The 57,671-nt window shown below is 47.6% G+C and carries 48 protein-coding genes (1 of these 48 running past the window's edge); 4 read left to right on the top strand and 44 right to left on the bottom strand.

Features of this window, described 5'->3' with window-relative positions; translation table 11 throughout:
- Positions 1-27 precede the first annotated feature (27 nt).
- Complete coding sequence (locus ACTRXD_RS20965) at positions 28-996, top strand: Gfo/Idh/MocA family protein (protein WP_442433720.1); 969 nt, start codon at positions 28-30, stop codon at positions 994-996.
- A gap of 10 nt (positions 997-1,006) precedes the next feature.
- On the opposite strand, the gene ACTRXD_RS20960 is transcribed toward ACTRXD_RS20965, so the two are convergent.
- Positions 1,007-1,762 (bottom strand): hypothetical protein, encoded by a 756-nt coding sequence (locus tag ACTRXD_RS20960; protein ID WP_442433719.1) that lies wholly within the window; start codon positions 1,760-1,762, stop codon positions 1,007-1,009.
- Between the two features lie 397 nt (positions 1,763-2,159).
- Here ACTRXD_RS20960 and ACTRXD_RS20955 point away from each other — a divergent pair, with 397 nt between their 5' ends.
- Positions 2,160-3,005, top strand: a complete 846-nt coding sequence (locus tag ACTRXD_RS20955; protein WP_442433718.1) for a class I SAM-dependent methyltransferase — start codon at positions 2,160-2,162, stop codon at positions 3,003-3,005.
- Between the two features lie 250 nt (positions 3,006-3,255).
- Positions 3,256-4,929: a dihydroxy-acid dehydratase gene (gene ilvD / locus ACTRXD_RS20950; RefSeq protein WP_442433717.1), complete on the top strand. Its 1,674-nt coding sequence runs from the start codon at positions 3,256-3,258 to the stop codon at positions 4,927-4,929.
- Between the two features lie 24 nt (positions 4,930-4,953).
- Here ilvD and ACTRXD_RS20945 read toward each other — a convergent pair whose 3' ends face one another.
- The 13 genes from ACTRXD_RS20945 to ACTRXD_RS20885 form a co-directional block, all read right to left on the bottom strand.
- Positions 4,954-6,171 carry a multiheme c-type cytochrome gene (locus ACTRXD_RS20945; RefSeq protein WP_442433716.1) on the bottom strand — a complete coding sequence of 406 codons (1,218 nt, stop codon included), beginning with the start codon at positions 6,169-6,171 and terminating at the stop codon, positions 4,954-4,956.
- Positions 6,172-6,263: 92 nt separating this feature from the next.
- The gene (locus ACTRXD_RS20940) at positions 6,264-7,601 is read right to left on the bottom strand and encodes a multiheme c-type cytochrome (RefSeq protein WP_442433715.1); all 1,338 of its coding nucleotides are present in this window, start codon (positions 7,599-7,601) and stop codon (positions 6,264-6,266) included.
- Positions 7,602-7,610: 9 nt separating this feature from the next.
- Positions 7,611-7,955: a hypothetical protein gene (locus ACTRXD_RS20935; RefSeq protein ID WP_442433714.1), complete on the bottom strand. Its 345-nt coding sequence runs from the start codon at positions 7,953-7,955 to the stop codon at positions 7,611-7,613.
- Positions 7,956-8,080: 125 nt separating this feature from the next.
- A complete protein-coding gene (locus ACTRXD_RS20930; RefSeq protein WP_442433713.1) occupies positions 8,081-8,959 on the bottom strand; it encodes an ethylbenzene dehydrogenase-related protein in 879 nt (292 codons plus the stop codon).
- 383 nt (positions 8,960-9,342) lie between these two features.
- Positions 9,343-10,596 (bottom strand): hypothetical protein, encoded by a 1,254-nt coding sequence (locus tag ACTRXD_RS20925; protein ID WP_442433712.1) that lies wholly within the window; start codon positions 10,594-10,596, stop codon positions 9,343-9,345.
- Between the two features lie 89 nt (positions 10,597-10,685).
- Positions 10,686-11,009, bottom strand: coding sequence for a twin-arginine translocase TatA/TatE family subunit (gene tatA / locus ACTRXD_RS20920; RefSeq protein ID WP_442433711.1), 324 nt, complete (start codon positions 11,007-11,009; stop codon positions 10,686-10,688).
- Between the two features lie 22 nt (positions 11,010-11,031).
- Entirely contained in the window at positions 11,032-11,847 is an 816-nt protein-coding gene (locus ACTRXD_RS20915; protein ID WP_442433710.1) for a tetratricopeptide repeat protein, read from the bottom strand.
- 14 nt (positions 11,848-11,861) lie between these two features.
- Positions 11,862-12,974 (bottom strand): hypothetical protein, encoded by a 1,113-nt coding sequence (locus tag ACTRXD_RS20910; RefSeq protein WP_442433709.1) that lies wholly within the window; start codon positions 12,972-12,974, stop codon positions 11,862-11,864.
- Positions 12,975-13,048: 74 nt separating this feature from the next.
- Positions 13,049-14,821: a B12-binding domain-containing radical SAM protein gene (locus ACTRXD_RS20905; protein WP_442433708.1), complete on the bottom strand. Its 1,773-nt coding sequence runs from the start codon at positions 14,819-14,821 to the stop codon at positions 13,049-13,051.
- A 249-nt stretch (positions 14,822-15,070) separates the two neighbouring features.
- Positions 15,071-16,027, bottom strand: a complete 957-nt coding sequence (locus ACTRXD_RS20900; protein ID WP_312643612.1) for an ethylbenzene dehydrogenase-related protein — start codon at positions 16,025-16,027, stop codon at positions 15,071-15,073.
- A 117-nt stretch (positions 16,028-16,144) separates the two neighbouring features.
- Positions 16,145-17,125 carry a TorD/DmsD family molecular chaperone gene (locus ACTRXD_RS20895; RefSeq protein ID WP_442433707.1) on the bottom strand — a complete coding sequence of 327 codons (981 nt, stop codon included), beginning with the start codon at positions 17,123-17,125 and terminating at the stop codon, positions 16,145-16,147.
- A 332-nt stretch (positions 17,126-17,457) separates the two neighbouring features.
- Positions 17,458-18,012 (bottom strand): 4Fe-4S binding protein, encoded by a 555-nt coding sequence (locus ACTRXD_RS20890; protein WP_442433730.1) that lies wholly within the window; start codon positions 18,010-18,012, stop codon positions 17,458-17,460.
- Between the two features lie 124 nt (positions 18,013-18,136).
- Complete coding sequence (locus tag ACTRXD_RS20885) at positions 18,137-19,135, bottom strand: hypothetical protein (protein ID WP_442433706.1); 999 nt, start codon at positions 19,133-19,135, stop codon at positions 18,137-18,139.
- Positions 19,136-19,390: 255 nt separating this feature from the next.
- Between ACTRXD_RS20885 and ACTRXD_RS20880 the strand changes: the two genes are divergently transcribed.
- On the top strand, positions 19,391-20,485 hold the full coding sequence (locus tag ACTRXD_RS20880) for a WD40 repeat domain-containing protein (RefSeq protein ID WP_442433705.1): 1,095 nt from the start codon (positions 19,391-19,393) through the stop codon (positions 20,483-20,485).
- A gap of 68 nt (positions 20,486-20,553) precedes the next feature.
- Here the strand turns inward: ACTRXD_RS20880 and ACTRXD_RS20875 are convergent, their stop codons facing one another.
- From ACTRXD_RS20875 to ACTRXD_RS20730, 30 genes are all read right to left on the bottom strand, one after another.
- On the bottom strand, positions 20,554-22,014 hold the full coding sequence (locus ACTRXD_RS20875; protein ID WP_442433704.1) for a sigma-54-dependent transcriptional regulator: 1,461 nt from the start codon (positions 22,012-22,014) through the stop codon (positions 20,554-20,556).
- The gene (locus ACTRXD_RS20870) at positions 22,011-25,196 is read right to left on the bottom strand and encodes a PAS domain S-box protein (RefSeq protein ID WP_442433703.1); all 3,186 of its coding nucleotides are present in this window, start codon (positions 25,194-25,196) and stop codon (positions 22,011-22,013) included. Before ACTRXD_RS20870 ends, ACTRXD_RS20875 begins: the two co-directional genes overlap by 4 nt.
- Before the next feature lie 100 nt (positions 25,197-25,296).
- Positions 25,297-26,217 (bottom strand): protein translocase subunit SecF, encoded by a 921-nt coding sequence (gene secF / locus ACTRXD_RS20865; protein WP_442433702.1) that lies wholly within the window; start codon positions 26,215-26,217, stop codon positions 25,297-25,299.
- Between the two features lie 152 nt (positions 26,218-26,369).
- Positions 26,370-28,004: a protein translocase subunit SecD gene (gene secD, locus ACTRXD_RS20860; RefSeq protein WP_442433701.1), complete on the bottom strand. Its 1,635-nt coding sequence runs from the start codon at positions 28,002-28,004 to the stop codon at positions 26,370-26,372.
- A gap of 19 nt (positions 28,005-28,023) precedes the next feature.
- Positions 28,024-28,347, bottom strand: a complete 324-nt coding sequence (gene yajC, locus ACTRXD_RS20855; RefSeq protein WP_312643635.1) for a preprotein translocase subunit YajC — start codon at positions 28,345-28,347, stop codon at positions 28,024-28,026.
- A 41-nt stretch (positions 28,348-28,388) separates the two neighbouring features.
- The gene (gene tgt / locus ACTRXD_RS20850) at positions 28,389-29,564 is read right to left on the bottom strand and encodes a tRNA guanosine(34) transglycosylase Tgt (RefSeq protein ID WP_442433700.1); all 1,176 of its coding nucleotides are present in this window, start codon (positions 29,562-29,564) and stop codon (positions 28,389-28,391) included.
- Positions 29,565-29,595: 31 nt separating this feature from the next.
- Positions 29,596-31,377, bottom strand: a complete 1,782-nt coding sequence (gene argS, locus ACTRXD_RS20845) for an arginine--tRNA ligase (protein WP_442433699.1) — start codon at positions 31,375-31,377, stop codon at positions 29,596-29,598.
- A 68-nt stretch (positions 31,378-31,445) separates the two neighbouring features.
- Positions 31,446-32,525 (bottom strand): glycosyltransferase family 9 protein, encoded by a 1,080-nt coding sequence (locus ACTRXD_RS20840; protein WP_442433698.1) that lies wholly within the window; start codon positions 32,523-32,525, stop codon positions 31,446-31,448.
- Between the two features lie 4 nt (positions 32,526-32,529).
- Positions 32,530-33,123 carry a molybdenum cofactor guanylyltransferase gene (mobA, locus tag ACTRXD_RS20835; protein ID WP_442433729.1) on the bottom strand — a complete coding sequence of 198 codons (594 nt, stop codon included), beginning with the start codon at positions 33,121-33,123 and terminating at the stop codon, positions 32,530-32,532.
- A 91-nt stretch (positions 33,124-33,214) separates the two neighbouring features.
- Entirely contained in the window at positions 33,215-35,038 is a 1,824-nt protein-coding gene (locus ACTRXD_RS20830; RefSeq protein WP_442433697.1) for a c-type cytochrome, read from the bottom strand.
- A 61-nt stretch (positions 35,039-35,099) separates the two neighbouring features.
- A complete protein-coding gene (locus ACTRXD_RS20825) occupies positions 35,100-36,068 on the bottom strand; it encodes a c-type cytochrome (protein WP_442433696.1) in 969 nt (322 codons plus the stop codon).
- A gap of 45 nt (positions 36,069-36,113) precedes the next feature.
- Entirely contained in the window at positions 36,114-37,427 is a 1,314-nt protein-coding gene (locus ACTRXD_RS20820; RefSeq protein WP_442433695.1) for a c-type cytochrome, read from the bottom strand.
- 66 nt (positions 37,428-37,493) lie between these two features.
- Positions 37,494-39,464 (bottom strand): cytochrome ubiquinol oxidase subunit I, encoded by a 1,971-nt coding sequence (locus ACTRXD_RS20815; protein ID WP_312740970.1) that lies wholly within the window; start codon positions 39,462-39,464, stop codon positions 37,494-37,496.
- A 704-nt stretch (positions 39,465-40,168) separates the two neighbouring features.
- The gene (locus ACTRXD_RS20810) at positions 40,169-41,053 is read right to left on the bottom strand and encodes a formylglycine-generating enzyme family protein (protein WP_442433694.1); all 885 of its coding nucleotides are present in this window, start codon (positions 41,051-41,053) and stop codon (positions 40,169-40,171) included.
- An 85-nt stretch (positions 41,054-41,138) separates the two neighbouring features.
- Complete coding sequence (locus tag ACTRXD_RS20805; RefSeq protein ID WP_442433693.1) at positions 41,139-42,056, bottom strand: formylglycine-generating enzyme family protein; 918 nt, start codon at positions 42,054-42,056, stop codon at positions 41,139-41,141.
- A 48-nt stretch (positions 42,057-42,104) separates the two neighbouring features.
- Positions 42,105-42,482 carry a hypothetical protein gene (locus tag ACTRXD_RS20800; RefSeq protein WP_442433692.1) on the bottom strand — a complete coding sequence of 126 codons (378 nt, stop codon included), beginning with the start codon at positions 42,480-42,482 and terminating at the stop codon, positions 42,105-42,107.
- A gap of 3 nt (positions 42,483-42,485) precedes the next feature.
- Positions 42,486-43,220 carry a DUF3047 domain-containing protein gene (locus ACTRXD_RS20795; protein WP_442433691.1) on the bottom strand — a complete coding sequence of 245 codons (735 nt, stop codon included), beginning with the start codon at positions 43,218-43,220 and terminating at the stop codon, positions 42,486-42,488.
- Positions 43,220-45,091, bottom strand: coding sequence for a cytochrome ubiquinol oxidase subunit I (locus ACTRXD_RS20790; RefSeq protein WP_442433690.1), 1,872 nt, complete (start codon positions 45,089-45,091; stop codon positions 43,220-43,222). The genes ACTRXD_RS20795 and ACTRXD_RS20790 overlap by 1 nt, the downstream gene beginning before the upstream one ends.
- A gap of 1 nt (position 45,092) precedes the next feature.
- On the bottom strand, positions 45,093-46,166 hold the full coding sequence (locus tag ACTRXD_RS20785) for a hypothetical protein (protein ID WP_442433689.1): 1,074 nt from the start codon (positions 46,164-46,166) through the stop codon (positions 45,093-45,095).
- A 65-nt stretch (positions 46,167-46,231) separates the two neighbouring features.
- Positions 46,232-46,711 (bottom strand): PCP reductase family protein, encoded by a 480-nt coding sequence (locus ACTRXD_RS20780; RefSeq protein WP_442433688.1) that lies wholly within the window; start codon positions 46,709-46,711, stop codon positions 46,232-46,234.
- Positions 46,712-46,718: 7 nt separating this feature from the next.
- Positions 46,719-47,444: a DUF420 domain-containing protein gene (locus ACTRXD_RS20775; RefSeq protein WP_442433687.1), complete on the bottom strand. Its 726-nt coding sequence runs from the start codon at positions 47,442-47,444 to the stop codon at positions 46,719-46,721.
- 22 nt (positions 47,445-47,466) lie between these two features.
- On the bottom strand, positions 47,467-48,444 hold the full coding sequence (locus tag ACTRXD_RS20770; protein ID WP_442433686.1) for a methyltransferase: 978 nt from the start codon (positions 48,442-48,444) through the stop codon (positions 47,467-47,469).
- A gap of 187 nt (positions 48,445-48,631) precedes the next feature.
- Entirely contained in the window at positions 48,632-49,426 is a 795-nt protein-coding gene (locus ACTRXD_RS20765) for a carboxypeptidase-like regulatory domain-containing protein (RefSeq protein WP_442433685.1), read from the bottom strand.
- Between the two features lie 288 nt (positions 49,427-49,714).
- Complete coding sequence (locus ACTRXD_RS20760; protein ID WP_442433684.1) at positions 49,715-51,724, bottom strand: thioredoxin domain-containing protein; 2,010 nt, start codon at positions 51,722-51,724, stop codon at positions 49,715-49,717.
- 71 nt (positions 51,725-51,795) lie between these two features.
- Positions 51,796-53,130, bottom strand: a complete 1,335-nt coding sequence (locus ACTRXD_RS20755; RefSeq protein WP_442433683.1) for a HEAT repeat domain-containing protein — start codon at positions 53,128-53,130, stop codon at positions 51,796-51,798.
- A gap of 49 nt (positions 53,131-53,179) precedes the next feature.
- Positions 53,180-53,854, bottom strand: coding sequence for a hypothetical protein (locus tag ACTRXD_RS20750; RefSeq protein ID WP_442433682.1), 675 nt, complete (start codon positions 53,852-53,854; stop codon positions 53,180-53,182).
- Positions 53,851-54,771 carry a carboxypeptidase-like regulatory domain-containing protein gene (locus tag ACTRXD_RS20745; RefSeq protein WP_442433681.1) on the bottom strand — a complete coding sequence of 307 codons (921 nt, stop codon included), beginning with the start codon at positions 54,769-54,771 and terminating at the stop codon, positions 53,851-53,853. Before ACTRXD_RS20745 ends, ACTRXD_RS20750 begins: the two co-directional genes overlap by 4 nt.
- Before the next feature lie 15 nt (positions 54,772-54,786).
- On the bottom strand, positions 54,787-55,704 hold the full coding sequence (locus ACTRXD_RS20740) for a carboxypeptidase-like regulatory domain-containing protein (RefSeq protein WP_442433680.1): 918 nt from the start codon (positions 55,702-55,704) through the stop codon (positions 54,787-54,789).
- Positions 55,705-56,069: 365 nt separating this feature from the next.
- Positions 56,070-57,011, bottom strand: coding sequence for a formylglycine-generating enzyme family protein (locus ACTRXD_RS20735; protein WP_442433679.1), 942 nt, complete (start codon positions 57,009-57,011; stop codon positions 56,070-56,072).
- Between the two features lie 491 nt (positions 57,012-57,502).
- Positions 57,503-57,671, bottom strand: partial view of a hypothetical protein gene (locus ACTRXD_RS20730; RefSeq protein WP_442433678.1) — the final stretch only. Its footprint extends 4,706 nt past the window's final position; the window shows 169 of its 4,875 coding nt (coding positions 4,707-4,875); its start codon lies beyond the right edge, outside the window; the stop codon is at positions 57,503-57,505.

Below are 57,671 nucleotides of genomic sequence, written 5' to 3'. Positions count from 1 at the left end.
GGGATAAGGGAAAGAACCAGGGTTGTTATGAAACCGATTCTCCTTGGATTGATTGGCGTAGGACGGCACGGCTACCGTTATCTTCACCATTTGCTCTCCGCCGAGACGGGAGGAAAATTGATTGCCATCAGCCGAAGAAACATGGAAGAAGGCATTCGACTTGCCACTGAAAACTCCCTCCGCTTTTACCCGAATTATCGTGATCTTTTAGCCGATTCGGCTATTCAGGCCGTTTTGATCGTGACCCCTCCCTCACTCAATCTTCCTATTGCCTTAGAAGCCATTCAACATGGCAAAGCGGTCCTTCTGGAAAAACCCCTCGCCCTTACCCAGATCCAAGGCCGCCAAATCGTTGAAACCGCCACCAAAGCTAAAATCCCTGTTATGACTGCCCAGACTCTGCGGTATGAGCCAGCAATCCGGCAATTGCAACCCATCGCCTCATCCTTAGGCCAATGGCACTATCTTGTTTGCACCATGCGACTCGAATCCCGCCAAGCGTTGTCTGAAAAAACCACATCATGGAGCAATTATGGGGCCCTCATGGAATTTGGGATTCATTTGCTGGATTTGGTCCGTGTCCTCACTCAGGATGAGATCCATTCGGTCTCGGCTGACATTAGTCGACCAACGGCCCAGGACCCCGAAAATCGGGCTTTCATCAAACTGGTTACGCAGAGAGGACTTCCCTGTTATCTCGATATTTCCCGCGTCAGCCAGGGACGAGTCACCCGCGCAGAAATTATGGCGTTAAAAGGACAAGTCCTAGCCGATTGGACGACCAACATCGTTCGGAAAATTTCCGGAAGAAATGAGATAGTAGACTACCCCTGCCCTTCCAGTGCAACGTTGATTGAAGTGCTTCGAGACTTTTGTCAAGCGATTCGAACCGGAGGCCCAATGCCCGTAACCGCAGAAGATGGGTTACGAGCAGTCGAAATTGCCGATGCCTGTTATCGATCGGCACAGACCGGGAAATCCGTTTTCCTCAATTAATTCCTGTTCTTCATGACCGGCCTCCTGGCATTTGTGCTCTCCAAAGCTCATAGGCATCATGGATGGATGATCCTTTCATACGATAGGCTACTTCGGCTTCGCCGAATATTTTTTCAATCAACTCCCAATCTTGTCGGGATATATTATAGCGTTGAAAGAGTTCAATAAGCGGTGGCTTCTCCCACATTGGTATTTTGTGGTTATAGCTCACGAGGGCCTCTAACATTTTGGATGTCAAACCACTCTGATGCATTGACTGTAAAAGCTCTGCACTTTCTTTTTCAAAACGCTGTTTAACCCCCGCTGAGAAATATTCGCTCAACTCTGAGGATTGAGATTTTACTAAGGCCGACTGCAATTGAATAAGGCCATGAATCAGTTGATTGGCCTGGCTGGTCCCCTCCGGTGGAAGAACATTCGCACTTTCAAACGTAGCTAAGAGGGCCATGACGGAACCAACCAAGGCCGAACCAGTTCTCTTTGAAGGAAAATCTGGGGAAGACTGTGGAGACGAGGCAACCTCGCGGTCGGTAAAAAATAAATGACCCGCCACCCACGGTTTATACGTATAGGCTAAGCGAACGTTTATCTTCTCCTTCTGAATTAGCTTCAAATTTTCAACTTCAGAAAAGAACTCATTCTCTAAACCTCCCTCACTTCTACTTAGACAAACTTCACACAGGAACAAGACAGTTGCCCCTATCCATACAGTCAAGAAGATCCACGAATATTTACGAATGACACCCGGGCAGATCATCAGATTCATGACGTTCACTGGTTCTTTGGTTCTGTGATCCATTTAATTGCTGTCTTCACGTTTTCAGCAAATCCGATGTATGGTCAAAGGACCGGTGTTATAAGTCCAATAGGCAACCGGCAGATTCTTCCTGTGTTGTGGGGAAATTTTTTGCTTCAGGAAAAAGACCTTCACCTTCCTAACAGATAATGTCGATAAAATTCCATTGTCTTCTTACCTCATTTCTCCAAATGATAGCCGGTACCATTTTTGCTTCTTTAATTAAGAATTAAGAACAACTGATGACTTCATTTTCCCTCTTAATATCTTAATCATGAACAACCCCTTATGCACCTCTCAACTGCCTTCTCTCGAACGACCAATAAACTCGAACCTTCCCCGATCACTTCGTTATTATCAAAAGGGCATGTTACACCCCGAAGCCTGGTTTTCAATTGTGGAAAACGATTACACCAAATTCCTGGATGCCGTGAATTGGGATTCGCTATTTCCGGAACAGAATGCAGGCTATCAAGTACTAGACATTGGATGTGGACCAGGCCGATTTCCGAGAATGTTGCAGGCATGGCTTCCGTCAACCATACGCCTTCATTATGATTATTTGGACTCTTCCCACTATTGCCTCTCCACCTGCAGCCAGTCTCTACGCCGGCCATTTCTCCCCAGGCATGCCTGGCAAACCACATGGGACAATGCTGAAAAGTTCCTGGTTCCGGGTTCTTACGATGTAGCATGGGCAATTCAATCCTTCTCCTGCCTGGATCATGCCTCTCTCCATCCTTCATTGTCCCGACTTATCGGTGCTCTGCACCCATTTCGAGGAACCGCATGTATTGTGCTTGCCAAGCAAGAGGCTTTTTTCTCACAACTGCATCACACCTTCTTTCAAGAATGTCCCCCTCACGCTCCAGTGCCTTATCTTTCTGCAGAGTCGGTGGTTGCTGTTTTAGAAAAATTGGAAGTTTTCATCACTATTCGAGAAATAGCCTGCACCCATAGCATTTCAATCCGGCATGATCGACTATTGGAACAATACCTCCAACAAGTCGTCATGGACTCAACCCCCCTCCCAAACTGGATGAAGCAGCCCAGATTACGGCAGCTTGTAGAGTCCTGCCGTCAGGGAGAGACCTACCATTTTAACAATCCATATTGGCTCATATTGTGTACACCCCCATCCGCAGGAGCCGGAGGAAGGCTTCGGCTGCAGCAATACCTCTCATCGGTAACATCTTGTAAACTCGCCTCCTAGAAATCTCACAACCAAAATTGCCCTCCTTGCCATATCAGTGGACAAGACCCTGTGGCGTCTCCCCCCCTGCGCATCCATTTCTCTTCTCCTGCTGATTCCTCGGAAAATCATCATCGCCAGGGCTGCACGTACAAACTTTTGTCCCACAACATTGACCATTTTCCTAGCATTATGAGACATTCATGAAACGAATAATCGACTGACCCTATATTCCATTCATCAACGGTTATGAGCGAAGGAGCACTGTTTCATGTCAAAAACCTTGAAGAAAAATAGCCTACCCCTGACTGAGGGACCGGACCGTGCCCCCGCTCGCGCGATGCTCAGGGCTGTAGGCTTGACCGACGACGACTTTACCAGGCCCCTCATCGCGATCGCCAATACCTGGTCGGAAATTACCCCTTGCAATTATCATCTCCGCGATTTGGCGGCGAGTGTGAAACAAGGGATTCGTGAGGCGGGAGGGACCCCCATCGAATTCAACACAATCGTGGTCTCAGACGGTATCAGCATGGGGACGGAGGGGATGAAAGCCTCTTTGATTAGCCGAGAAGTGGTGGCGGACTCCATCGAATTGGTGGTTCGCGGGCATCTGTTTGACGGAGTCATTGCCTTATCGGGTTGCGACAAAACCATTCCAGGATGCGTGATGGCGCTGGCCCGTCTGAATCTTCCATCAATCATGCTCTATGGAGGCTCCATTATGCCTGGAGAATTTCATGGAAAACCGGTATCGATCCAGGACGTCTTTGAGGCCGTGGGATCACACGCCAAAGGGAAAATGACAACGGAGGAGCTGATTGAATTAGAACGACGAGCCTGCCCGGGAGCCGGGGCCTGCGGTGGTCAATTTACGGCGAATACCATGTCAATTGCGTTTGAGTTTTTAGGAATTTCCCCAATGGGATTCAATGGCGTGCCAGCCCTCGACCCCAGAAAGCACCAAGTGGCCAAGGAATGCGGAAAAATCCTGATCAATCTCCTGAAAAACGATCTTCGCCCACGGGATATTATTACTCGCCCCGCATTGGAAAACGCCATCGCGGCAATCGCCACTACCGGTGGATCCACCAATGGCGTCCTCCATCTTTTAGCTCTGGCACATGAAATGTCGCTCCCATTAAATATTGACGATTTTGATACCATTAATCGCCAAGTCCCGCTCCTGGCTGATCTGAAACCAGGAGGTCAGTTCATGGCAGCCGACCTCTATCAAGCAGGAGGCACCCCGTTGGTGGCAAAATGGCTTTTGGAATCTGGCCATCTCCATGGAGACCAAATCACCGTCACCGGACGAACCTTAGCCGAAGAAGCGGCCACAGCCAAGGAAACTTCCGGTCAAAATGTTCTCTTTCCCCCTTCCCATCCAATTAAGCCAACGGGAGGACTGGTGATTCTGAAAGGCAACCTTGCCCCAGAAGGTTGTGTTGTCAAAGTGGCTGGTCATGCCAGATTAGCACACCATGGCCCTGCCAAAGTCTTCGACTGCGAAGAAGATGCCTTTCAGGCAGTCCAACAAGGAAAAATCGTGGACGGGGATGTGGTTGTTATCCGCTATGAAGGGCCACAAGGCGGACCGGGGATGCGAGAGATGTTAGGGGTAACGAGTGCTATTGTCGGAGCAGGATTAGGCCAATCAGTCGCTCTTTTGACGGACGGACGGTTTTCGGGAGCCACGTATGGCTTCATGGCTGGACACGTCGCCCCTGAAGCCGCAAAAGGGGGACCGATTGCGGCGCTTCAAAACGGAGACCTGATTCATATCGACATTACTGCGAGACGTTTGGATGTTGAACTTTCAGAGCAAGAGATTCAAGGCCGTTTGGCAAAATGGACTCCTCCACCACCAAGATATACAACTGGTGTCCTGGCCAAATATGCCAGGATGGTTTCCTCCGCATCCCTGGGAGCCGTAACTTCTTAACGGATCATCCTCAGGGAACAGTCATTATTTTTTAAGAGGAACATTCGACTTCTTTTGGGCAATTTGGACCGATTGAAAGGCCTTGTCCTTTTGCCCAAGTGCCGCTTCTTGTTCAACTTTCTTAAGGAAATCTTCTGGTCCGTGTACAGGAGCATACGTGAGAGTCACCACTACATCCATTGATGGCGCATCCTGTGGTGTGGGAAATGTAAAGACCTCTACCCGCATCTCTTCAGGTTTAAGAAGAGTGTCGCGTAATACCTTTTTTGCCTCAAAATCAAAGACCGTCTCTTTTTCCTCCACATTTCCAAACGTTCGCTCATAAAAACGTTGTTCGTTGTAAACCTTTTTGAGATTTTTCCCAAAAATAGAAAGATCAACGACGACCCGAGACCACCCGGGATGCGGCAACGGCAAATTATGGGGGACCAGGCTCTGAATACTGACCTGCACTTGAGAAGTCTCGGGAGTGGTCTCAGTGATAAAGTCCAAGGTAACAGCTTCCGCGCGGACTTTTCCGAATCTCCCAGGGAAACTGTGATTGGCGACCTTCCTGACCTTCTCACCATTAGCAGATTCATCAACTGCCTCTGGCATATGACAAAATTGACATGGCTTCCCATTAGTTTCAGATTTGGTTTTTTCCCAAGATCCAAGCCAACCAGGGAGGTCCTTGGCAGAGCCTGAGATCTTTGGGAGTGAATCATGACAGGTCACGCAGAATTTTGACTCTCTATAGAGATCCAGCTTCTGTGACTGATGTGCCAGGTTCTCAGCGGCTTTATCATATCCTCCGAAAATCGTCGTTCCCAATTGAAATGTTGGCGTTGGTGGATGGGAATTCATGTCCACATCCTGAATAAGATGGCATTGGGGGCATCCAACTCCATCCATCTGTGGATCCTTAGATTGCACTTCCTTAATGAAACGAGGCAAGTGTTCGGCATATTCAAGAATATGCGGAGCATGACAACGAAAGCACATGGCATGATCTTTTTTATCGGTTGAAGCCAGAAATTGGTCCAAGGTTACTCGGAAAGGGGCAGTCACAATAGAACGCGATTGAGCTGAAGCTTCCCATTCTTCGAAGACCCTAAGGTGGCAGCGTTTACATTTTTCGGAATTGGGAAATGATTTTTCTAATGGTTTTTTGGTTGAAGACGATTCACCTGCAACCGAGCTAAGAAGAGGCGCCGTCAGCAGGAAACTTCCCAAAACCAGCAAAAATACCCCACCCCTCATACTTGTACTCCTGGGGTCCAACTTCTTGTAGCTTTTCCTCATCAGACAATCCTTTTATGTTATTCAACAAAAAATCTGGACGTTCCTGCTGCCTATAAACTCATGGTGCGAAACGTGAGGAGACGCGGGGAAGAATAATCATGAATAATGCGTTCTGCAGTTTCCCGTTCTTTATCGGTAGCCAGGCTTTCGAGGAACTTCGCGGCAAGGGCCTTCGAGGGCTCAGGAATGAGAGAATAACTGACTGAGGCTTCAATGAGGGAAGCCTCTGAATCTTTGGGATATTTCAACGTAAATGGGATATGTCTGGTTGTGCCTCCATTGACAAATGGTCGGGGTATCGGACCACGCAGTAGTTCTTCAAATGTTCGGCCAAACCGTTCCTGATATTGATCGATAACCTGTCCATCTGAATTTTTAAGAGTTATCGTGACATAAAATTGCTTTAACACTGGATCGCCACCCGGAAAGGTATGAGGCAAGGCACCATTTCGCACCAGGACTTCACCCTCAACCTTCCCCTTAACCTTTTTAACCTCAATATCCACCCTCGAAAACCATTCGGCCTGTAAATTTCTATTACTCAACATAATCCCCGGAATCACAATACCTTGGAACCAATGCCGCCCGATTGGCCGAGTGAGAGCTCCGCGTTGAGAGGTTGAACTCCCCGTAGAGCGCTCCATATGACAATCCTGACAAATGGTGCCTTTCAAAATTTCCCCTGGAATATCAGGCCGAGTAACATCCCTTACCTTATCAAAATGGCAGGATGCGCAATAATGGGCCCCTCGATAAATATCCGACTGCCCAGATGGATGCACAAGATTCTCCTCCGGTTCTGCGTAGGGTCCGTAAAGAGTCTCCCCGGAGGTAATTTTAAAAGTGGGATGCCCATAAGCATTTTCTTGAATGCCGGTAATCAGGTGACAGGCACTACAACCGATGCCTTCTATTTTGACCCGTTTTCCCCCTTTCATCACTTGATCAATCATTCGATCAGTGTGCTGAGGGAATACAGTCACCGCTGGAGCATGACAAGAAAGACAGCGAGTGCGTTGCTCCTGATCAGGATCCGTTTGAAGCCACAGACCTAAAACGGTTTTGAACACCGGAGAGGTGAAAGCCGTCCCATGAAGAAGAGCTCCATCCACGCGGCCAAATGTTTTTAAATCCATGGTCTGCTCGCGCATCCCCTTCCACTCTTCATAATGCCGGTCATGGCATTGTTTGCACTGTTCAGAAGGGATAAAAACTTGCTCAATTTCCTTAATCCAGGATTCTTCTGCTTCACCAACAACCGTGTTTGGCTGTTGACCAAACCCGACGTCAGATAAACAAAAAACCCCTAACATGATCGTTAAAATCCATCGGTTGTGCATGGGTATTATTTCCAATAACCGAAAATTCTTGCTAAACAGATTCTTCATGGAAGTAGTTTAATCCTGAAGAATTCGTACAAAATGGAAATTAAGCCCGCCGGTAACCCCTTGATTATCAGGATCCGCAGGTTCATATGTGGCAACAGTAAAATTCTTTGTGGGGAGGGTCTGCTCCAAGGCAATTCCCAAATCCACAAGGGTTTGAATTTCATATTTATCCACTTCCTTAATGATCGCTTTCACCTTTATGCCTGATAATTCAGCGGGAGACCCTCCAATGACGGCATACACGACAACCCCTTCGGCTTTGGTCAATCCAAGAATTTTCTTGACCTCCTCATCTACTTCCCCCACATCAATTCCAAATTTTTCGGCTAAAATCAGGGCTTTTTCATTGGTCATATTCTCACTTGGCGATTGACCATATGCTTCTCCTTGAAGAACCATCAATCCAAACCCCAGGCACCAACAAATTAAGAACCATTGCATTCCGCCTGTAGATCTCATCTTCTTTATTATTGGTATACTCATGATGAGCTTTGATTGGATTCAATCCCTCCGGCCCCATTTTGAGATGAGTCCTGAACAGGATCAATAAGTAATTGCATCCAGGAGGCAACAGATTTTTGTCCATTCCGCTCCTTATTTTCTCCATTCCAAACAGCAAAGGCTATGGCTTGCATTCGCCCGGGAACCAGCATCGCTTCATTGTCCAAATCGTCTCCCATTGACGTCAGAGGTCGTTTCATGACCACTCGCCATAGGCCATTTTTCCACTCGGCTTGTCCTTGAATTCGTCCCTGCTGTTCTTTGCTAGTTAGGGTGCTAAACCCCCCTCCTACGAGGTCCTCGACCGATGAGGGCCGGCGCGGGATCACTTCAAAGCGGCGAGGACCTGATTCTCCCCGCTTAGATTCTTTAGCTCGCTCGGCACGCCGATCCACGTCGCTTTGCCAATCCGCTTTCCAATGCCAAATATTCACATAATGATCAAGTTGGCCCATGCAAAAAAAGGCCGGCGCATCTCCCAGAGGCAAAGCCACGGCAACCCCATCCCTGAAGACCCCGGGCGTCAAGGATTCATTAATTGTGGCATCCTGCCATTCCAGCAAAAACGCAATGTCTTTTCCGTTATGAATTGATCGGATGGAGAGGGCTCTCGCACTGGGTTCCGGCCATACCGGTCTGGTAATGATTTGGCCACTGAGGGGAACAGGGAGAGGAGCCACGGTTTCCCACGCTGAATCGGAAGGATGAGAGGGCACTTCCCCTTTTGAATAATGCGCCAGGACAACCATGCCCTGAGAACTGACAAGGGGGACTTGATACCAAGTCAATCCGAATAAAACCACCACCGCAAAAACCACAAACAAAATAAACCGTTTTTTTGCGTGAATTGTGTTCAATCCTCGATTTCCTTGGAATATTTAAAGATTCAATGCCAATGATATTTCAAGAATGAGAAAAAATCAGTTCATTATTACATAGATAATCGAGAATACATTCATGATTATTCTCTCATTGAATGCATGTTTTTCGAATTACAGCCCTATCCCATCTTGAAAGCAGAGCGGCCCCGAAAACAAACCGGAAAGACGCTTTTAGGAATTTCGACCAAAAATGCCCAACGAAAAATGACAGAGTCCCACCTCACAGGTTATGAGGAGGGGAGCGAAACAAATGATATAGCTTAGAACTAATAAGTGGGGCAGCAATTATTTGTCTCACTGGGGCAGGAGTGGCTACCTCGAATACAGCCAAACTCTACTGAAAAATCAGATTAGCCTCGTTATCGTAATTTCACCCGACGAATTTTATTTTCATTCCGTTCACAAATATACAAATATCCCTTTGAGTCCAAGGTCAAGCCAGCTGGAGTGTTCACAATTGCCTCAACGGCAATAAGGCCATCACCATGTTTCAACATCCCAGCGTCTTCTTTTGCCACAAAGCGCGCAGCACCGCACCCACCCATATTTTTGTCATCGTAGCCACTATCGCCATTCCCCGCGACGGTTGTAATGATACCGGTCTGACAATCAACTTTTCGTACCCGGTGATTCATGGAATCGGAAATATACACATTTCCATCTGAGTCCACCACAGCGCCCTCCGGGACATTAAGCATGGATTTCACCGCTAACTTTCCATCGCCGTCAAATCCATACCGACAGATGCCAGCAACGGTGGACATCGTCCCCGTTTTCCGATCTAGCTTTCGGATGCGGTTTGTTCCCTTATCAGTGATATACAGGCCCCCATGTTTGTCCACATCGATATCGACCACGTCATACAACTTGCACTCCAAAGCCGGCTTGCCATCGTCAAGATATAACGATAAATCCAGTCCATCTGAACAACGCGGACGCAGTAACCCTTCATCGTTGCTAAAATCTATCCCAATCGCATCCCCGGAAAGAACAATTAGATTTTGAGCGGTCAGAGGGCTCACGCGCTCATCATCTTCTGCCGTCCAACACCCGGCAATGGTCGTAAGCATTCCTGTCTGAGAATTATAATGCCGAATGCGATGGGCTTGAGTGTCTGCAATGTAAAGATGATCCTGATCGTCGATTGCTATGGCTGCCGGATAGGTTAAATTGCACTCCAAGGCTGGCCCATCCCCGTTATATCCCCATTGCCCCGTCCCGACAATGGTCGTAATGATCCCTGTATCCGCGTCAATTTTTCGGATTCGATTGCTGCCGGAATCACAGACATAGATATGATTGTGAGAATCACACAAGACATCTAATGGAAGGTAAAGCCCAGCTTCCCCACAAGGTCCGTAATCGCCGCTATAACATGTCTCACCGGTCCCCGCAAAGTTATGCAGAAGGCCTGTTTCCATATCCACTCGCCTGATTCGGTCAGAACCGGATTCGGCAATGTAGAAAAACCGACCATCCCGATCAACCGTAATATGGTTAGGCAGCGGAATTCCAGATTTCACCGCTCGCTTGCCATCACCCGTACTGCGAGATTTTCCATTGCCGGCAAAGGTTTCAATCACCCCGATTTCTAACGCCGTCTCGATACTCATAGACAATTCACCCTTCAACGTTCATTTCAAAAAATCCGGCCCAATCACCACCACGGATAAGTTTTTGGCCCCTTGCCTTTATAGCGGAATTAGGCCTTAGAGGACGCAGGAACCTGTTCCTGTTGAGCCGGCTGGACTGCTTCCGGTGGAATTGGGGAACCCGTTTCTAACTGGGCGGTTTGCATAGGCTGTGAAATTTGCGGTTGAGCATTTCCCGGGTTGGCGGATGCCGAATTTTCCGCCTGTGCTTGGGGGTCTAGGTCATATGCTTCTGCCTCTTGAACAGATTTCTTGAACCCTTTAATCGCTTTTCCGACCCCTTCGCCCAATTGCGGTAATTTTCCCGCCCCAAAAATGATTAGCACAATCATGAGGATGAGAATTAATTCTGTAAATCCTAAGCTTCCAAACATGGTACCTCTCCTTGTTGGGGTATCACTTTTTCACCGTTTCACGCGAACGCTTGTTAAATCGATCCTTGAGACGATTTCTGGTTTCTTCCGCCTGCTCAAACATCTTACACTTTTCATAGGTGTTAATCAGATTATAATAAGCCAATGGTTCATCCTGATTATTTTCAACGGCATCTTCCATGATCTTCACTGCCATATCAGGTTTCTTCAGATTTAAGGCAATTTCCATGAGCTTAAAACTCGACTCAAGATGACTTGGATCAAACTGCAGGACTTTCATATAAGCCTGCATAGCCATGTCTATCGTATTAAAGTCGGAGACATTAGGATCATCCAATTTCTCATAGACTCCAGCCAAATTATACCAAGCAATCGGATCTTCAGGTGAAATTTCGATCAGACGTTCGAAATACTCTTTGGCCTCCAAAAATGCATTTTTGTCATTATAGAGTCGGCCGACATTAAAAAGTGCAAGAACATCATAGGGGTTTAGTTCCAGCGCTCGTTTAAATTGGGCCGTGGCCTCATCCAACATCCCTTTCGTTCCATAGATCGTTCCAAGATTCGAGTAGTACATGGCCAGAGACCGATCCATTTCTATCCGAATGCCCTCTGCCATCTCAATGGATTTCTTTACTTCCGCAAGAGCTTCATCCATCCGTCCTTTATTAAAATAAAGTTCACCCAATCGACACCGCGCTTGAAAGTCGTCCGGCTCCTCGCCCAGCAACTTTTCAATCTCAGCAATTTCCTCATCAACCGTTAAGGGGCGATCTTCTGTGGTCGTCTCCCCCGACTGCGGATCCATTGTTTGGCTTCCAGCACTTTGTTCTTCCATTTCAGGTGTCCTAACTACTGTGTTTGCCCGTATACGGGACGAATTGGTTGATAGACTACCCCCTCTAGGGTTTTCTTACGAAGTTTTCCTAAAGTTCCTCTTTTATCAATATTTAGCAACATTAACCCAAGCACTACCATCAAGGTCAAATGTGATAATTGAAGCGCATAGCCGGCCATAAACATGAGACCTAGCCCATATCCTGCTAATCGACCTATCAACACCAACTTAATCACGGTATACGCCCAGCAGGTAAAGCCCAACACATAAAATGCAAAAGGGAGATAAAAGGTATAGCCCATTCCCATTTGAAAAATCCAGCCTATCCCCTCTCCAGCCTTCCTTACTTCTTTCGCCACTTCAGGATTCCAAAGAGAAAGGAAAAAATCCATGAAAAGTAAGGCTAAAAAAGCACTGCCCCCGCTAATAACCAAAGTTAATCCCCACCGGCGTTGTTGCTTGTTTTTGGTAATAATTGAAGTGGTGCCATAAGCCCAAAATACCAGGATGCTTGAAAGAACCATTAGTGCTTCCCCGAACCTATTCCCTTCATGCACCAGCGGAGGGGCATCAAAAATATTGAGCCATCCATAAGTCGTTGACATCGTCTGATAATACAGCCATCCACTAATACCCAGGAAGAAACTACCCACCATAAGCCGTTGACTCAACACCCGGTGAGTAGCCCAATATTCCAAAACCAGAAAAACGATCAACCCAAACGCCAAAATATTATAAACAATTGTCCCGACCATGACTGGAGGAAAGAATAAATAACCCACTGTACATGCCACCAATAAGGCCGCCAATGGAATAATAACCTTATCCCACTCTCCTACCCACAGCTTTGTCCGTAATTTTTGAACCAGCAAAATACCCAAAATCAGAAAAACCAGAATGGCCGTCATATTCAGCAGGACAAACCCTAATGAAGAGAGTGTGCGAAATCCGATCCTGACCGCTTCATATTTTTCGGCTAATTTGCCAAGGTGCATACCCAACCGTGAAACCAGCCGATACAGCACCAATTCAAAAAAGGCTGCAAACAACAAACTCTTGAGACCCCATTCAAAAAGAAGCCCTGGGCCGTCGATTCTTTCCTGGTTATTTTCAGTGGTAGAAATCATTTTTTTTGAACTTCAGATATGGAAGTGCATGCCGTAATAAGATGGCTAGATGTTCATCCAGGATATCTTAATATCTACACCCTAGAGGGCTCCACCTCAAGCTCTTTGTTATGCCGGGTGATATATAACAACCCATCCGCCATGGAGTAGTTAAATGGTAATTCACATACAACTTCACTAATCTTTTCATACACATATTGATATACTTTTTCAGCCTGCTCTGGAGTCATCCCCGATTTTACTTCATAAAAGAACCCTAAACTCAAATCTTCCGAGGCTGGTCGCATAATTCGTTGAATCCCATATCCCCCTGGATCGTTCATAATAGGGGCTTCCTTTTCTAAATCAAACAAACATGGTTGACAGGAAAACCCATAGGAGGAATGCAGCTTCGTATTATTGACAATAAAATTCAATGTTTCCAATGATTCTTCTTCTGTTTCGGTCGGAAACCCAACAATCACATAGCAATGCACCGCAATTCCAAGATCAACACAATCAGAACAGATCCGATCAACATTTTCTTGGGTAATCCCCTTCACCATAAAATCCATCAACCGGGCATTATAGGTTTCCAAACCAAAGACAATTTTCTGACATCCTGCCTCCCGCATAGAGGTAAGTAGGTCACGAGATAAATTCTTTTCAAATCGCAACTCGGCCGTCCACTGTAAACCCAGTTTTCGATGAATGAGTTCCTTACACAATCGCTTGGTTGGCGAAAGAGCCAGGCATTCATCCGTAAAGAAAAAGTACGGTGTTTCATATTTATGGGACAACGCTTCCAATTCATCCACAACTTTCATCGGATCCTTTTGCCGAAAATTCTGATGATCCAAAGTCAGAGCACAAAAAGCACAATCCTTGTAATAACAACCTCTAGAAAATTGTACCGGCAACACCGTATGCGGTGCTAAATAGTCACCCAAGGGAAACCCGTCATAATTTGGGGCTGGGTGGTCCGCAAGATTTTCAGAGTAAAAGGGTTGATTGACAATTATTTTTCCATCTTGCCGCCAGATAAGATTCGGCACTTTCGAAAAATCTTTTTTCCCGTCTAATTGAGTTATCAGTTCTAAAAGGGCCGTCTCGCCTTCAAACACAATGAAATCATCCGTCAATTGAAATAACCGGTCACACCGTCTGAGATTGTCTACCAGCCTTGTAAAAATACTACCCCCGATGGTGACATGAACCTCCGGATGAATTTCCTTAATTAATTTACACAGAGTTAGACCAGGGATAATCTGTGAGGTTGCGGTAATGGAGACACCAACAAAGTTTGGAATATCTTGTCCAAAAGCAGGAAGGAAAAATTTTCGATAAAGCTCAAGATACGGATTTTGGGTTTCATCGTGTATAGCTTGAAGAATTTCTCGCGAAGAATAGATTGAATACGCAAATTGGTTGTCTACCACCGTCATCCTGGTCGGAAAATACAAAGAAGATACAACCTCCAACCACCGATCAATTAAAAAGAGACATTCTCTGTAACGCTCAATGTCGTAAAATTCTTCCCCACGCAATGATGCTTTAACGGGTTCGATTTCATCTATGAGATAGGGAAAACGGTCAAGTGATTCAACAACACGAGCGTAATGCTCTTTACTCCCATAACCGGTATCTCCAGAAACCGATGCTTCCAATTTTTTCACCAAATCAACTAACCGTGGATAAATATCTAACCCAAATCCTTTAGTTAACACCCTATCAAGCAACTCAATATTTAAATCACGTTGCTGATGAACTTGAACACCGGATTTTTCAAGAAAGGCCGAAAGGCACGGAATACTTAAGTAGGGCTGAGAGGGATGCCAACTAGGAGGGAATAAAAGTGAAATTTTCACAATGCGGCTCCCAGGTAATGGGGAAAATAAGAAACGCAGAATTTGACTATTTTAAATTTATACACGTCCCATTCTCTTCAATGCAACAATTAGCGTTTTCTTGTCTTGGCGAATAAACATTTATTCGAAATAAGTGCTTATAAAAAAAACCTCCGGCAACTTCCCCCATTACTGGAGTCCATTACCGGAGGTTTTCAAGCTCAGCTATGTCCTATATGAAAAAGGACCTGATTCAGAAAAGGAATGAACTTAGTTTGGCATTTGAGCCGTGAACCAAGTCGAAATCCCTTTCATCCCATTTCGTTCTACGTTTGAACCGTCCCAGACCGCAAAAGCTACGGGGAAGCTCGCTCCTGCCGCGAACTGAACATCATTGGGGTCTTGGGTTTTGAGACTCCGCTTCATGACCACTCTCCAGGTCGGACCGCTGCAGCATCCACCCTTCAGTGACCCATACGGCTCCCATAATCCATTTCCTACCACGTCTTGGGACGCCTGGGTAGTCAACGTACTAAATCCGTTAGCATTCAAATCTTCGACTGACCCCAGCCGCAGGTTAGGATCGGACATGATGTTACCCGACCAAATACCGGGGTTAAATGGCCCTAAGCTCCGACCAATTCGGTCAGGATAGGTCACACCACCAGCTGGCTCCTCATAGTAATAATCCCATGCTATGGAGGGATATTGATTATCCACATCCCACATCCCGGCCACGCCAGCTCCAAGATCCTTTTGCCATTCCGCATTCCAACGCCATATGTTGACCGTCCCACCAGACTGTCCCATACATTGGAATGGGGGCGCCCCTGCAGATTGCACAGGGAATTGTACCGCCACTTGATCCCTGAAATCCTGAGGACCAATGGTGGTGTTATTTAATGTTTGATCACCCCAGTTAGCCCAAACGCCGATTTCTTCGCCATTTGTTGCCATTTTGATCATCACAGTTTTCACTGAAATGTTCGGGTGCATTGGGGTCGTTATCGTCTGCCCACTTAATGGGGCAACGATACCGGGCACGGATTCCCATACAGGATTCGCCGCATCCATAGGGATTGGGCCAGTAATTTTGCCAACCGGAATCGTTACCGGTTGCGAGACGGCCAGCGGAATCTGCCCCATGGTCAAACCTACACACACCACCAGGACAGACAGAAGAACGCCAAACACCAGTCGTTTGTTACGCGTCTGCACCAATCTCATAATGACGCATCCTCCTTTGATAAAAGATTAAAACCGAAAAGACTGCTAACTACCTGTCTCCTCAAACCTGTCGCCACTAAACCAAATTTTCATATAATGACTCAACTCAATTCCTCGCTAAGCATTTCCTGATTGGCCTGATGTTCCACTTTCCTTATCCAAAAATGCATCTGCTCCAACTTCACTCATCAGAAGGCTTAACTCATTTCCTTGATCTTGAGCACCACATTCAAAACTTTGACCTTCAGGATTATTGTATGACGCAGGGCGATAATCGGTTTCTGAATAGGGCTGAGGTGTCACACCTAAAAACGCAATATCGAAAGCAATCCAATGAGAGGTAAAATCAGCCAAAATCTTATAAAAACCGTAATCGGCTTTCCTATTTAACATTCCTGAAAACAAAGGAACCCATCGACCAATATGCTCTTTTACGAATTTTTTCTCAGCTTCAATGACGGTTTTAAGTTTTTCTGCTCCATCATGAAGAATGGCATATGATTCTTTGTACGCCAGATAATGCATAAATTCCAACTCTACACTCAAATGATCCAGGCGTTCATGAATATCCGGAGAAAGCTGAAGGCCAAAGGCACTATAAAAACCGGCAATGTCTCCCATTACATAGGACTGCCCGAAAACATGGTCATTTCCAAATAATGTTTCGTATGGCGGACAATCTAACGCGATGACATTGCTAAACACCCGACGATGCTCATCACGTAAATCTTGGAGACTCCAGTTTTCGCCTTCTGATGATACCCAAGATTCAATGGCATCAAAATTACCCACCAATGCATCAAGACGCTCTTGCGCTTCATTGCCCCCTATATTTTGCAGCTCTTTTTTCAACCCTTCTAATGCCGACTTTCCATCCTCAACAAATTCCCCACTCTGAAGATAATCCAGAAACTCCTCGTCTTCTGGGTAGAGATAACCCCAGGATACCAGCAGATAAAGCTTGCTTCGACAAAGCGCTCGATCAACAGCTGGCGCATCTTTTGGAGAAATCTTGACGGCCTTTTCATTTCCGGAAACTGGCATACCGTTTTTCCCTGCTTTCCCTGCTTTTTTCCCCTCTTTAACGCCTGATGTCATATTTCACCTAACTTTTAAAATTTTTTCATTTCACAAGCATTTGCTTCAATTAGGATCATTGTCAGGGCCATTAAGGATTCATGAAAAAGGGATCAGATAATAGGACAACAGACCTATGAAGTCAAGACTTCGTTATCCCTGATAGCCCCACGATTTCCAGAATTTTCCAGCAATTTGAATCCCCCAAATTTACCCTAGAAAATCCACGCAGAAAATTGCCCTTTTATGCCTCTGTCCATTTTCCATACCTCCCAGCTAAAAGGTCCATATTCACACTTGTCTTCTCCAGATCATTCAAGCTATCAACACCACTAGGCGTTACCACACATTCCTTATCTAGAAACAATCCGAATTGCGCTACGGTCGTTTACCGTTCCACAGATATATTGGCATATGCCACAACCCACGCATACCGAATCATCTACACGAATGAGATAGGAGGCAAAATCCATCGAAAGTGCCTCAGTAGGACATTTAGACACACACGCATTGCAGCCAGCTCCTGCCGTACACATTTTTGACAAAACTTTCGCCACTCCCATATTTACCTGGAAACGATCCGCAACAGGCAACAGGGCCTCCGTAGTACACGCCCCAATACAAGGAAGATCCTCACATAATTTGCATGGGGTTTCTCCTGGATAGATAACGGGAGTACCGTTACTCAATAATACCTGAATTGCATCGTGAGGACAGACCTCGACGCAATCAGCGCATCCCGTGCAGCGCTCCAAAAACAACTCCTCCTCAACAGCCCCTGGGGGACGGAGCCACCCCGTTTTCTCAGGAACAGGCTGCTCCTTTTTTGTCGGGGAAGGAGCATCGCGATGTTTTACGAATTCATGAACTGTGGCGCCTATGGAAATTGCCGACTGTCGAAGAAACATTCTTCGACCTAATGTCGGATTGGACGAAGGCTGGTTTGGCAGATGAGGGTCGGACATTATGACGCTTTCAATAGCCTAAAACCAATAAAACTAATGGGACACGAGGATAAGGTCTTGTTCAAATTTATACCACTCCGGAGGCCCGCAGCTTATACACCTCCACGCATCTGTCACAGGCTCCATATTCCACATCCCATCCTGGGTGATTTTCGCGAATATAATCTAAGACAAAACCTTCCAGCGTCTCATCCATGTTTTCTACCCAGGTATAAGTTGGGAATCGACAAAGCGGACACGGAAACCCTGGGAGAAGCATGGGTTTGGTTGGAACATCCGGCACCTCACTGTCCTCAACCTCAATGGCTCTCTCAATCACTCGTATCGTATCCGAAGCCATTTCCACTAATTCGGCATGAGTAAGATAATCCGTCTGCCAGATCCCTTCAAACACGGATTCCACCTGACCTGGTGGAATTTTTCGATACCAAGAACGGAACTCTCGAAACCGATATTCCTTGGAAAACATCGGTTCTTTGCCTGTCCGAGCAATCCGGCTATCGACATGAAGGTTCCACAGCACACGGTAACGATTTAAAATCAAATGTTCTTCCCCAGGGTTCAACCCCACTTTTGTGTCAGGATCGTAACCAAAAGCCTCATCTAACATGTCAGAGATATGCGTTAACTCATGTCGTAGGTAACGGGTAATGGCTGGATCATAAAATCGCCGAGGGATCAATTTAATCCCCACCCCTTTTTTCCCGGCCTCTTCAAATTGGCGAGCGAGTTTTTCTTCGACCACTCCCCACTTCCGAAGAACATCCACCCCTTCCTGATCTTCTTTCAATACGCCCCGCACCAACACGATCCCGGTTTTATCCCGCAAAACCGGGAAGTCATCAAAAGCATCACGAAGAATTTCGGCAAACCCCCATTTAGCAAATAAATGTTGATAGAGACGTTTGAACTCCGGATCACGGTCATCAAGGGAAAACTTCTCGTAAATGGGATCGGCAAACTCATGAAATTCATTAAAATAAGTCGGGTCCCCTTCACGCTCAGTTTTTTCAGCAAACGAATCAATCACCTCCTGCAGGAGGGCGGGTTGAAAACGAATTTCCATGAGCAAACCTCCGTTTACCGCAAGATCACCACAAGACGAGTTTTATTTCTCGGAAGATGATCACCGTAATAATAAATTCACAATAATTTGGGAGGTAGCTACCTTGACTCCCTCGAAAACCGGCGATTAGTATCATAACTAGTTGAATTATAGGAATGCGTTTTCCCTTTTGGCAAGAGAATCCCATTCATCCATTTTCTGAATCCGTTTAACCGATCCCTTTGATGTCAATCTGTTTACGAAGCGAGGAATTCCATGACCCAGCCAACAAGTCCAGACACACTGAGTTCTAATCCCGGGTTCATCCATAATCCTGATTCGCAACTTCCCCCACTCATCGATTCACTGGCCTATTGGAAAGGCGGTATCAGGGAACTGAAGTCATTCCGTGGCCACACACAAGAGATATGGGCTGTCGCCTTTTCCCCTGATGGGCTGACATTAGCAAGCGGAGGGAATGATCGTTTTATCCGGATTTGGGATATTGAGACCGGCCGCCTTCTTCGTTCCCTACGAGGTCACACACATGTCGTTCGAGAAGTCAAGTATAGCCCTGATGGCCAAATAATCGCTTCCGCAAGTGAGGACAGGACCATTCGACTTTGGAATCCTCAAACGGGAGAATCCCTTCGGTTACTCTTTACTCGTTACGACCATGCCGTATGCAGTATTTCCTTCTCCCTAGACGGGCTCATGCTCGCGAGGGCGGGACAGAATAAAGACATTAAAATCTGGGAAGTGACCACAGGAACCGAACTCATGACGCTCCTTGGTAAAGATCAATACGACCATAATTGGAGTGTCTGCACAGCATTTTCACCTGACGGCATTCACCTAGTGGCTGGCACCGATATCGGGAAGATTAAGCTCTATGAGGTTTTGCCAAGTGGGGAAGAAAAAATTGTACACAACGGCCATTGGAGAGATGAGGCCGATGATGAAGAGACCGAAAACCGTGGATTTTACGTAGATGATCAAGGCGGATTTCAAAAACCCATGGAATATTGGATTGGGGCCCTCACCTTTACCCCTGACGGGGGCACCATGATCTCAGGTAGTCGTGACTGTACGATTAAATTCTGGGACATGCCAACCATGGAAGAACGCCGCACGCTGAAAGGTCACTCTGAATGGGTCAGAAATCTTCTTGTAACCCAGGATGGCCAGGTGCTTATCAGCGCCAGCGATGATGGGACCGTCAAAATGTGGGACATCCAAACCGGCCGTCAATTCCGAACGCTTCGATCGCACAAAGGACCTGTCAGGGGAATTGCTATTTCTTCTGATGGGAAATACCTCGCCACAGCTGGCAATGACCGGATCATCACCCTCTGGGAGGGTGGGGAATAATTCATTTCCCGTCACAGAAATCCTTAGCTTACTCAGGGCAGCTCTCTCTTCCTAAAAGGGCTGCCCTTTCAACCGTCATCCTGATCGCCCTTCTCAGAGTCCGTGTCGTCGCCTGCCCGCACAATTCCATACCGTTTACATTTTTCCCAAAGCCCTTTTCTCGATAATCCTAAAACCTTCGATGCCGTCATGCGACTCCACCCTGTTCGATTGAGTATTTCTAGAATATGCCCCCGCTCAAAATGCTCCCGCGCTTCGGCCAATGTTTCCATCGCCCCATTTTTCACGCCTCTCCTGCCTTCCTGATTCCCGCAAAATCCGCATCCTTTTTGCGGTTCCCCTCCCGCATATGGACATCGACTCTGTCCGCAGAGATCCCAAACCTGGATTTCTTGAGTGTGTTGTGCCAAAGCTAAAGCCCGTTCAATAGTATTTTCCAATTCGCGAACATTCCCCGGAAAGGAATACTGCAATAACACCTCGCGAGCTTGCCGTGACAAAGCTTTGGGTTCTTGGTGATTTCGACCTGACATCGTCTCCAAAAAATGCTGGGCGATCATGAAAATGTCTTCTCGACGTTCTCGGAGAGGGGGTAGCTGAACGGGCACCACATTCAATCGATAATAGAGATCTTCCCGGAATCGTCCTTGTTCAACTTCTTTCCGCAAATCCTTCTGCGTTGCACACACTAATCGCACATCCACCTCAATCGTGTCATTTCCCCCGACGCGTTCAAATTGCCGTTCCTGTAGAACACGAAGCAATTTAATCTGGACCAACGGGGAAATTTCGCCGATTTCATCCAAAAAAAGCGTTCCCTGATGAGCAAGCTCGAACCGCCCCTGCCGTTGCCGGAGGGCACCCGTAAACGCCCCTTTTTCATGCCCGAACAGTTCAGCCTCCAACAGCGTTTCCGGTAGCGCGGCACAACTTACTTTGACCAAGGCATGATTTCGTCGAGCGCTATTGGTATGGATGGCATTGGCAATCAATTCCTTTCCCGTTCCACTTTCCCCTACCACTAAAACGGTCGCGTCAGTGGCCGAGACTAACTTGACTTTCTCCAGCACTTGTCGCATCCGCTCATTTTTTCCCACGATCCCTTGGAAACTAAATTTCTTTTCCAAGGCATCCCGTAACACCCGATTCTCTTCACGAAGAGCCACCACCGCACAAACCCGCTGCACACTCAATAACAATTCATCCATAGAAAAGGGTTTCGTGATATAGTCATAGGCACCGCTTTTCATCGCATCGACAGCCGTGTCAACGGAACCATGTGCCGTAATGACAATTACTTCCGTGCCAGGGCACTGCTCCCGGCACTGCTTGACGATATGCAGTCCATCCACACCGGGCAATCTCAAATCAGTAATGACCAAATTAAACCGTGAAGTCCGCAACCGCTCGAGTCCCTCTAACCCGGAACTGGCTTCCTGTACCACATAGCCGATAGCCTTCAGCGCATCAACCATAGAGACTCGCATCAAGGGCTCATCATCAATTATCAAAACGGAACCCTGAGTCATGTGCCTACCTTTACAGGAATGCCCGCACGAGATCGAACCAAGGGCAAGCGAATAGTAAAACGAGTGCCTTTTCCCTCTTCACTGTCAACCAACATTTCACCTGCGTGCCGCTGCACAATTCCCAAACTCACCGACAATCCCAACCCGGTCCCCTCTCCGGTCCCTTTCGTCGTAAAAAAGGGATCAAAAATATGAGGTCGAATCTCTTGAGGTATGCCGCACCCAGTATCCTCCACTTCAATTTCATATCCTTCTTCCTGCTTTCGGGTACGCAATGTCACCTTGCCACCCTCTTTGAGTGCCTGAACCGCATTCAGGACTAAGTTCATAATCACCTGCTCAATCATATGCGCATCGACCATCACCATCGGCAGTGTCTCATCATAGTCCTTACTCAAAGTGGCATGTTTGACCAGGAATACATGCTCGGTCAATACCAGAACTCGGTCTAAAATTTGATGAAGATCTGTCAAGGCTAATTCCGGTTCACGTTGCTGGGAAAAATCCAGAAGCTGTCGAACGATGCGTTGAACACGTCGCAATCCGTCCTCCATAAAATGCAAATATTCCTGAGATCGCTCAGGCGTCAACGTTCCCTTTCGAATATTATATAAACAATTGAGAATTCCCCCTAACGGATTGTTAATTTCATGTGCGACCCCGGCGGCCAGCTTACCAATGGAGGCTAAACGTTCAGAATTCTGCACCTGGCGTTCCAAATGCTTCCGTTCCGTAATATCCCTGGCAATTCCCAATACTCCTGTGTACACGCCTTCATCATTGAGAAGCGGGGCCACACTCACCAGAACCGACCGCAACTCTCCCTCTCGACTGACTACCTCTACTTCGTAGACTTGCTTTGTCCCAAGATCCAATGTTTCTTTCAAATACCGGCCACGATACCGCTTGGAGAGTAATGAGAGATACGGTTTACCAATCAAGTCTTCTTTTCGATATCCCCATGCATCAACTTTCCCATTGACATACGTAAACCGTAAATCAACGTCCAAGGTATAAATCACGTCATTCGCATTTTCCAACAAACTTTCAATGTACAGCTTGGCCTGCTCAATTTCCCGGGTACGCTCAGAGACTTTCTCTTCCAGGACTTCATTGTATCGTTGCAGTTCAGCTTCAAGTTTTTTATGCTCGGTAATATCTCGCAACTGCACCATGATTGAGGCTCTTCCACCCATATCAATCCGAACCAGGTCCATCTCCATGGATTTCATGATGCCTTGCCGGTCATAAACCTCAATCTCTGTCGTGGGCACCTTTGACTCTTCACCACTGACTCGTTCCAACAAATTCTGACTGATCAGCTGAAATGCCTGAGGAACAAGCTTCACGAAGTACGCGCCTTCTAAATCAGAAGGGACATACCCTAGAATTTCCCGTTCACGCGCATTGACATCCAAGATACGGCCTTCCGAATCAACCACAAAGATTGAATCGGCAGCCAAATTAAATAACGCCTTATAGCCCGCTTCTGAGTCAGACAGTTGTTGGGTTCGTTCGGCGACAATCCCTTCCAATTGGGTGGTATATCGCTCAACTTCACGCTCCAGAGCCTTTCGGGCAGTTATATCCCTCACAAATCCTCTCGAATACACCACCGAATGGGTCCCCGGATCCATCAGCGTTGTTGAATGAATTTCCACATCCATCACTTCACGGGATTGCGTACGAAAAACAGTTTCTATGGAGCGCGCCCCACCCAAGGCCAGCCCTTGGACATAGGCCCGCACCCCCTCTTGTTGTTCCGCCGGGACAATATCCCAGAGCGACATCTCAAGCATATCGACAAGCGAATAGCCCAGCTTTTGCAACTCAGTCGTATTTACATGGACGAACCGCCCTTCGGGATCTAATTGATGAATCATTTCCGGAGCATTTTCAATGAGATCACGATATTTCTGCTCCAATCGCCCGATTTCATCCACTTTCTGATTCAACTCAGAAAACGAATGCTGTAGATTGTCCGCCATAGCATTGAATGTATCAGCCAAGCGTTCGATTTCATCACCGGTACGGATCGCAATCTTTTCCGAAAGATTCCCATCTCCAAATTGCTCAACTCCCTGCGATAAGGCTTGTATGGGCTTCACGATCCGGCCGGCAACCACAACTCCCGCCCCCCACAAGATGACAAAAACAGAGATGCCATAGAAGATGACCTTACTTAATAATTGATCCAGTGGTGCATACGTCTCGGCAGAATCTTGACTGGTCAACATATGCCAGGACTTTCCACCAAAACTCTCTGGAGCGAGTGGCAGCCCCAAATGAAGAGGAGCATAGCCAACAATGGCATTCGGCATACCATGGGAATCCGGATCGGCAACCAACCACCCAACTTCACCTCGTTGAAACGCACTGACAACATTAGGCGGCATCACGTGCTCTTCCAAAGAAAACGCGGGACAGAGAATCGGCATTCCATCGGATGCGGTTAACATGGCATGACCGGTTTTCCCGGCGGCCACTTCCGAAATCGACCGAAATAACGAATCCCTTCTCAGAAGAATACTGATAGCTCCCACTACGTTTTGTCGATGATCATCCCAAATCGGGACACCAACATTCAGGACATGAGTCCCAAACCCTGGATCAAATGACAAATCGCTCACAAACGCCTGGGCATCATGATGTTGAACCACGGCCTCCCACCAGAGACTGTTTCCATGAAAAAAACTGACTTGTGGAAAAGAGCTCAACACCAATGCCCCCTGCGTATCAACCACAACAATTGCGAGATAATCCGATTTTCGAATCGCGTGCCATTGAATCAGGTAGTCGGTAGCATATTTGTTCAGAAAAACCGGGAACTCATCCTTATTGGATTGGGCCCGCCAACTTTCCTGCCACTGCTGAATTAAAGACTGAATTTCGTCTGGATTTTTATCCGCATAACTCCGGTTCGAATTCATGATGGCACTTCGAATAAAGGGAATCGTGGCCAGCTGTTGGGCCTCATTAATTCCACGAATAATCTGGGTCTCAACTTTACGAGCCACTTCCACCGCAATCCCCTTCATGGTAATACCGGCGGCTTCCCTTAGGGCACGTTTTTCTTCAAAATATGTGAGGAGAAGAGAAAGAATAAGGGGCAGAAGACCAACCAGCACCATCGCCAGAATCGTCTTGCCCTTGAGTTGGAGGGGAAACCCAAAGCGTTTCACTTTGGTAACATCGCAAAATCCATAAAAAACGTCTAACTCCTATGATTTTCTACATTTTGGTACTCCTTTTTCCTTGATGTCAAGAAACGGTAACAAGGAACTATTTACCTCGGCTCAGTAGCTTTCCCTCTGCACCAGGCCACAGCAAGAGGAGTGGACTCGCGACAAAAATCGAGGAGTAGGTCCCAACCATGACCCCCAACAGTAAGGCCAATGAAAAATCATGCAAGACTTCCCCTCCCCAAATGGTCAGCGGCACCAAGACCAGAACCACAGTCAGTGTCGTAATTAATGTTCTGCTTAAGACCTGATTGATTCCATTATTAATAATCTTCGTCGTCGTTTCCCGTCTCCTCTGACGAAGATTTTCACGAATCCGGTCAAACACAATCACTGTATCGGTCAAAGAATACCCTGCCAGGGTCAATAGCGCCGTCACCACCAGCAGCGTAATTTCGGTATTCAACAAAAAATAAATCCCCAACACCGCCAGGACATCATGAAATGTGGCAATGGCTGCAGCCACGCCAAAACGAAACTCAAAACGAACCGCGACATAGAGGATTATGCCTGCAAGAGAAAGGATGACCGCAATCAAGGCATCTTCTTGCAGTTTCTTTCCAATGGTGGGTCCTATGGAAGTACTGGAATCCACTACAAATCCGTGATCAGGAAATTCAGCTTGAAAAGCCTGAATGATATTCTCACTGATTCCTTCTTCGATCGTGGTTTCTGTTTTTACACGAATCAAGAGCTTATGGTCTTGGGGAAACTCCTGTAGTTCAGCGGAACCCAATCCATGCGCATCCAAGGCTTTCCTGGCGTCGGCAATCAGGAGTGGTTTATCAAATTTAAGCTGAACCGCCGTCCCCCCGGCAAAATCGATTCCCAGGTTTGCCCATCCAAACAGGATTCCGATAACGGCCACCAATCCCAGAGAAGCCAGAATGCCCGATACCGCGAAAGCAATGTTCCGCTTTCCCATAAAATCAATATCTGTTTTCCCAAGAATTTCCATCATGACCAAAAATTTCTCCTCCCCAAAGAATATCCCCTGTCTATGAGCTTGTGATAGCGCCCTTTCTCAATCGATCCTCGTATTTGAAAATGCCGCGCCTTGCCTCCTCTCAACCAGCAAGGTTCAACCAATTACGCCTCAAACAAGGCGACCCCTTAGATACTAAGCGAGTCCAACTTTCGTCGATTCAGAAAATCAAACACCACCCTCGTCCCCACCAGCGCCGTAAACAAGTTAATTGCAATTCCTAAGCACAAGGTTACCGCAAATCCTTTGATAGGTCCCGTTCCAAATAAAAACAGCGCCAACCCGGTGATCAGGGTCGTCACATGGGAATCGACGATTGTCAAAAAAGCCTTATTATAGCCACTATCTACGGCTAAACGAACGGGACGTCCCTGGCGGAGCTCCTCTCTAATTCGCTCAAATATCAACACATTGGAGTCGACTCCCATTCCAATGGTCAAAATAATTCCGGCAATGCCTGGTAATGTTAAGGTGGCATTAAGCCCTGATAAAGCACCCAGCAAACAGATTAAATTGAGAAACACAGCCATATTGGCGATGAAACCGGAGAGGCGGTAATACACAATCATAAAAATGAGGACCAGCGTCCCGGCAATAATCGTTGTTCGTAACCCCTTCTCAATTGAATCCTGTCCCAGGGAAGGTCCAACGGTTAAATCCTGCAAGGTTTTCAACGGTGCCGGTAAGGCACCAGCCCGGAGCACCACAGCCAGATCATTCGCTTCTGCAGTGTTAAAGGTGCCTTCAATGATCGCCCGGCCGCCGCTTATGCGATCTCGAATGACGGGCGCCGAATACACCTTCCCATCCAGGACTACCGCCATCCGTTTACCGATGTTGGCAGCGGTGAGCTCATCAAATTCTCGCGCCCCTTTGCTGTCAAAGGTAATACTGACAATCGGCTCATTGAAATCACCAATTGTCACGCGCGCATCCTGCAACACATCTCCGGTGAGAACGGCATCTTTTTTCACAAGGTAGGGAATACTATACGCCCGACCATCCGGTTCCGAGATAGCCGTTTCAAAGAGAATTTCTGCCCCTTCTGGAATTTTATCTTCTAAGGCCTTCCTCACCGTATCCTCTTGGCCTTTTTCCACCTGAGGCGGTAAATCCAATGCGGCCTTGGACTCCTCCAACAATTTAAATTCTAAGAGAGCCGTTTCTTGAATGAGATCTTTAGCCCGTTGAGGATCCTTGACTCCAGGCAATTGAATCGCAATTTGGTTGAGCCCCAACCGCTGGATAAGCGGTTCGGCGACGCCAAATTCATCAATCCGGTTTCTGAGGGTTTCAAGTGCCTGGTTGATGGCTGAGGTTTTGATTCGATCCACCTCGGTAGGGCGGAGCTCATATTCCAAACGCGTTCCTGAAGAATTTTGCGACTCAAAGTTCGGGAAAGCCTCATCGAGCAGCGTTCGGACTTTCTCCCCATCGGCTTCTTCTTGAAGAGTGATGACAATCATCTTCGACCCCTCACGACGAACCCCCTCCACCACGATCGCCTTGTCTTTCAGCAGATCCTCAACAGCCTTACGAATTCGATCAACGGCAATCTGCACCGCTCGTTCCTCTTCGACTTCCAAAACCAGGTGAATGCCTCCCTGAAGATCGAGACCCAAGGAAAGCCCACGGTGACTCAATACCCGCTTGACCCCATCAGGCAACGACTGGAACAGCCCTGGGAACGAAGGAAGGGCCAGGATGACGGACACCACCGTGACCACAAAAAGGAGAAACAACCTCCCACGAAGCTTTTTCATTCATCTACCCCTTGATCCATCATGATTCATTCGACGTACGGATGCTCGCGATATGATCGCGTTGCAACCGAATTTTTGTATTATCCGCGACTTGCAGGGTAGCCGTTTCCTTATCCAAATTGGTCACGGTTCCCCAAATTCCAGAAGACGTGATGACCTTATCGCCTTTTTTCAGGCTATCCAACAATTCCCGTTGTTTTTTTTGCCGACGTTGCTGCGGCAAAATTAGCAAAAAATAAAACACCACAAAAATCAGAAGAAAAGGAATGAGCGATAATAAGCCGGCGGAGGAATCGGGACCGGCTCCCCCAGCTTGGGCCCAAGCATAGGAATCTAGGTTCATAAGTACCTCAATTAAAATGTGTCTGTGGCCAACCCATTCAATCAGGTCGATACTTCCTGAATGAGCGTTTCACTCGTGTCACACTCGCGTCGGCGGTAAAAATCTTTCCGGTAATCGTCAAACTGATTCGCGCTGATTGCTTGTCGTAGCCCCTTCATGAGCGAGCCATAATACCAAAGATTATGGATCGTATTCAGACGGACGCCTAACATTTCATGCGATAAAAACAAGTGCCGCAAATAGGCTCTGGAAAACCGTTGGCAGACCGGACACCCACATTCGCCATCAATGGGATTCGGATCACGGGCATAGCGAGCCTGCTTAATCAACACCTTCCCTGTCGAGGTAAACAGCCAACCGGTACGCCCATGCCTGGTCGGGATAACGCAATCAAATAAATCCAATCCCCGAGCCACCCCTTCCACGATATCTTCAGGAAGCCCAACTCCCATTAAGTAGCGGGGACGACCGGGTGGAAGCTGATCAATCACCGTCTCGATCATCGCCAACATTGCGGGCTTTTCTTCTCCCAAGGATAATCCACCCAAGGCATAGCCATCCATATTCAAATTGACCAACTCCTGGGTCGATTCTTGTCTCAATTGGACAAAGACTCCACCCTGAACAATCCCAAACAACCATTGATGCACTTTTCTCGGTACCGCAACACATCGCTGAGCCCACCTGGTCGTTCGCTGTACAGCCTCACGTGCTTGCTGTTCTGTACAAGGAAAAGTCGGACAATGGTCAAGAACCATCATAATATCGGAGCCAAGTGCGACCTGGATGGCCATACTTTTTTCCGGTGAGAGTAAATGCCACGCACCGTCGATATGAGAACGAAAGCCAACCCCCTCCTCGGTCACCTCACAAAGATCGGCCAGGCTCACCATCTGGTAGCCCCCACTATCGGTCAAAATCGCTCCGGGCCATTGCATGAAAGCATGAAGCCCTCCCAGAGATTCAATGAGTTCATGCCCAGGACGCAAAAATAGATGATAGGCATTCGCCAAAACCATATGAAACCCGCATTCGCGGACTTCATTCGGGTCCAGTCCTTTGATCGTCCCCTGTGAGCCAACAGGCATAAAGGCCGGAGTATCGATCTCACCATGGGAGGTTAAAAGTCGTCCAACCCTCGCACGACCAGAAGGCAACGTATGCTGAAGATGAAAACGATTGGGACCTGATTGTGAAGTGGATGGATCTTTAGACATTATCTCTGCGTATGCTTGACCTTCATGCATGTTACATTTTCTCCGGCGCGGAAATTCCCAGGATGGCCAGCCCATTACCAATGACCGTCCGGACTTGCCGAAGCAGGGCTAAGCGAGCAGCGGTCAAGTCCGGCGAAATACTTTCGTAGATGCGCTCCTGACTCACCGCTGTAGTATGCTCACTTGCCCCTAATTTAATGTTGTCTCCCGTATCCCCGGTGTTCCTCTCAGGATCCAATGAGGGAAGGACCCGATTTTTGTTGTAGTAGGCATGCAATTGGGCCGCAAGCTCTTGGAGATAAAACGTGACCCGATGAGGCTCCAACGCCATCGCACTGTTTTCAATTACAAAAGGATACTGTGCCAACGTTTTAATCAGCCCTAACTCTTCATCCTGGATCAACAAGACCTGATCGACATCCTGGACAGTCGGAAGGGGCACTTGCCGTTCCTGCGCCACTCGAAAGAGACTGGCCAATCGCGCATGCGCATACTGAACATAATAGACGGGATTGTCGGAAGACTGTTGTTTGGCCAATTCCAGATCAAAATCCAAATGCGTATCGGCCCTTCTCATCAGGAAAAAGAATTTGGCGGCATCTGGACCAACCTCATCAATCACCTCGCGCAGGGTCACAAATTCACCGGCTCGCTTTGACATCTCAATTTTTTGACCACCACGTCGCAGGCTCACCATTTGGACCAGGACGATTCGCAAGGCCTCCTTGGCAAAGCCAAACGCTTGAACCGTCGCTTCCATGCGTGGAATATACCCATGATGGTCCGCTCCCCAAATATTTATTAAGGTATCAAAGCCACGATCTAATTTTTGTCGATGGTAGGCCATATCGGCCGCTAAGTAGGTATAGCTCCCATCCTGTTTTTGAGCCACACGATCCTTTTCATCCCCAAACTGAGATGAACGAAACCACCAGGCACCATCCTCTTCTATGAGCAGCTTCTTTTGCCGAAGTTCGTCCAATGACTGTTGGATAAGGCCTGCCGTATGCAGAGATGTCTCGCTAAACCAGGAGTCAAATTCAACCCCAAATGTAGCCAAATCTTCTTTAATTCGATCCAAAAGCATCTGACTGGCCAATTGAGCGCAGAGCATTTCGGCATCATCTGATGAGCCTTCCAGTAAGGTTGGCCCATGGGTCTTCGCCACAGATTCAGCCACAATTTTTATATAGTCTCCATGATACCCATCCTCGGGAAAGGATGACGGTTTTCCCCAATGCTCTCGATAGCGGGCATAGACGGACCGGCCCAACAACTGGAGTTGACGACCGGCATCGTTAACATAATATTCGCGGGAAACCATAAATCCGATAGATGCCAATAACCTGGCCATGGCCTGTCCCAATGCCGCGCCTCGTCCATGTCCGACATGCAAAGGCCCAGTCGGATTCGCACTCACGAATTCCAGGAGAATACGTTTACCTTTTCCGATGTTGCTGGTGCCATACAACACACCATTTTCCTGAATCATTCGTAAAACCTGAATCCACCTGAGGGGATGGAGAGTCAAATTCAAAAATCCTGGAGGGGCAACAGTAACGCTGACAAAAACATCTGAAAACTGGGCCCGAAGACCGGTCGCCAACAGTTCGGCTACTTTCAGAGGCGATTGTCGAACTTGTGAGGCCAATGTCATCGCGACACTAGACGAAAAATCCCCCCATTCCGGTCGCTTAGGAGGTTCCACGGCAATGGCTGGAATCGTGTCCAGACTTAATTCGCCGGATTCCCTGACCTTGTCTAGGATATCCGCGATGGCTTCAATGACTTGGTTTTGGAGAAATTTCTCCACGGCGAAACATCCTATCTACGCAGAATATATGGGTTTTTTAATAGCCGCGGCGAATGTACCACAGCATTCTAGCCAAGGCAAGGCACCGTGCAAGGTTCATCAATACACTCGAAGCTCGGGCTGGCCACGAACGCTTTTACTCCACTTAACACGTCTTCAACAGTTGCGAGGACTTCACCTTTGGAAAAAGAAAGACACGGCATATCCGTACAATGCGCAATGGCCGCCTTCCCTAAGCAATGACAGAATTTTCGTATTACGGCTACATGATTTCCCCGCGGCGCCCATTTTCCAGGGTCAGTGGGACCAAACAACAACACCGAAGGCACGCCAAAACTTGCAGCAAAATGCGACAAACCGGAATCATGACCAATAAACAATTTGGCATGTTGTAAATATTGCCCAATCTGAAGCAGATCCATTCCTGTCAGAATGGCATATTCAAGGTTAATCAGTAGGCCTTGCACATATCGAAGCGAGTCATTATCTGCAGGTCCTCCTACAAGACATATTTTCCATTTTGGGTTCGCCATCATCAGGCCCTTGACAATACTCGCCCATAATACCGGAGAGGCACATTTGTATCGACTGCCACTTCCAGCATGGAGAAGGATAAGTGGCTCCTTGATGGGATAAGCAATTCTCCCCGAACGTGATTTGGGGGAAACAAGAGGACCTGTAAGACTCCTGGTTATTTCTATGTCACGCAGGAACTGTGTCGTCTGAACCCACGGTTGGAGTATTTCCACATATCGATCAACCATATGATGATTACGCAAGGTTCTGTCATGAGGTGAGCGAAAAATGCAATCTTGAATTCCGGCAGCCTTAAACCAACCTTGCCAGATTCTATCTGTGTCCTCCAACCAACCTATGGCTCTTTCGCCACGGCGGATAACCGACAGGAATTTTTCCTGAGGGGAATCCTTAGTCCCACGATATGTCAAAAACTCCAGCCTATCAAAAGAATAGGACTGATGAACTTCCTGCGCATCCACGAACACATCACCTAATTCCTTATGTCCAAACCAAATCAGACGGTGCCCGGGAAACTTAGCCTTCAATACCCGAATAGCGGGCAGAGCCAACAACCCATCCCCTAATGCGCCAGGATGGACAATCAATAAATTGTGAGGTGGAAGGGACATACCATTACTTCAGATGAGGACCAGCTTTTCTGGCAAATTCATAATCAGCGGGTGTATTGATATTCAAAAAAGAATACCCATGCGGATCAATGTCATGGAATAGAGCTTCCTCAACAATTTGAATGGAGAGAGATGGATCCTGAATCAGACTTTGAATTCGAAGATTCCCCTCCTGAATCATCTTCTCCATTATGAGGGAGCATCGTTTGGAATATCGTGCGTGAAGAGGCTGATATCCTGACGAAAGCTTGGGCATTACCACATCATTTTCAGGCAGAGAGCAAAGCCTTGAAATAACAAAAGGATTTAAAAATGGCATATCGCAAGCCACAACAAAAACGGAGGAAAAAGAGGCTTCATTAATCCCCGTGAATATTCCACCTAATGAGCCTTTTTGAGGAATGGTGTCAGTCACTAAACGAACAGGAAGATGCCCGCAAGGATAATCTTCTATTGCGGTCACCATTATTATTTCATCAAATAATTCCCCTATGGTAAGACAAACTTTATCAAGAAATGTAGTTCCTCCCCATTCGAGGGTTCGTTTATCCTTTCCCATCCTCCGGCTTTTCCCGCCAGCGAGGATCACTGCGGACATGTTTGTAATTTTTTTTGTATTGGTCATAAAAAAAGGGGGTGGTTGCCCACCCCCTTCACTTTTTCGGAGTATTCCGAGGTTTACAACATTGTTAGACTTTACCCTTACGCCTATTGGCACGCCGGGTCAAAATCCACCCTTCCACAAGGACCAACCCGATGGCGGCCAGCGTTGGGTAAATATATGTTTCCTTTTCAATAGGTGGCTCTAACACCAGATAATAGAAAGCGGAAACTGCCATCTTTCGGCCTACGTCCCCATTGTGCCCATCCCAAACAAAGAAATTAATAGGAATATATTTTCCCAATTCAATGTAGGCATCTTCTTCGTAGTCACCTTTGAGTGGTCGGGTCACGATAACAGTCCATCTTCCATCCTTCCACTCGGCTTTCACCGTTTTTAATTGTTCGGTGAAATCGTCACGATCATCAAAATCTATATCCCACCCCGTCCCTTGGTAGGCTTTCAGTTCGCCGTCAGCCGTCCATTTAGTAATATCAACGGGAAATCCCTCATCGCCCCAGAAATATCTTGGTTTTCGTGGAGCAGGCAATTCCTGCCATTTAATAGGAAACTGGAAGGCAAGCCCATCATTAAACACCTGATAGGCCGTTTGTTTCGCAGCAATGGATTCAGGATGTTCAGGATCATCAGCAAACTTCGAACCTCCAGGAGGTTGCTCCTCTATTCCATAATCACCAAGATTTACCTCGTAGGGTTCCCAGTCTACCTCGTCTTCCTGCACACTCTTTGTACGATCATCCCACCTGAACATAAACGAAATATGGGTTTCGTTGTAAAGGGACTGAATCCAGACATCGTCAATTCTGGTTACAAAGTTTCGTGGCTTATGAGTGATCTGTCCACCCATTGCCACAATCCGTCGATCAACCAGGTTCCACCGTTCGTCGTGCTCGTCAGCAGGCAACTCTCCTTCAACGAACTTTGAAGGAACAACGAAATCGACTTTTGGCTTATCCGTTAAAGGATCAATTCCCCTAGGTTTGGCTGCAACTAATGCGGCCGCGATTTCATCCGTCACATTACCGCCGGCAATATCTACATCCTTATCCCTTTCACAGAGATGGTTTACATAATTTGCAATGTGCCACCGATCCTCGACTGTAGTATTATCCGCAAACGAAGGCATGGGTGTTCCACTCACCCCTGTTGAAAAAGTTCTAAAAATATTCTTCACATTATAGGCATCCTGTCGGCTACCTCTGAAATTCCAACACTTATGCCAGTCGGCAGGTTGAATGGAAAAACCCCAGTCATCCTTGAGGTTGAACGCATTCCCGTCTCCACGTCCCTCCAACCCATGGCATTCGATGCACTTCATTTCCTTCACAAGCTCGGACCCACGCTTCACCGATTCTGCCGTAGGAGGAACGGGTTCAATTTTATCCAATTGTAACACATGAAATTCTTCAAATTCGGTATCTTGCCAACTCCGGTCCTTGACCAATTCGGTGGTGACAAAGGCTAAGACATCCCTGCGTTGGTCTTCAGTCAAAATACCTTCCCATGAGGGCATCGCGGATCCCGGCAAACCATGAGTCACGGTTTGAAATAAATCCACGTCGATGAGGGGCAATTCACCGCTTGCCGTATGGCGGATCTTAAATGTCCCGGAATTAAAATTACGCGGACGCGGCCATAAACGGTCTGCTCCTGGCCCGTCCCCTGCTCCGTTAACGCCATGGCACCAGACACATTTGGTGAAATACACTCGCTTCCCTGCCTCAACTTGTTCAGCAGGTGGGGGAGCCGGCCGACTCCCTTCGGCAAATCCTTCCGCCATTTCCGCGTGGGACGTGGTAGCAAAGCCTAATCCTCCCAAAAGGAGACCGCAACTGAGAAGCCAGGCTCCAAGGCCACGCCTACCATATCCGGCTGTAGTCGTTTCGTTCATGACCATCCTCTTTTCAAAGTGTCCAGTATCGAATTGAATTTCATTCATGTCCGCGTCCCCCTTATTCCCAAGTCCGCGGGTAATACCCGGTGTGCCAGTATTCAAACATGATGACTTTCCAAATTTCGTCAACCGTTAAATGCTGTTCCCACGGTGGCATGACGGATGCCCAGGGGAAACCTTCACCTGGCAGACCAATTCCACCTTTAGCTACTCGCCAGAACACAAAAGTTTCTTGGAGCTGTGCGATGGTTCCTGCATCGGTAAAATTGGCAGGAATTGGATTAAAGGCAAACGCCCAGAGGCCGCGACCGTTCAAATTATCCCCATGACAGAAATGGCAATTTTGGAAAAAGATCTCTCCCCCTTCCCGAACATGTTTAATATAACCTTTAGCATTGGGATCCCAGGGGTTATCTTCCGGATTTTTCACATCTTTCATTAAACGACCCATATCCTGACTTACGATATGAGCGTTACTGTATGCCTGATCGTATTTACCCTCTGGATTAATACGATAGGGATTCGCGGCAGTTTGTAATACATACGTTTTCCCATGCACCTTAGTTGTGGCCGGTGGGGCCGGATGCACGGTCCTCAATTCAATGGGTTCATCAAAGCTGGGAAGGAAAGAACTGTAAGCAAATCCCCAAAGCCCGATTGGCAATAAAATCAATAAGGCTGTTCGAATGAACTTAGTCATTCCGGTTTTTGCATCCAAAACATTTATGATGGGACGTTTAAATTCTTCCCACTCCTGCTGCGATCCCGAAACCCACATAAAAATACCGCAAGCAGCAACGGTCCCATAAATGGCCCTCACACTAAAGGGAATGGGCGGATAGATTCGATACTTCAGATAGAACAAATTCACAAAACACCAGACAAAGATTCCTGCCCAAAACTTGGGCAAACCCATGCCCGCTCTTTTAAGAGAATAGTTAATAATAGAAAACACAAGGATGCAGATAGCCAACTCTGTAATCATCTGCATCGGCATGTAGCCTTCAACTAGTTTAAGCCACGTCATTCTTCCTTACTCCTTATAAAGGGTTATCCCCTAAATTAATATTCCTTATTCTTTTGGAGGTAAAGGTTGGCCTTCTTTTAATTGAGCCAAGTAATCAACCATTTTACTGAGAGCCCCGCCTGTCAACCTTACGCCAAAATCCTTGGGCATTTGATTGTCGGGAAAATCCTTCACGACATAGGCACTTGGGTTCAATATCGACTCAGTAATGTACTCCTTCGGCGATTTGGCTTTACCCTGATAACCTGGATCTTTAAGCCGATTTGGGGCATTCGACCCCTCCATGAGGAGAGGACCAACTTTTCCCGTGGCACCTTCAATTCCTGGGATTGTATGACAGGCCGGACAACCGGCTTTCATAAAGAGTTTGTCGTATGGCTCGCTTCCGTCTGCTAAAAGATTTCCACCACCAGCTCCAGCTTCTTCTTCACCACCTGCAGCGGGACGATCTGCTTCCGGAATAAATTTTTCATATGAGGCGACGATTTCATCATACGATGGGGCTTCTTTTCCTTCCCGCGTATACATCCAGGTATCCACAGCGGCCAATTCTCCCAAAGTCAAAGATATCGGTGGTTTGTGAATCTTCGGCATGGGGCTTACGGTGTCATTCGAACCCTTCACACCAAATCCAGTCACCACAAAACAACTTGGACATGCATGTGACTCGGCGATATATTCTTGAGCATTTGTTGCCGTGCCGGATCCTTCAAAGGATTCCTTTTGCTCTGTAGTTCGAGCGGCCGCATTGTTCATGTGATAATTTGGCTCTTTTAATCGCTCAGTTGATCTATCCGGGATTCCATAGAGATTCGGTGCACGCTCACTTAAAAAGCCCTGTTGGAATCCATGGCATAATGGGCATTGGCCCTTGCCGATGGCCCCTTGTGTTTTGCTTTGACCAATTCCACCGAAAATGATTTTCTCTCCCTCATCACCCAATTGTTGCGATGACATGCTTTGGAAGTCCAACTTCACGACAGGAGGAGGAAACCCTCCTTCGACTTGAGGAAGCCAATTTCCATAACCGGAAAGCGCGGCAGCTACAAAAAACATGAATCCGCCAATTTTCATCAGTGCACTGATGTTGGGAAAGTAAAGCCCCATAACGAAAGTCATAATGGTAATCATGACCAGAGAAACCGGCAATAAACCGCTGTTCCCTTCAAAGTTATCTACGTAATTGGAAATGGCGATAAAGGCCAAAAATGCACAGAAAATTCCAATTAACGTCTGGAAGCTCGCCCGTTTCTTTTTTACCGGGTCCGAAATAGATGCCTGGAAATACAGCAACAGCCCAACCAGCATGAGCAATACTGGCCAACCCATTTCTATTGCCCGTCCCAATAACTCAACCACAGTGCAATCCTCCAACTTGGGGGCTGCCTATTGCAGCCCCACGATTGTTTGTAATTGTATTTTTCGTTAATGACCAGTTGCAGACTGAGGAGATGGAACTGGCTGCCCTGCCGGCGAAGGAACCGGTACTTTTTTCGCACCAAGGGTTCCTAACCAAAAGACGAACATAATACTGATCCAGAAAAATAATACGTTAAACGAAATGACGTTGGCCGCAAACCCGATTGTATGGGTATAAGCCCAGGGAGAGTTATCCCGCATGACCTCGTTGACGTGCCAGAACAATCTCACTGAAGAACGGATATAGCCCATTAATCCCATCATCCATGTGAATGCTGTGGCCAACATGATGATGGCATATTGGGAACGTGGGGGAATTTGACCCCATCTAATCGGTCCCAGCTGTCTTCCGTTTTTCAACATCGCAAGATTCAGTGGCGTCATTAACAACAGACATGACAATGTTCCGGCCACCTGAGGCACCGACAATCCAATTCGCACGTTGGCAGGAATGAAATACCCATAGCAAGCCAACCAAACATTGTTTAACTGAGCTATGATGAAAAAACATCCCATAAAAATATTGCCAAATTTGGCCCAGCTAACCGTAGGGACTCTGTTCCCTCGCTGGTACCATATAAAGCTTAAAACGGTAGTCATAATAATGGCATTAATGCCGCCATTTTTTGCCGACATGACACCATAATTACCCAGAACCGGATGTTGTTGACCACCCATAGCTTTCAATTCAGCCGGCGTCATGACGATCGTATGTGGCGTAATGAAAACCAGAAGACCAACAACTAAAATAAACACGAGATACTTAATATATTTCTGGAATCGTTCCCCACCGGTCATCCGTCCGAGGGCTTGCCACAAGTAATAATTTGTGGTCAGGAAGAGGATTCCGATCATGGTGGCTTGGATAATAAACAACCAAGCTAACAAACCACCCATAAGGGTAATACCCATTTGTTGTCGGTAGGCATACACCTCACGCATCAACCAATATCCTGCAAAGGGCAATGGGATGAGGAATGCCACACCTAAACTCATTGCGATGTAGCCCATCCAGTCATAATGAGCCCGCTCTTCATCTGTTTTTGAAGAAAGGAAACGGTAAGCTGCATAGGCTGCCACCACACCACCACCAAAGGCCATGTTCCCGAGAATCCTATGAACATTCAAAGGATTCCAAAGCGCCGTATGGATCACATGCCAAATATTTCCAAGATAACGTCCTTGCTCATCTACTCCTGCCGGTGACATCATAAATGCAATCCATGAATTGGCTAGGAACATGAGCACCGTTCCAATCACATTCAGGATGACGGACATGCTGAGATGAACCCATTTCAGAACACCTTCCCGCATTTTGTCCCAACCGTAATAATAAATGTAGAGGGTTGCACTTTCCGCCACGAACGTTAAGGCATAGATGTGCATGACCGGCCGGAAAATACTGGATAAATAACCAAAGAAGGCCGGATAGAGCGTGAGGAAGGTAAAGATCAGGATCCCACCTAGAATGGCGGTTAAGGAATAAGCTGTCAGGCTGATCTTGATAAAATCATAAGCCAATTGGTCATACTTTTTGGCCATGGCTTTATCTTTACTGACCATCCCGGCAAACTCGATACACATACAAAAGATTGGTACCGCCAACACAAAACTTCCATAATAAAGATGTTGCTGGTTGGCCACCCAAAGAAGGACACGACTTTCAAAGTTATACCGAGGGTAAAAAGTTTCATTGTCTTCCGTTACCGGTGCCGGCATTCCAATGGCTGGACCTTCGGTCTTGTAATAAACGTCCCGGCCCATCTCCACTTTTTCAGCCTCTCCCTCCTCCCCTGCTGCCTTTTGCGCAGCAACGACATCCGCAGGAGGACCACCAGCCGGTGCACCACCCCCACCTGCTACGGCGGTGACTGACAGGAAAATCGGCAACAACAACAGACAGCCCATCACCATCAAGGCCGATACGGCGAACAACTTTTTCTTCCCCCGGGTCATTTGATTGAACAGGCGACCCATTGACCTACCTCCTTGTGAAAACGTGTTGAGTTAAACCCATCAAAATTACCTATATAAACCTAATAAATCGTCCAATCTTAATCTATAAGCTCCAAGCTCATAGATTATTCAATTAACGAAACATGTAGAAATAGTCGAGTCCCTGGGCATCCATCAAGACATAATCCAATGCCTGGAAATATACAAAACAAATAACCAATGAAACTATGACATACAGAGCTGTCTGCATGCGCTCCTCCTTGGGTCTAAAAGAATTAAATGATTGACTACCTTATTGGAAGTCATGATTTTTTAGCAGGGACACTGAATACCGGCAAACCAATAAAAGAACCACAAACTTACCGCGCATGTCAGATAAAAAATAGCCTTACCTATTTTTGTCTCTAACTCTGTTGACTCCCTTATGACAGCCGTGGAATCCCCCATCTTAATTCCTCCCTATGCTTAATTCGCATTCAAAAATTTAAACGATTTCACCTAATAAACTTCATTGACACATTATGATTTTTCGTGCTATTCAAACATTTATTGATCACGTAAAACGAGGGATTACTCATGCGTTCAAATGCAAAAGTGTTCGACATTATAGTTTTGGCTGGAATGGTTGTCAATATTCTGCTTGCTGTGTTTCTCATCCTCTACTATTTTGATTTTCTTTAATTTTTTCAGTTTAGCTCCACACAAAACATTAACGGTTTTTGGTCTTAATCTGAACGTGCACACCTGAACCCAATCGTCTCGTCTCGGAAATCAGGAACCATAAAACTTCTATTGGTTATTCTGATATCGACTCCTTGGCTCGTATAGCCACTACCTCTCATTGTCTTGTAGGTAGAAGGAGACCGATTACTCGTCGGCGTAACAGCATTTTCTTGAAGGTAGAGATCTTCGACATACCAATTATCCGTCCATTCCATAACATTTCCTGCGCCGTCATAAACTCCAAAGACACTTTGATCAAGAGGAAAAGCCCCAACCGGAGCCGACACAACATAACCATCGGCCTCTCCTGCAAAATTGGCAGGATGGCTGCTGAGACCCTCACCCCACGGCCAGGTGCGGCCATCTGTCCCCCGCATAGCCTTTTCCCATTCCTGTTCAGTAGGAAGACGCTTGCCTCTCCATTGACAATAGTCATTCGCATCACTCCATGACACATAGGTAATCGGCTGATGAGGGCCTCGCAGCAAACCGAGCTTTTCGGCATAGCGGGATGGCGGACCAGGCTGCCGATGTCCGGTAGCTTCAACAAATTCCATATACCGCTGATAGGTCACCTCGTACCGATCAATCCAATATGCATCGAGATGAGCGACGTGCGCAGGCTTTTCATTAAATCCGCCTTGATTACTTCCAAGTATGAATTCCCCGGCAGGAATTTCAACCATCTCATCTTCATTTGCCCGACCAGAAAGCGCCACATCCCTTGATCCTTCAGATGGTTTCTCTGAAGCTGAAGAAGGCTGAGATTGAAGATCGCCATCCGGTGGAGTTGGCGGAGCATCGGTTCCCCTCAGTATGCCCAACACCGGCAACCCGGTCATAAATAATACCGCAATCAAAAAAATAAGTTTAAATCGACCGTCCATGTTCCCCTATTTCTGGTCCGTCAAGGTTGCCTATTCCGAGAAACTATGGGCGATTGGTCTCGCCGACGAGGAGTTTGATTATCGTTTATGAGGCTTGGGGAGTCTCAGTCGGAGGATCCTTTGCGCACCGAAATCCAACACTGGCATCGTTCCTCCACATTTTCGCTGTAAAACGCTTGGTCACCCTGGCGCCTATACGAGATTCCCGCCAAGAACCTCCACGAATGACTTTATTCTCGTCTTCGTCTTTTGGGCCGAGGGGGTCCCGATACGGAGCCTGCTGATAATAGTCTGGAGCATAACTATCCAAGACCCACTCAGCAACATTACCGGTGACATCATAGAGTCCAAATGGGCTTCTCCCTACTTCATAAGATCCCACGGGAGCTAAAAACTGAAAGCCATCCTCCTCCCCATCCACATTGGCAAACTGATAGTCAAACTTATCACCCCAGGGATAACGGCGTTTTCCTTCCCCCCTTGCCGCTTTTTCCCACTCCGCTTCTGTCGGCAACCGCTTGCCAGCCCAGCGACAATACCCAAAGGCGTCATTCCAGGATACCGCCACCACCGGATAATCGGGCCCGATTAATTTAGCGACATCATCTTCAAAGACCGGCACCTTCGGTTTGTCCCGTTTCGTCATCTTGATATACCGCTCATAATCTGCCTGCGTGACTTCTTTAAGATCGATGTAAAACGTTTGGAGGTATACCGGATGGGGTGGCCCTTCATCGGGGTCCCCATCGCCAATACCCATAGTAAATGGTCCTTCCGGAATTTCTACCATTTCACGATTATCATCCCCCACGAGAGTTTTATACATAGAAAAGTCTTGTGTGGGCATTGGCTGCAACACACGGACATTGGCCGTTTGACCGGCTGACAACTCATCCAAGTCTTTTTTCCCTTTATAGGTCATAAAAATCAACATCACGATCATCATGATAAAAGAGCCAAACACAAAAAGAATGGCCCCCATGAGGACCCGTTGATTTTCCATTACTATTTTGCCTCTCGCTTCGACATAATCAGCACGATTTCAGTTAAATTAGGGTTGTAAAGGCCCATGATGCTTAACGTTCGACTCAGGAAGGTTCTGATTTCGTTGTTGCCAGGTTTCAATGAGCATCGAAATCCAAATTCCCAAAAATCCACCCATCGCCGCCCCTGACGCGGCTCCAACTGTCACAGCCTCCGTTCCACTTAATCCTAAGGCCAACAATCCGCCTAAAATGGTCCCGATAAAAATGCTCAAAAAAAATCCCCGGCCGCCGACTAAGCCTACCCCGGCGCCAAGAAGGGTTCCGGCTGCTAGCGCAACAGGGAGCCATCCATCTCCCATAAAGATCCCGATCAACAGGCCTACTGTCCCTAATCCCAGTATACCCAAGAGGACATCAAATATTTTCGATGGAGTCAGTTTCACTTTTTATTCCCGCCCAAGATTACCGCTGGATGATTCAGATTGAACCCGAATAGAACCGAAGTCCACCTCGACTCCCGGCCCCCCTAACAAGGAAATACCCCAGGCATGTGGGGCCGGTTCATGTTCATGAATCTTCAGGAAATCTTCATACACATTTACCCGCTCTTCAACCCACACCCCAAGAGATTCAGTCCCACTACGAATGACAATTTCTGTTGAGCTAAACATGCCACCCTCCTTGACTGACCCTACAGGAAGCGTGGCGCTCCACACATATTTCGTGTTCACGGGAATAAACATTAAGTCGACATCCAAGGACGGGTAGATTGCGGCCAGAAAATCGGCATCATCGGGAACACTCTGTATTCTCCAACGCCAGATCAGAATAGGGTGTTGCTTCGGATCCCACGTTATATGCTTGGTATACACCCGTTGATTGGCGTTTTTCGCAGAAAGAAAAAAAGTCCCATCCTCTTCTTGAATCGTATAGGTTTCATGGGCTGTGACCGTACTCCGCTGCGCCTCCCATCCTTGAGGAAAGCCTTTCGCATCAGGATGCTGAAAATCTTCCAACACCATCGAACTACTGGAAGGTTCTGAGCCCGAGACCTCTTGTGCCCACGCGGCACTACTTCCATTTATCAGAAGGCCTACGACCAACCATGTCAAACAAGCTGCGCTTACCCGGCTCCGCTTCACACCCTCTAGATTATTGTGTTGCCAAGAACAGATTCTCATTACGCGGATTCCTCTTCTGAAATGACCCGAATCACCGGAGAAGGCCTTTCAAATTCAGCCGTTCGCCGTTCCACCACTCGCTGATCCCATCGGCTAAGCCAAAACACGAAAAAGACTGACGACCAAAAAACAATCATATTGAGGGTAACCATTTTTGCGGCAAATCCAAGGGAAGGCGTAAATGCCCACGAGGATCGATCGGGCATTAATTCAGAAATATGCCATCCCAATCGGCCCACAGACCTGATGTACCCCATCAACCCCATTACCCAGGTAAACGCGGCTGCGACCACAAACAGCGCCACAATCCCACGCGGGGTAATTCGTCCCCAATGCACAGGCCCATTTATATGGGCGCCCCGCAACATTAATCGATTCAATAATATCCCTCCAACTACCACTGTCGCGGTCGTCATCCCTTGAGGCGATGAAAGACCCACCCGAACATTTGCCGGAATATAGAATCCGTAAATGGCCAACCACACGATATTGGCAATCCCCATGAGAAATAACATCAATAAGAAAATATTTCCCTTTGATGCCCACTTGACTGTCATCACACGATTAGCCCGCCGATACAGAATGTAACTCAATGCGGTTAAACAGATCATGACGTTAACCGCACCATTCTTCGCGGACATCACACCGAATTGACCAATGACCGGGTGCTGTGCCGCACCCATCGCTTTCATCTCACTGCCACTCATGGCAATGGTATGCGGCGTAAACCACACGAGGAAACACACCATCAGCGCAAAAAGGATCGCCTTAAAGTGGGGATGAAAGCGCTCACCACCTTGAAGGCGCGCCAGGGATTGCCAGATGTAATAGTTAATTCCTAGAAACAAGACCCCAACCATAATCGCTTGGAGGACAAACAGCCACGACAACATGCCTCCCATCATCGCCATGCCCATCGTTTGCCTGAACTCAAAGACGGCCCTCATCAACCAGTAGCCGGCCAGCGGCATGGGGAGAAGCGCACACACCACCACTATAAGAAAAACATGTCCAACCCAATCGTAATATGCCCGGTCCTCCGCGGTTTTGGACATGAAAAACCGGTAGGTCGCATAGGCGACAACCACTGCGCCACCCGACATAATATCCGCCAAAAAACGGTGCGTATTCAGTGGATTCCATAATGGAGAGTGCAGGAGATGCCACACATTCCCCAAAAAATGACCTTGTCCATCAACTCCCGCCGGGGCCATCATAAACGAAGCCCATGAATTCGCTAACAACAACAAAATAACTCCGGTTGCATTTGAGAGTACACCAAGAGTCATATGCACCCACTTCAGCGCCGGGGTTTTGAGGAAATCCCAGGTGTAATAATAGAGGGCCAAGAGGAAGGCTTCACTCACAAACACCATGGCATACACCGGCATCAGCGGCTTAAACGTCCCCCCCATGTAACTCATAAACCCCGGGTAAAGAGTCACAAAGGTGACCAGCATAAGAGAGCCTAACAAGGCCGTAATAGAAAGCGACAGTAGTGCCACACGCAAAATATCATGGGCCAATCCATCCAATTTTTGCTGGGATGCCTGTTGTTTTCGTGTGATTCCTAAAAATTCTAATAACAAGGCAAACAAAGGAATAGATAAGACAAAGCCTCCGAAATATGTGTGTTGCTGAGTCACAAACCACACAACCAACCGGTTATCCACCAAAGGATAGGAGGAATAGCCCTGAGGACTTTCCGCGACGGACGGACTGGAAATAGACCCTGGAGTTTGGTAGAAAATATCCTGGCGTGCCTGCCCCTCAATCGAAGGCAAGGCCTGATCATCCATGGCAAATGCCAACCCGGCCTGAAGCAAAAAGAAAAGCAGCACACTGATCAATGTTTTGGAAATGGTTCTCAATTTAATTCACCAGATTGCCGTGCCCCACTTTAACGTCAGGGATAGAAGTAGGAGTTGCAGAGGATTTAGAACTTTGGAGCATCCCCATCACAAATGGACAACGTTGTATGGATTCAGGAATGCCCACGAGCTGCTCTTCATAGGCTTTCCGCCAACCCAGAAAGAGGGTATATAGCGCCATCACCATGGCGGTACAGGCGGCTATCCCAATAAATCCTCCTTGAGAAATCTGCTCAACCCGCAGTACAAAGGCGGCCATCCCCATGAGGACCAGAAAATACGTCGCTGAAAAGGTGAGATTTGGCCACATCCAAAACCAAAGAGATGACAGCCAGGTTCGTGGCCTGCCTCCCTGTGTATTTTGACCATATAACAATTCCCCCCTGAAAAACGTCTTCATTCCGATGGAGGCGATCATAACGGGAACTAACAGTGATTGAAGGATGGGTTGCAGTTCAATCGGCCCCACAGTGAACAGGAGCCATGAACCGGCTATCCCTATCATGGTTGCCAACGCTCCCCATTTCACAATGCTTCCTATCTCCTGCGGGATCCATTTTCGTAACGCCTCTCCGTCAGGAAAGGTTGGGACCACAACCCCTTGTTGCCTCATCCGTTGCACATGACCAATTTCAAAGGCATCCCGAGTCACGGACGTACATGAAATGATGGTTGCCATCATGGCCGGACCCTCCGGATGGAGCAAAAAATCATAGGCCACAAATACTTGAAGAATCGCCAAAACCAAGAGGGATAATTGCATTCCATAGACCAGACCAATCCATCCCACCAACCATGCCCACTGCTGGGCCCCATCTTGGTGCCAGGATTCCATGAGAGAGACTCCACGTCCCTGTCGATAGGACCAGATGGCGGTCAGCATACAAATACACCCGGTGAATGCCAGAAGCACCAATGGATTGGAAAGGGGCAAGACAGGCTTGAGAAGGTGATAGATCCCGAAAGCCACCAAGCCGGGAGCCAGCATCACCAAACGCTTCCGCTTGCGAACGGGTTGATCCGTTACTAAGGCATTCAATTGCGGAAGGACACGAAGGGAAAGTCGATGCAACATATCGTGACTCGCTTCAAAAAAATTCCCGGTTATTTATTTTGCGCCCAATTCGCTCCCTAGGAGTGTCACGTGCGCCCGGCCGCCATACCAAAATAGCGGGCCTTCACCTCTTCCATGAGTGCAACCGTGACCGCAGGCATCCCGCGATCCAGAGCCGTTCGCTCCAACTCAACCTTGGCCATCGCCCGGATTCCTGACGGGACATTGTCGATACGACGCTCTGCGTCCGGAGTCCACTCCACCATCCCCTTATTGCGCGCCGACCCAACACGGGCCAACGTCACAACCTTTTGCCCCCTGGAAGAGGTAAACTCCTCCACCTCTTCCCGAACAAGAGGAAGTAAATAGGGAGGAAGCCGGCTCATTTGATATAAGGCCTCGTCCGTCCATACGACGTGGGAAACCACCGCATCCAATTCTTTAGCATTCCCATCTGCTCCAAGGGAAAATCCACACCGATCGCAATGAAATTTGGCAAACACAGAATCAGACGGTAACTCTTCAACCTCCACAATTCGTAAAGAATATTCACAACCACATTGCATGAACGGCCTACCCAATTTTTCCCGGATAGAGAATATAGAGCATCGTGTAGGTAAACGTTCCCGTTACGAACAATACACAGTAAATCACCATGGTGAATCGTCCAAGCACTCGATGCCGTCTGGCCCCATTTGGCCAAATCCGCTGGATAGATATTTCAATGCCAAACACCAGCGCGATGAGAAGAATAAGACCAAGATATACACTGAATTTCCCCATGGAAAATCCGGAGGTCATCACCCGTGATAGAAAAAACAAAAGGACAATGGTGGTCACCCCTCCCAGGATCATCACAATCCGTCTCCCTGAAGTCCTTAAAATCGCCTCCTTCAAGACCCGCTTCCCTTCCACGAAAGTCTGGGCCCGGAACCCCAACACCATCATATAAATGGCCATGACGAGGCCGATCACGACCAGGAGAATATGCAGCGTCAAGACAGGCACAAACACTTGATCGTATAACCATTGAGGTCCACCAAAGCCTTCCTTTCCCTCAAAAGCCAGGACCCCAAGACTGCGAAACAGATAATAACTGATAAAGAAGGCGAGCATGGCAATCATCCCACCAAACATCAGCCAATGATGCTGATCATTCTTATGCTGTCTCGCCTGAATCCATCCGACAATAAACAATATCGTAAAGAACGTTGCCATGAGTTGGCTCACATCCGCTCCAACCGTGGCATGGGTCCCGAAAAATCCCGGTTCTCTCAGCCATACCGCCATTTCATCCATAATTACGTGCCATGCCCTTCTGTTATTTCGTGCCTTGAATCATGGCACGCGGTTCTAACTCTTCCACAATTCGAAAGCCGGCTTGCTCCATCCATTGGCGACTGTCTTGAATCGTAAAACATTCGCCACATTCTGTGTTCACTAAAATATGAACAGCAAAGGCTGTCGTCCAGGCAGGGCTCGTTTTAGCCGGATCCAAGAACCGGTCTTTGATGATCAGTCGCCCCCCCTCTGTCAAACAGGCAAATACTTTCTTCACCAGTGCCGCATTGGTACTGCCATCCTGATAATGCAGAATATCCGACATGAGGGCCAGGTCATAAGACCCCTGAAATACATCGACATGAAAATTGCCCCCTTGCAAGTGTATACGATTCCCTAATCCGGCACGATCTACATGGTCTTTGGTCACCTTCAAGGTTTGCGGGAGATCAAAAACCGTGGCAGACAATCCGGGATGCTCCAGGCAAAAGGCAATGGCATTGGTTCCGGCCCCACCACCAATATCCAGCATCCGTAGCGGTCCATGAATGGGGACCCTTTTCGCCAATCCCTGCCCGCTTCCCTGCCCGATTCGATCCAGGACGGTGAGCACATGAGCTCCCAATTCCGGATTCGTTTCAAAAACATGTTGCGTTGCAGGTGACCGTCCGGTTTTTACGGTCTGCTCCAATTGCCCCCAATGACTCCACTCAGCGTCATGCAACAGTAATAAATGACCCACATACTCTGAGCTTGATTGCACCAAATGTCGTTCAGCCACAGGAGTATTGGTATACAGCTTCTCATCCTTCGTTAACACACGCATCGCCACTAGTGCGTTCATGACCAACTCCAAGGCCCGTGGGCTGAGCTTCTGGGAATCGGCAACCTCATTGACCGTGAGCGACTGTCCCTTGAGTGCGGTAAAGAGATCAAGTTTGACAGCGGTGAGAAGAATCTTGGTTTCCCAGTAGTATCCTATTTGAAATATATCTGCGAGAGATGATTCACGTGTCACACAGGGCCTCAAACTCAAATTACAACATGAGAAATTATTTTCGATGTCGATCTTAACGGGGTCATTTTGCGAGGTCAAATGTTTAACGCTTAGGATCACTGGCGAAGCGCCCAATAAAAAATAAGGGCAACTAGCTCATTGCTAGTTGCCCTTATCTAAGGAATTATTCCCTGAATCCGAGGCGGACTTATTTAATTTCAAAATTGGCTTCGACGGTTCCCCCGTCCTTCACATCCACATCGGCTTCCACTTTGCCGGCAATAGGATGCCAGGCCACCACTTTATGCTTGCCGGCAGGCACGTCCTTAATTTCGAAAGTTCCATCCGCACCAGCCACACCATAATGCGCATTGGTTACTGGCAAGTACCAGCCTTGCATAAATTCATGCTGGTCGCATTGCAAACGCAACACAGACCCCTTTTTCGACATTTTCAATTTGACGCTTTTTTCTAAAGAATCCCCTTTTTTAGCCAGACCGATATTAAACTCGGTGCTAGACTTGGCACCCAATTGATCAAAGCTATGCGGGTTATGCAACACACCTTCAGCCGACTTAGGATCGCTGGGATCGGCATCGTTGTTGACGACCTTAAACAGGCCCTTACTTACGGCCACGCCGGTATACGGCTTAAACTCACACAATTCCGCCTCCACCAATTGGGGAGCCTCTTTATCCGCTTTGTCTAAAAATGCTTTATCCTTAATATCGGTAACAGCGACGACCGCGTGCTTTAAACCCTTGCTTCCATCCACTTCCACTTCCTTCAGCAATCGAGTTTCACCATCCGCACTTTTGCTCTCATTTTTTTTACAAAAATCCACATTGGGAAATTTTGAGAAGGCAAATTCTTTCGGTGGGGGAACTTCTCCGGTGAAGGTGACTTTCCCTTTAATAGTTCCTCCAGCCTGGGCGACTAATGGGGCAGCAATAAGAATGCAGCCCACTAAAAAAGACATAGTTAAAGACTGACGGTTCCTCATGATTCTTCCTCCTAGTTAAGAATAAAATTGAGTTGACGTGGGAAAACAACCTAACTTGATGAGATCAACCCCTTTTACCCCGGCCAGGTATAAAAAAGCTGATCTTGAAATGGATCGTCCAACAGCACCCACTTCCGTATATATCAGGAATAAAAAAAACGTGTCAAGAAACCCACCAAGAACTAGGTCCTTTGTGCTAAACCTTAGGCCTTTTAGTTCGCTGAAAAAGGAAAAGGTTTGAAACACTCGATAATCCCCTAAATTAGACTGGTAATTAGGCAGCATCGCTCATTCTTGAACAGGGGCCCTGAGTATGGCCATCATGTCAGCCACACTCTGTTTCATGTCCTCTGCATGAAAGACCGGAGCCGAACACATCCGGTCAGTACAGACAAACGCTACGGGTCGTTCGTCATAGGGAAAAATAATGTCACCCCATTTCGGCTGTCCCTCCTTGGGATCAAAATTTTTCACAATTTTTCCAGGGCAAAACATTCGCTGACCTTCCATCATTAAAATTCTGGTCATGGCATCGTCAAAATTTCCCACCACCGCAATATGAATAGGTATCCGAAACCATCGATCGATAGCTAAACCGGACAATGCGAGGGGAAGAGGTTGCCGGGACATGACCATGGGCTGCAACGTGCTCTCAGCAATGGAGCGATACGTGTGCTTCTCCGTCAAATGAAAAAGGTCAAGGTACCAGAGAACGGCTTGAAAGTTCTCCTTCACCGGTTTGGTTGGGAACTTCAGAAGACCAAATGTACCTGGGATCTGTGGATGATCAAAAAATCCTCCATTCGCCGAATCGTGCAATATCCGCTGGCTCACTTCGGCAAGGGCTTCAGCATTTTGCAAAAATTGAGACCGCCCGGTCACTCTAAAGGCCTCAAGTAACGCTTGGCCAAAGAATATGTGATCCGATAATACACCGTAAAGGTTGGGTCCGTCTCCAGGCTCTCCATGAGCAAGCCCCTTATTCACGTCAAAACGCTTCTGAAATAACCGATTCAATATCTGTAGAGCCAAATTCCTTATCTCGACCTGATCCAACACCACGGAGGCATGCAAATAGGCCCATGCCATCAAGGCATTAGACCCTGTGAAAACTCGTTGGTCCACATATGGGATACCGATGGCCAATCGTTTGCTCTCATTGAGGGAATAGTACTCGGCGCCAGACATGGACAATATCCCATCAGTTCCTCTGACGTCGGCGTCCTGACTTTCGTACAACAACCCCGTTTGCGGATCGGTTAAAAACCGCGAAACATATTCAATGAGCGCCAAGGCTATGCGTTTAAACTGAAGATTTCCGGTGAGTTGGAAGGCTTCAACATAATTGCGAAGATTCAGAGCCTGGATCGACAACATCTTTTCAAAATGCGGTTGGGTCCAATCTGCTTGTTCAGCATAGCGGTAAAACCCGCCCCAAACGGGATCAAGTAAGCCCACTTGCTTTTTTAAGGTTTCCAATCCTATCTTGAGCAACCCTGGATCATCCTCAAAGAAGCCATGGGCCAAAACCATTTGGATGGCTTCGGGTTCAAAGAATTTGGGGGCATCCCGAAACCCTCCATTGACTGGGTCAAATTGTGCTCTCATCATCTCCACACTTTGTTTGACCATGGCAGCCTGAAGCACATTCCCTTTGGAAGGACCGGCTTCCACCTTCTCCTGTACCCGCTCCCATAAATGAGAGGCTTCCTTGAGCAAGACCGCCTTGTCGGTATCATAGATAGACTGCACCTCAAGAAGCATGGCTTCCATTTCCTCAGAACCCAAGGCATTCGTTTGAAAAAGAATTTCTCCGGTTGGCAAGAGGACATTGGTCGTCGGCCATCCTCCCGCTCGGTAACGAGCATCTAAATCGGGACGTTGATCAGTATCAACCCGAACAGGAATAAATTTGGTGTTGAGCAGCTGTACGATAAGAGGGTTGGCATAAGTCGTCTGGTCCATCACATGGCAGGCATGACACCATATAGCGGTAAGATCCAATATAATTAATTTATCTTCGGATTGGGCACGTCCGAATGCTTCATTTCCCCATTTATGCCATTGAACAATTGGATGGTCGACAGACTCATCATGAGGCCGTATTTCAGCATGAAGAGGGCTGACAAGAAACAGCACGCTGAGTCCAGCCACTATCCACAATCTGCAACATCCCCGGGTTCGGCATGAGTGATTCATACCCACAGGCACCGCGACAAATGCGAACATGATGATCGTGCGCCAGAATTGGTCGAGAGGGGAGAAGTGCCTAATACACTGCACAATTTGGGGAAACATGTTCACACCCTTTATCCGGTCATACCTGCCCACCTTCAGGAAGACCTCTCTTAGGGCCGCAAACAAACCGGTTAAAGACCGATCTCCTTATCCAAAATCCTCACAATGGCGGCAGCGGCAGTCACACGCACCGCTTCATCATTATCTCGCAGGATGCGTTTTAAAGTCGGGAGGAGCGTGCGATCGCCAATACGACCCAATGCGCGGGAGGCCCCAATCCTGGGCCGAGGCAATGGATCATTGAGAGCCAATATAAGCACATTGAGCACGTCAGAACCTTTTCCATTTCCAAGCGCCTTCACCGCACCCGACCGAATGGCGGGATTTTGGTCATTGAGGAGATGCTGAACGGTATCCTTGACCACTGAATAAGGCGCTCCTGACCGTAGCAATGACGCCACGGCCGCCGCTTGCACACCGGAATTCGAATCGGCCAACGCCCTGGTTAACGGGGTTAACACTTGATGTTGTTCGTAATATCCCATGCTAAAAGCCGCCACACTCCGCACCGCAGGAATACGGTCAAACAAAACTGCCTTCAGTGTCGGCAAAGACTCAAGAGCTTGCAATTTTCCCAAGGATGCAATGGCCGCGGCACGGATAGACGGTTGAGAATCGGAAATAGTCTTTTCCAAGATCGGTATCGCACGACGATCCCCTAATTCACCAAATGCACGGATAGCCGCGCCCCGTTCATATCCTTCCTCGCTTGTCGCACCTTGCTCCAAACGAGCCCAGTATTCCTTGTGACCCAGCTCATATAATGCTCTTGCTGCGGCGATTTGGACAAGATGCTGCTCATCGTTCAACGATGGTTCAATCAGTGGCACCAAACTCACGTCTCCAGATTGTCCAAGCCCAATCAGTACCGTTGCCCGTACCAAACCGGCCTCGTCTTTCAAGGCTTCACGAAACAACTTGGAACGCCGCCCGGCCTTTCTTTGCCCTAAGGCTTCTGCCACCAATGTTCTAACCATGCCGTTTTCATCAGTTAAGCCTTTTTCTAAATATTCCACGGCCTGATCAGATTCGATTTCCTTTAACGCGGTGTAGGCCGCCCCTCGCATTTGCTCCCGCATATCGGAGCGGACAGGCAATATACTGGCAATGGCAACCTGGCGTAAAAACGGTTCATCTTCCCGCTTTTCCCCGGCAACGGCTTTCTCATAGGACTCAATGGCTTCGGGAGTCTTTCCCAAGCTGGCTAATGCAAGGATGTATAGACGAGAAGCCTGCGAGAGGGGCGCGCTTTCTTTGTGTAAGGGCTTAACAAGGTCAACGACCTGTTGAAATTGACCCTGATCATAGGCTTTTTGCGCCTGAATGAGGGTTGAATCATGGGCCTCTTCCGCCAACACCGACCCTGAGAGAGCCCACAGAACACCGAGAACGAGCACAACATTCATACGATTCATCCTTTATTGTTCACCCCCATCTCCTAGCCATATGATATTTCTACCCTCTCGGAACCGGGGCTTCCTGAGCCTCAATAATACGATAGCCCAAGGGCGCTTCAAAGTAATAATCCGGTTGTGAAGAAAGCACCACATGATGATATTCCACAAACCAATCCCGATCCTGACTTAAGAGCTTCAAGAGAATCTCCCGTTGAGGATCCACCCATTCGAAATATCGTTCCAGTTGGCCAAACCGATCCTTGACCTCCACATCATAGAGCAGAGCCGGTTGATCGCCTACCATGGATTCCCCAATAACCGTTCGACTCGTCTCTCCTTCCAACTTGACAGAAAATGGTAACAAATAATCCAAAGTTAAGGGAACGCTCACAATCATTCGGCGTTGCGAAAACACATACCAGGTTTTTCGTTCATCCAATCGAATAATGAGGACACTCGCATAGCCTAACTCTGTTCGTATTCCTCCTGCCGGTTCAATACGATACCGATCATTTTTCACAAACAACTGGGCATTAGCGATACGTCCTTCGGTTTTCCACATCAGTCTCGCCGAAAATTCTGTGGGACCATTGTGGGGGAAATTGGAAGAACCGGCAAAGCCCCAGGCTAACGGGAACCAGGCCACCGTTCCGAAAATGGCACAAACAACGAACCCTGCAAACTTTTTGTCACAATTTCGGGAGAGAAGGCGGGAAAAGTCTTTCCATTTCATGGCCTTTGGTGTTCAACCAGAGGCTCAATCAAAACAGGGTGGCCCAAGGCAGCTGGGGTAAATCTCGGCGGCGTCCGGATGGTATGCGCCGTCCAACGACCCACGGGAGATTCTAAGGAAAAATCCTTCCGCACGGTTTGGTTTGGTTCCACGGAAAATTCATAAACCTGCTCATGTTTGACACTTGGATGCCAGGCCCGAATGCGATAACTTCCAGGAGGGAGTGAGGAAATGACATACTCTCCCTTTTTATTGGTAAAGCTGAAATAGGGATTATCCACCGCAATCGCCCAGCTTTCCATGTAGGCGTGGAACCCGCATTGCATCACAAATGTTTTTCGTCCCTTGCTCAGTTGAAATTGATGAACCAAAGATTGCCCCGGCAGATGCTCATGCGTCGCATGGATATTCTCACGTTGATGCCGAGGATTAAAGGGCAGAGGAGAATTAAATAACACCCGTGTCCCTTGGCTCAACGACGTCTCATAGGCTTGAATATCATGCATGACCGGATCCATATTCACCACTTCAATCCCATGCTCATTACGCACTACCGTCGTAAAGGGCAGAAATTGACAATCCCGAGCTTCCACCTTCGGAATAGAAAGGGAAAAAGGTTTCCCGGCATTAACGCCTTCAACCACCATCACGACTCCATGAAGTTGATTGTCATCATTCACCACGAAATCCTTAAGTAGCCGCCAGCCCTGACCATCAGAAATGCGGCCGCAATACTCCGGATCAGGGAACGTCACCAGGTTATACGCTTTAGGAGAAGGCGGAATGCCCTTGAGGGTCACAGTACCGACAATGGTGGCCCCATCCGTTACGTCAATCACTTCATACGCGAAAGCGGTCGAACTGGTTATCCAGAGGAGACCGATGACGGCAATTTCTACTACTCGATTTTTATTCATGATCACCTCATGTCGTCAGGGAACTTGCCGTCGTAACGACGGAATAATCTCAACGCCCTCTCCAAGCATCTCCAGTCCAAAATGTGGATTCTCCTGCATTTCATGTACGCTTCTCCGCCCTTGGGGAGACTCATATTGGAAATCCAATGTCAGCGTTTTTCCCGATTCCACACGAACAGTTTTTTCCAAATAGGTTTTCATACCAGGGTGCCAGACAGTCACTTGATATTCTCCTGCGGGTATATCGCGAATTTCGTAGGCTCCATCCTCTTTGGAAATCGAATAATAGGGATTATCCACCACTAATCCCCATGAAAACATATAGGGATGAAAACCACATTGCATGACAAAAACATCCCGTCCTTTTCGCAAATGAATTTTTTCAATCATCGGTTTTCCGGGCAGATGGGTATGGACGTTTTTTCCAAACATCCCAACCACATTATGAAAGGGGTTCATGGGCAATGGACGATTAAACAAGACCCTGGCCCCACGTTCTCTGGCCGTTTCATATCCCTGGATATCATGTTCTACCGGATCCATATTGATCACGGTTATTTCATCCTGGTCCTTTAACACATTGACAAATGGTAAAAAATCACAATCAATGGCTTCAACCTCTACCTTTGGCAAAGAAAACGGTTTGCCTTTTTCTACCCCTTTTACCATCACCACCGCATCCTTAAGCGACCCCTGAGGCCCAATAATAAAATCCTCAACAATGCGCCACCCAGTTCCGGTAGAAATTCTTCCACAATATACGGCATCCGGGATCGTGACGAGATTAAACGCCATCGGCCTTGGGCGTTCCCCATGAATGCGAACATGGCCTTGAATTGCCCCTCCATTGCTGACCGGGCTCTCCTGATAGGCCAACCCCATGGATGACACATTCATCAGGAAGATCACGATCACCATGACCCTCATCATCATTCCAATTCCCTCCTTCCTATCACTGCCCACAAATAAATAGCTATGTGTAATATCTGTCTGCTTCCCCAAGATACTATGAGCGGGAAACACCAGGCATCACATGCTACGACACGCTTAAGCCTTTAAAAGGTTTATCCGAACAACACAAAAGAGATGGAGTATTCTTCTTGTATGAAACCACTCTTCTCATGTCACCCTACCACATTTGGGTCATCGGAATTTCAACTCTCAGCCTTTTGCTAACTCAAACCCTTTGAAACTCGCACAGTCCACATGTCCGGGAGAAAAGGTTTTACAAGAATCAATAATTGTGTGAGAAGGAATGAAAGCCAGCTCAGAAACAAGAATACATCCACTTCTTACATTCAAGGAGTCGGGATCGAATGGGTAAGATCATCTTTCAATCCAGCAGCACACCGAAAGCCCAGCCAGTTGGCCTGTGTCTCAGGAGCGGTTCCATTGCGCTGGGCGGTCCGTACGGTCGGAGTACTGTCCATCCAGCCACCTCCACGAAATACCCGATGTTCACCGGTAGACGGGCCTTGAGGATTCCGGTCCGGAGCCGTCCGATAATAGTCCGGATCGTACCAATCGTTCACCCATTCTGCGACATTCCCTGCCATCTGGAACACGTTATAGGGACTGATACCGATTTCATACTTATCAACAGAGATAATAGGTGGATAAAGAAGCAACCGCTCGGGACGATCACGGACCGGACCGGATATGCCCGATCTCCCAAAATTGGCCCGCGTCAGACCTGCCGGCGTATTTCCCCACGGATAAATTCGTCCATCCGTTCCCCTGGCCGCTTTTTCCCATTCTGCTTCCGTAGGGAGCCGCTTGCCGGCCCACCGGCAATAGGCAGCAGCTTCATACCAGGTGACATGCATCACGGGATGATGGGCCATACTCTCCTGAAAGTTTCCCCCGTCAAATTTCCAATCCGGCAATGGAGGACGGCCCGTGTCCACGACAAAACGCAAATATTCCAAAGCCGTGACTTCATAGGCATCAATCTCAAAAGCATCCAGATACACCTGGCGTTGAGGCATCTCAGGCCGGTAGGCCTTCCTATCAATTTTCTTATTACTTCCCATCGTAAACCAACCGGCTGGAATCACCACTTTCTTTTCTTTGGTAGGCCATTGCGTCCGCTGCAAAGCCAATTTTTTGCCCTCCTCCGTCCACTCCGGCCGTATGTCAGAGACGTCCAGTGCCCACGCTGTCATCCCGGACGTGAGGGTAAACCCGACGACCATCAAGCCCATTACCACAAGATACTTCCTGCTTTGTCTTTCGCGCATAGACTTCCTCCAAATTAATCCGACGACTAAGACGCCACTGATGGAAAAATTGGAGAATTCACCATCCCAACGACAAGCGCTGGTTTCCTCGTGTCGTTCTGGAGGAAGGCATTTCCTGGGAACCCCAATATTTGTGTTTCAGTTTGGTCATTTAATGGACCAAATCGTAGCTTCACCTTTCAGTGAGGTCAAGGCGTCCGAGACAACCACCCAATCTGCCTTTACTCATGGACTGAACCGGTTTAGTCCGTAGTCAGTAGGATTCAAAAATGGATAAGTACGATGGATTATCCGAATATTCCATATACGAGAAAATCTTCCTATATAAATATTATAACAATTGATCGGATGCCATTTTCAAATTTCCTCAAAATGGAACTTGAGTTACCTGGCTTTAGAAAACTGAAGACGTCCGTTTTAATAAACCTAAATAAAAAAAATGGGGGATTCTTGCGAATCCCCCATTCGTAAAACCTTAATGGTGAAAGTGGCTATTTGGCTGCCACCGGCAACACCCGGCCAGTCTCCACCACGTCGATCGAAGCTTGCTTCACATCACTGGCGCCCCCTTCCAGAGGCAGGATCCGTTGGTCATTTTTAGGTAGGACCCTTAAATAACCCCACTGACCCGATTGGGAGTAAGGCAGGCGCTGATTATTC

It is taken from the genome of Nitrospira sp. T9 (assembly GCF_052156535.1).
Taxonomy (GTDB): Bacteria; Nitrospirota; Nitrospiria; order Nitrospirales; family UBA8639; genus Nitrospira_E.
The sequence above is the reverse complement of the archived record's forward strand: the minus strand, read 5'-3'. Positions and strand labels throughout refer to the sequence as shown.

Excerpts from the sequence above, each read along its gene's own strand:
- ACTRXD_RS20785 (WP_442433689.1), bottom strand. The coding sequence starts at position 46,166 with ATGTTGCATCGACTTTCCCTTCGTGTCCTTCCGCAATTGAATGCCTTA.
- ACTRXD_RS20735 (WP_442433679.1), bottom strand. The coding sequence starts at position 57,011 with ATGCGCGAAAGACAAAGCAGGAAGTATCTTGTGGTAATGGGCTTGATG.
- ACTRXD_RS20740 (WP_442433680.1), bottom strand. The coding sequence starts at position 55,704 with ATGATGATGAGGGTCATGGTGATCGTGATCTTCCTGATGAATGTGTCA.
- ACTRXD_RS20755 (WP_442433683.1), bottom strand. The coding sequence starts at position 53,130 with ATGAATGTTGTGCTCGTTCTCGGTGTTCTGTGGGCTCTCTCAGGGTCG.
- ACTRXD_RS20810 (WP_442433694.1), bottom strand. The coding sequence starts at position 41,053 with ATGGACGGTCGATTTAAACTTATTTTTTTGATTGCGGTATTATTTATG.
- ACTRXD_RS20900 (WP_312643612.1), bottom strand. The coding sequence starts at position 16,027 with ATGAGATTGGTGCAGACGCGTAACAAACGACTGGTGTTTGGCGTTCTT.
- tgt (WP_442433700.1), bottom strand. The coding sequence starts at position 29,564 with ATGTCTAAAGATCCATCCACTTCACAATCAGGTCCCAATCGTTTTCAT.
- mobA (WP_442433729.1), bottom strand. The coding sequence starts at position 33,123 with ATGTCCGCAGTGATCCTCGCTGGCGGGAAAAGCCGGAGGATGGGAAAG.
- ACTRXD_RS20955 (WP_442433718.1), top strand. The coding sequence starts at position 2,160 with ATGTTACACCCCGAAGCCTGGTTTTCAATTGTGGAAAACGATTACACC.
- ACTRXD_RS20750 (WP_442433682.1), bottom strand. The coding sequence starts at position 53,854 with ATGAAATGGAAAGACTTTTCCCGCCTTCTCTCCCGAAATTGTGACAAA.
- ilvD (WP_442433717.1), top strand. The coding sequence starts at position 3,256 with ATGTCAAAAACCTTGAAGAAAAATAGCCTACCCCTGACTGAGGGACCG.
- ACTRXD_RS20760 (WP_442433684.1), bottom strand. The coding sequence starts at position 51,724 with ATGTTTCCCCAAATTGTGCAGTGTATTAGGCACTTCTCCCCTCTCGAC.
- ACTRXD_RS20795 (WP_442433691.1), bottom strand. The coding sequence starts at position 43,220 with ATGAGAATCTGTTCTTGGCAACACAATAATCTAGAGGGTGTGAAGCGG.
- ACTRXD_RS20915 (WP_442433710.1), bottom strand. The coding sequence starts at position 11,847 with ATGGAAGAACAAAGTGCTGGAAGCCAAACAATGGATCCGCAGTCGGGG.
- ACTRXD_RS20935 (WP_442433714.1), bottom strand. The coding sequence starts at position 7,955 with ATGACCAATGAAAAAGCCCTGATTTTAGCCGAAAAATTTGGAATTGAT.
- ACTRXD_RS20775 (WP_442433687.1), bottom strand. The coding sequence starts at position 47,444 with ATGGATGAAATGGCGGTATGGCTGAGAGAACCGGGATTTTTCGGGACC.
- ACTRXD_RS20765 (WP_442433685.1), bottom strand. The coding sequence starts at position 49,426 with ATGAGGAACCGTCAGTCTTTAACTATGTCTTTTTTAGTGGGCTGCATT.
- ACTRXD_RS20960 (WP_442433719.1), bottom strand. The coding sequence starts at position 1,762 with ATGAATCTGATGATCTGCCCGGGTGTCATTCGTAAATATTCGTGGATC.
- ACTRXD_RS20940 (WP_442433715.1), bottom strand. The coding sequence starts at position 7,601 with ATGAAGAATCTGTTTAGCAAGAATTTTCGGTTATTGGAAATAATACCC.
- ACTRXD_RS20895 (WP_442433707.1), bottom strand. The coding sequence starts at position 17,125 with ATGACATCAGGCGTTAAAGAGGGGAAAAAAGCAGGGAAAGCAGGGAAA.
- yajC (WP_312643635.1), bottom strand. The coding sequence starts at position 28,347 with ATGAACCTAGATTCCTATGCTTGGGCCCAAGCTGGGGGAGCCGGTCCC.
- ACTRXD_RS20815 (WP_312740970.1), bottom strand. The coding sequence starts at position 39,464 with ATGGGTCGCCTGTTCAATCAAATGACCCGGGGGAAGAAAAAGTTGTTC.
- ACTRXD_RS20830 (WP_442433697.1), bottom strand. The coding sequence starts at position 35,038 with ATGAACGAAACGACTACAGCCGGATATGGTAGGCGTGGCCTTGGAGCC.
- secF (WP_442433702.1), bottom strand. The coding sequence starts at position 26,217 with ATGATGGAAATTCTTGGGAAAACAGATATTGATTTTATGGGAAAGCGG.
- ACTRXD_RS20825 (WP_442433696.1), bottom strand. The coding sequence starts at position 36,068 with ATGACGTGGCTTAAACTAGTTGAAGGCTACATGCCGATGCAGATGATT.
- ACTRXD_RS20880 (WP_442433705.1), top strand. The coding sequence starts at position 19,391 with ATGACCCAGCCAACAAGTCCAGACACACTGAGTTCTAATCCCGGGTTC.
- ACTRXD_RS20780 (WP_442433688.1), bottom strand. The coding sequence starts at position 46,711 with ATGCAATGTGGTTGTGAATATTCTTTACGAATTGTGGAGGTTGAAGAG.
- ACTRXD_RS20805 (WP_442433693.1), bottom strand. The coding sequence starts at position 42,056 with ATGGAAAATCAACGGGTCCTCATGGGGGCCATTCTTTTTGTGTTTGGC.
- ACTRXD_RS20965 (WP_442433720.1), top strand. The coding sequence starts at position 28 with ATGAAACCGATTCTCCTTGGATTGATTGGCGTAGGACGGCACGGCTAC.
- ACTRXD_RS20885 (WP_442433706.1), bottom strand. The coding sequence starts at position 19,135 with ATGGAAATTCGTTTTCAACCCGCCCTCCTGCAGGAGGTGATTGATTCG.
- ACTRXD_RS20840 (WP_442433698.1), bottom strand. The coding sequence starts at position 32,525 with ATGTCCCTTCCACCTCACAATTTATTGATTGTCCATCCTGGCGCATTA.
- ACTRXD_RS20910 (WP_442433709.1), bottom strand. The coding sequence starts at position 12,974 with ATGATTTCTACCACTGAAAATAACCAGGAAAGAATCGACGGCCCAGGG.
- tatA (WP_442433711.1), bottom strand. The coding sequence starts at position 11,009 with ATGTTTGGAAGCTTAGGATTTACAGAATTAATTCTCATCCTCATGATT.
- secD (WP_442433701.1), bottom strand. The coding sequence starts at position 28,004 with ATGAAAAAGCTTCGTGGGAGGTTGTTTCTCCTTTTTGTGGTCACGGTG.
- ACTRXD_RS20875 (WP_442433704.1), bottom strand. The coding sequence starts at position 22,014 with ATGACTCAGGGTTCCGTTTTGATAATTGATGATGAGCCCTTGATGCGA.
- ACTRXD_RS20745 (WP_442433681.1), bottom strand. The coding sequence starts at position 54,771 with ATGAATAAAAATCGAGTAGTAGAAATTGCCGTCATCGGTCTCCTCTGG.
- ACTRXD_RS20890 (WP_442433730.1), bottom strand. The coding sequence starts at position 18,012 with ATGTTTCTTCGACAGTCGGCAATTTCCATAGGCGCCACAGTTCATGAA.
- ACTRXD_RS20925 (WP_442433712.1), bottom strand. The coding sequence starts at position 10,596 with ATGAGTATCGAGACGGCGTTAGAAATCGGGGTGATTGAAACCTTTGCC.
- ACTRXD_RS20945 (WP_442433716.1), bottom strand. The coding sequence starts at position 6,171 with ATGAGGGGTGGGGTATTTTTGCTGGTTTTGGGAAGTTTCCTGCTGACG.